The following is a 57,671-nucleotide window of genomic DNA, read 5'->3' on the forward strand; positions in this document are numbered from 1 at the left end:
TCTTGGTCTGGGTCATGGGCGAAACCTCCTGTGCACATCCGCTGACACCCCGAAGCCATGTACTACCAGCATGTCCGCGACCGCGCAGTCCCGCGTGCGGGGGCCGCCAACGGTGTGCGGCGAAGCCGCGCTCGGGATGGTGACGCTGCGGCCGAACGGGCCGCTGTGCCGGTCATGCCGCGGGGTCACCCGGAGCGGCGTCCCCGGGCTGTGCTCCCTCGTCGAGGAACTCGACAACGGTCAGGGCGAACAGCACTGCCAGGACGATGCCGGTGACGACCCAGCCGGTGGGGTAGGACCACAGGGCCAGGGTGAGGCCGCCGGCGGCGAGGACGGTCCAGGTCAGCCAGCGCTTCCAGTGGTGGACGAAGCGGCCGACCGGGCCGAGGCGCAGGCCGGCGGACTGGGCGGAGCGGCGGGTGGCGTCGATGCCGGAGGTCCTCAGGGAGCGGAACTGGGTGGCGCGGCGGCCCGGTCCGGAGAGCCAGGCACCGAGGGCCACAGCGGCGCCGAGGACGGCCACCGACCGTACCGCCGTGCGCAGGAAGTGGACGAGCTGGTCGAAGATGTCCGCCGCCGCGTCGGGGGAGACCCCGGCGGGGAGTTTGTCGAGGTAGAGCGCGCGGGCGACGACCAGGCCCAGGCCCAGCAGCAGGACTCCGACGGTGATCGCCAGGGCGGCGGTCACCAGCGCGCGGCGGCGGCGTCGCGCCAGCCACACCGCCGCCGCCGCGAGAACGGCGACCAGGACGGCCAGCCAGTTGCCGAGGATCTGGAGCAGCCGGAAGCCGGTCCTGGCTGCCCCGATGTGCTGCGCGTCCAGGACGGTGTAGGAGGTGTGCACCTGCGGGATCCTCGCCGCCACGGTCAGCCCGGAGTCCACCAGCCGCTGCTTGACCTGCTCGACCACCGGGCCGAGGTCGATCACCACGGAGTCGTCCGTGAGCTGGACCGCACCGCCGCCCTGCCCGGTCAGGGCCTTGACCATGGTGCTGTGGATGCGCCGGTTGGCGTCGGTCCAGAAGGTGTGGAACCAGGAGCTGGACACCACCGCCAGGGCCTCCTTCTGGACCAGGCCACCGATGGCGTTCTCGATCGGGGCCGCGAGGCTGCCCAGCCCCTTGGCCATCAGCGGCCGGTCCTGCGGGGCGGCCTGCTGGAGCACGGTCTGCAGGTCCAGGTGCCCGGTAACGGCCTGGGAGGCTCGGGCGGCGACGGCGGACTGCACGGCGGGGCTGTCCACCAGGGGTCCGACGGTGGCGACATAGCGGTCGGTGTCGCCCATGATGCCCGCCGTCCAGGAGGCGACCACGGCAAGCGGGGCGAGCACGAACGCCAGCACCAGCAGCACGGCGGCCCCGGCCGAGCGCAGTCTGTGGTGCGGCCGGGAGAGTTCGGCAACCTGCTGCCGCAGCCGGGAGACCTCCGCCGCATCGTTGTCCTGGCCCACAGTCACTCCTGTTCTCCCATCGCTCCCGCCGCAAGCGCCTCGACGGTTCGGACGCCCAGTCAACGGGCTGCGCGTACCATCCGCGACCGCGGCTGATCCGTTGGGCTCACGGAGCAGTGACGGCAGCGCTGACGCAGATGAGGACGGCCAGCACCAGCATGGCCAGGGCGATCAGTGGCTGGTACCCGGCCCGGCCCAGTGGCTGGCGCAGCCGCATCCGGTGCTGGACGGAGCGCCAACGGCGGTATCCCACCAGGACGGTGCCCACGGCGAGGGCGATCAGGTAGGCGGCCAGGGCCAGCCGCAGGGCAGTGGGGGTGGCCTGGCCGAGCTGGACCACGGCGAGTGAGCCGGCCAGCAGGGCCAGGCTGGTTCGGGTCCAGGCCAGGAAGGTGCGCTCGTTGGCGAGGGTGGCACGGTAGTCCGGTTCCTCGCCCTGCTCCTGCCAGGGCACTTCGGCGCCGGGTGACTCCGGCGTAGGCGGTCGTTCTCCGGTCGCCATGCGTTGCCTCTCCGTTTCACGCTTCGGCGGGGCCCTGCTGGGGCGATCTGGCGGTGTGTCGCCGGACCAGCCGCACAGCGACACCGACCACCGACATGATCAGGGCGGCCCACAGCGCGGTGCCCAAGCCGTGGATCTGCAGGTCGGAGGTGACCAGCGCGGTGACCTTGAGCGTGATGGCGTTGATCACGAACAGGAACAGGCCGAAGGTGATCCAGACCAGTGGTCGGGCAACGGTTCTGAGGAATCCGCCGAGGACGAGGTTGACGACGGCGAACAGCACGGTCGTCCACAGCACGCCCAGCAGGCCGCCCTGCAGGGTCATGCCGGGCAGCAGCCAGCCGCACAGCAGGAAGGTGGCGGCGAGCACGAGCAGGGAGACCACACCGTGCTTGATCAAGAGGGTCTCCTCCCTGGCGCCGTGCGGTGTCGTCGCGGGGTGTTCACCGTCAGGCCAGAATCTTCGCCTTGGCCTGTTGGAACTCCGCTTCGGTGAGTGCGCCCTGCTCCTTGAGGGCGACCAGTTTCGTCAGCTCGTCCGCGTTCCCCGCCCCGGGGGTGCTGCCGGTGCCGGCTGCCTGGCGGACGTAGTCCTGGAAGACCTCCTGCTGGCGCTGGGCCTGGGCCAGGTCGCGCCGGCTCATGTCGCCGCCGTGGATGATCACGTAGACGAGGACGCCGAGGAACGGCAGGACGATCACCACGATCAGCCAGGCCGCTTTGCTCCAGCCGCTGGTCTCGTGGTTGCGGAAGATGTCCCCGATGATCCGGAACAGCAGGAACAACCACATGATCCACAGAAAGAACCAGAGCATGGTCCAGAATGCGTCCAGCAGGGGATAGTTCACGGCCAGACTCCTGTCGCCGGTGCCGGGTCCCTGACCTCGCGTCATGCGACGCCAGATCCTCCAGGCTCGATGAATCTATATGCATTGATATCACCGCAAATCGCCCATCGCCTCCGGATCCCTCGGCGGTCGAGCGGGTGCCACTGCAGCCGTCATCCGTATGCCGTAGGTCGGCTGGCCGGCTCTGGTGGGTGCGGCGAGGGTGGTCGCAATGCCCTCGGAGCCGAGGGCACGGGCGAAGGGGAGCGGGATGGCACAGGACGGCAAGGCCAAGGGCGTGGAGTCCTCGATTCTGGCGGCGAACAAGGCGTTGCTGGAGCGGTTCGCGTTCGGTGAGACCCGTGACTTCGAGGATGCCGCCCGGGGTCTGCTCGGGACCCGGGAGGATCGTCAGATCCGCGACACTGAGGGGCGCGTGGTGTGGGATCTGGACGCCTACGCCTTCCTGCGCGGCGAGTGCCCCGACACCGTCAACCCGAGCCTGTGGCGACAGGGGCAGCTGGTCATCCACGACGGCCTGTTCGAGGTGACCGAGGGGGTCTACCAGATCCGCGGCTTCGACCTGTCCAACATGACCCTGGTCGAGGGCGACACCGGCATCCTGGTGATCGACCCGCTGCTGACGGTGGAGACCGCCGCCGCGGGTCTGGCGCTGTACCGGGCGCACCGCGGCGAGCGGCCGGTCAGGGGGGTGGTGTACACCCACAGCCACGCCGACCACTTCGGCGGCGTCAAGGGGGTCGTGAGCGAGGACGAGGTCGCCGGCGGCGTCCCGGTCCTGGCGCCGGAGGGCTTCCTGGAGCACGCGGTCAGCGAGAACGTGTACGCCGGCGCCGCGATGAACCGGCGCGCGGCCTACATGTACGGCGCGGCGTTGCCGCCCGGGGTGCAGGGCCAGGTGGGTGCGGGGCTGGGGCAGACGCTGTCCACCGGTTCCGTCAGTCTGATCCCGCCCACGGTCACCATCACCAGGACCGGTCAGGTCGAAACGGTCGACGGGATCCGGATGGTCTTCCAGCTCACCCCGGGCACCGAGGCCCCCGCCGAGCTGAACATCCACTTCCCCGACCGGGCGGCGCTGTGCATGGCTGAGAACGCCACGCACAACCTGCACAACCTGCTGACGCTGCGCGGCGCGCAGGTGCGGGACCCGCACGTGTGGGCCCGGTTCCTGTCGGAGAGCCTGGACCTGTTCCTGGACGGCACCGAGGTGGCCTTCGCCTCCCACCACTGGCCGGTCTGGGGAAGCGAGGGCGTCGAGCGATTCCTGTCCGAGCAGCACGACGTCTACGCCTACCTGCACGACCAGACCCTGCGGATGCTCAACCAGGGCCTGACCGGCCCGGAGATCGCCGAGCGCATGCAGGTCCCCCCGGCGCTGGAGCGTGCATGGCACACCCACGGCTACTACGGGTCGGTCAGCCACAACACCAAGGCGATCTACCAGCGCTACCTGGGCTGGTTCGACGGCAACCCGGCCCACCTGTGGGAGCACCCGCCGGCGGAGGCCGCCGCCCGGTACGTGGCCTTCATGGGCGGCGCCGACAAGGTCCTGGACCAGGCCCGCCGCTCCTTCGCCGAGGGCGACTACCGCTGGGTGGTCCAGGTCGTCAACCACGTCGTCTTCGCGGACCCCGGGAACAGCGAGGCCCGGGCCCTGCAGGCCGACGCCTTCGAACAGCTCGGCTACGGCAGCGAGAACGGCACCTGGCGCAACTTCTACCTCATGGGCGCCTACGAGCTGCGGAACGGATCGGTCGGCACCCCCACCGCCACCACCTCCGCGGACGTCCTGGCGGCGCTGACCCTCGACCAGCTCTTCGACGCCCTCGCCATCCGCGTCGACGGCCCCCGGTGCTGGGACAAGGACATCACCGTGCGCTGGAACCTCACTGACGGCCCAACGATCCTCATGCGCCTGCGCAATGGCGTGCTGTCCCACCGGATCAGCCCCACTACCAGCAGCGGTGATGCCCATGTGGAGATCACCCTCTCCGAGGCCGACCTGCGCGCCGTCCTCCTCGGCGAGCTGTCCCCTTCCGATCTGGCCAACCGCGCCCAACTGTCCGGCGATCCCACCAAACTCACCGAACTGCTGGGATGTCTCAGCGACCCCGATCCCGACTTCGCCATCGTCACTCCCTGACAGTGCCGCGGGCCCGGTCGCACTGAGGCGACCGGGCCCGCGGCACGGCAACAGCCCGCACCACCGAAGGTGGGGCAGGACCGGGGCCGCTCCCGAGCGGTGGGAGCGACCCCGGGGCACTGGGGGTGTTACTTCATGGCCGCGAGAGCGGTGTCCACGCCGGCGAGGGGTGAGCCCATGCCGGTGACGGTGTCGAAACCAGGGCCAGCGGTGCACTCGGTGCCGCACAGGCCGTTGGAGCCGGTGGTCACGTCGTTGAGCTTGCTGCCGAGGGCGTACACGTCGGTGTGGGCGGTGTCGCCGTTCTTGCCGGCGACAGAGAGGTGCGCCTTGCCGGCCGTGGCGCGGAGCTGGTCGGCGTCGGCGAGGATGCCGGCCCAGGAGGGGGCCGAGAGGCTGGTGCCGCCGACCTGCAGCCAGTAGCCGCTGCCGTCGATGGTGACGTAGACCGCGACGCCGGTGTTGGGGTCGGCGACGAAGCTGACGTCGGGGGTGGCCCGGTAGCCGGAGGACTGGACGCCCTTCTGGTAGGCGGGCTCCTTCTCGAAGTAGCTGAGGCCGCCGCCGGTGGAGGACCAGGCGGACTCGCTCAGCGTGTTGCCGGTGGCGTCCAGCTTCATGTTGGTGCCGCCGATGGCCAGGGCGTAGGGGCTGGTGGAGGAGTACCCGGCCGGGTAGCCGTCGTCACCCGTGGACTGGGTGCAGACGGAGTCGGCCAGGTCGCAGTGAGCGTCGTAGAACGACTCCTCGGAGAACTCCGGCATGCCCCAGCTGTTGCTGATGACGGCAGGGTCCAGCGTGGAGGCCACGTCGATGCCCTGGTAGAGGCCCTGCGCCGAGGCGTCGGCGGCCTCGACCAGCACGATCTTGGCGTGCGGGGCGACGGTGTGGGCCCACTCGATGTCGAGCGCGGCCTCCTCGTTCCAGCTGGAGTCGGCCTCCGGCTGGCTGCCGGCGGCGTACTTGACCGAGAAGTCGAAGCAGTCGCTGGTGGCGTTGGTGCTGCCGCAGGTCTGCGGCAGGTTGAACTGGGCGGAGAAGGTGTTGAGGTCGGACTGCGCGTTCGGGTAGTCGTAGGCGTCGACGATGGCGATGGTTTGGCCGGTGCCGTCACCGGTCAGACCGAGGCGGCCCTGGATCTGCTGCGGGGTGTAGCCGCGGATCGCGGCGGCGGCGTCGGCGGTGCCGGCGTCGGCCTTGATGGTGGTCGCCAGGGTCTTGGACTTGATCTTGAGCGAGGTGGTGGCGGCGCCGGTGCCCACGGTCTGCTCAGTGACCGGGGCCGCGGTGGCGTCGGTGGCGGTGGCGGTGGTGGTGGTCGGAGCGGCGGCGGCCTTGCCGCTGCCGACGACCTCGTTCACGGTGACGCCGTGGTAGTAGCTGTCGGTCGCGAAGGAGTCCACGCCGAAGCCGCCGACGGAGACGGACAGCGCGTAGGCGGTCCAGTCGTAGGGCAGGCCGACCAGCTGGGTCGCCCCGTCCTTGGCGGCGCCGATCGGGGTGACGGTGCCGGCGAACTCGGAGAAGGTCTCGCTGTCGGGGCTCAGGTACTCACCGTCGTTCGGCAGCGGCAGGCTGTACTCCTCCAGACCGCCCACGCCGCCCACGAACACCTCGTGACCGTCGCTGGTGGTGGTGAACGCGCCCTGCTGGTTGTTCGGCAGGGTGTGCACGTCGTACGCCGCGGAGCCGTCCGCCGGGAAGACCGTCATCTCGTACCAGTGGAGCTCCATCAGGCCGTAGGTCTTCGAGGTGGTGAAGCCGTTGAAGGTCTGCGCGCCGGGGGACAGGTGCGTGGTGACGACCTTGCCGGTGCGGCTGTCGAGGATCTGCACCTCGTGGTCCTCGTAGATCTTGCCCGCGCCCCAGGCCAGGGCCACGCCGTGGCCGTTGGTGCCGGGGATGTCGGCGCTGGCGTAGGCACCGGCCTGCGCCTGGATCCAGGCCGCGTTGTCGGTGTTGGGCTGCTCGGACCAGATCTGCTTGCCGGTGGTCGCGTCCAGCGACACGGCGGTGGGGGCCGGGTCGGTGACGCCCTTGTTGAAGCCGGCGGCCACGCCGCCGTACTCCAGGATCAGACGGCCGTCGACGTCGACAGTGGCGGTGGAGTACGCCACGTTCTTGCCGACCGCGGCGCTGGGCTTGTAGGTCCACTTGGTGGTGCCGTCGGCGGTGTACGCGGAGACGCCCGCGGTGCCGTTGGCGATGATCTCGCCGTTGGTGACGGCGGTGCCGTACTGGAAGGCGCCGGTGGTCACGTCGCTGTCCAGCCGGCCGTCGGTCTCCAGGACCGCGATGCCGTGCGAGGTGGAGGCGACGATGCGCTGCGCGGTGTGCCCGTGCTTGTCGGCCACGGTCGCCAGCTTCAGCTGGTGCACGGCGGCGCTGACCGGGGTGTCCCACAGGATGCGCGGGGTCGGGTCGTTCAGGGTGCGGCCGTCGAGGGCGAAGACGCCGTGGCTCTGGCCGGCGACGACCAGGTCCTTCACGCCGTCGCCGTTGACGTCCACGGAGACCGCGGAGTAGTTGTCGCCGAGCAGCGGCTCGGTGACGGACTTGCCGCTGTTGCCGAGGAACCGGTTCGCCGTCAGGTCGTAACCGACCGTCAGGATGCCGCCCTGGTAGGGCATGACCTGGTCGCCGACGGCGTCGCCGTCCCGCTTCCAGTCGATCGAGCCGTTGCTCGCGTTGAACGCCAGCAGCTGGTTGTGGTAGATGCCCTCGGGGTTGGTGAGGGTCATCGCGGTGGCGTCGCTGACCGCGGCATAGACCTCGCCGCTGCCGTTCGGGTCGAAGGTGAGGGACAGCGTCGGGGCGTTGGCGTTGCCCACGGTGCTCGCGGTCCGGTAGCTCCACAGCGTCTTGCCGCTGCCGTCCAGGCCGGAGATGGTGGACTGGCCGTCGCTCAGGTCGGCGTTGATGCCCAGCTCGGCGACCGCGATGGCGGCCTCGTGGCCGTGCGGGGTCGGGTTGACGACGAAGGCCTCGGGGATGGTGCCGTTGCGCGAGGCGACGACGGTGCGCTTGCCGGTGACCGAGTTGATCGCGGTCAGGTCCCAGCGGACGGCGTCCAGCGGGTCGTTCTGCTCGGCGACCAGGATGTTCTGCGAGCCCGGCTGCTGGGCCATGAGGCGCGGGTAGCCGGGGGTCTTCAGGTCCACCGAGGCATTGCCGGTGGCGGCGTCGACCACGAGCACGTGGCCGTCGGCCGGGCGGGGGTTGCCCAGGCCCATCGGGGTGTCGGTCCAGCTGGTGACCAGCCGGCCGCCGCTGATGGCGGTCAGGTCGCCCCAGTTGGCCCAGGGGGCCTTGGTGGAGTAGGTCCAGGCGGTGCTGCCGGTCAGGGCGCCGCCCTTGCCGACGGCGAAGGAGTACGCCAGCAGCGAGGAGCGGCTGCTGCCCTGCGTCGCGACCGGGTTGTAGGTCCAGTCCGGGCCGGTCTCGTCGGCGGCGATCAGCTTGCCGTCCTCGACCAGCAGCGAGCCGACCGTGCCGGGGACCAGCGTGTGCCAGAGCATCTTGCCGGTGCGGCCGTCCAGGACCGAGACGAAGGTGCCGGTGGACACGTCGGAGCCGGACGCGGTGAACGGCCGGTACGGGCTGGAGCCCACGTTGTAGGCCACCGCCACGTCGGCGACGCCGTCGTGGTTGAAGTCGGCCTGGGCGTAGGGGTGGCTGCCGGTGGCGCCGGGCTGGTACGGGTCGTAGCCCTCGTACATGACCGCGGTGAACGGCTGGTCCAGGTACGCGGTCTGGGGCTTGACGCCCCAGTCGCTGTACAGCTGCTCACCGGTGGTGTTCCACACCGGCTTGCCCGCCGCGTCGTAGCGGGTCAGGCCGCCGCCGGAGAACACCGAGACCCAGTCTGCGGTACCGCCCAGCGCCAGCGTGGACGCCGCGCCGCGCGCCGTCTCCCAACTGCTCTCAGTCGTGATGCCGCTGGACGCCGAGGTGGTGCTGCTGCTCGTACCGGTCGCAGCCGACGAGGAGGAGCCGGAGCTCGTGCCGGTGGAACTGCTGGAGTTCACCGAGTCGGCCCCGGTCGACTCGGCCGCGGCGGCCACCAGGCCGGGCGTGCCGTCCGAACGCGGGGTGTACTTGGCGCTCAGTTCGGCCAGCTTGGCGGCGGTCAGCCGCACCGTGCCCGAACTTCCGGTGTCCGCGCTGGCCACGGGCGCGACGGTCATGGCCGCGGCCGTGGCCAGCACGGCGGTCGCGGCCGCCGTGCGTATACCGGTCCTTCGACGTCTTGTTGACGACACTTCCACTCCTTGTCACCACAACGGGGGGTGCACGTACCCTCCCAGGTCGCGCCTGCCGTCGGTGGGATCAGGGGTGGCCTGCCCCGGCCGCTGGCCACATCTGGCCAACCCGATATGCTCACTGCCTCGATCTTTTGTTTCTGTCGTTGACAAATTGCTGGGGAGGCAGCTGGTGCTGGAGTCGATCGGCGTGGACGACGTCGCGGAACGCGCCTATGAACTACTGCTGCACCAGGAGTTCTTCACCGCTGCCGCCATGGCCGCGGAGCTGGGGCATTCGCCGCAGCGCACGCGTCGGGCGTTGGACGACCTGGTCGCCGCTGGTCTGGTCGCCCCAGCCCCCGGCCGTGCCCGCAGCTATATGGCGGTCGACCCTAGGGCCGGCCTGTCCGCACTGATCCGTTCCCGTCAGGCCGAGTTGGAGCGGGTGGCCTCCTCTGTCGAGACCTATGCCGGCAGATACCACGAGCGCGCCCTGCGTACCGACCCGCACCGGCTGGTCGAAGTCATCGAGGGCTCAACCCAGATCAGCCGCCGTGTCCATGAGCTGATCGCCAGTGCCCAGGTGGAGGTCATGGCATTCGACGCTCCTCCGTACGTCAATCCTCACGCCAGCGCGTCCGAGACCGAGCAGCTGGTGTTGGCACGCGGCATCCCCGTGCGAGCGATCTACGCCACGGAGGTTCTGGAGGTTCCGTCGCTCGTCGAGTGCCTGCAGGCCATGGTCGCCCTGGGCGAGCAGGCCAGGGTCGTACCGCAGGTCCCGATGAAGATGGTGCTGGTGGACCGTCGCGACGCCATGCTGCCGCTGACCGCGGGAGCGGAGGCCGCACGCACCGCCGCCGTGTTCGTGCGCCGATCGGCACTGTGCGACGCGCTGGTCGACCTCTTCGAGGCCACTTGGGCAGCGGCCACCCCCGTTTTCACTGACCCGTCGCCGTCCGCCTCGCCCGGTGAGGCGTCGGACGAGGACCGCGCCCTTCTCCACTTGTTGAACGCCGGTCTCAAGGACGAGGCGATAGCGCGCCAGCTGGGACTGAGCGGGCGCACTCTGCGGCGCAGGGTCGCCGAGCTGACATACAGGCTGGGTGCCACGAGCCGATTCCAGGCGGGAGCGCAGGCCATGCGCCGTAGGTGGCTCTAGCAGGCGCCCCGGCCCGTGCCCGTCGGCGCCCCCTGCCGGCGCGAATGACGAAGGAGGGGTCCGATCGGGCTCAGGTGGCCCGACCATCGGGTCAGCTGTGTCGCCTCCTCCGCGCCGTCAGGTGCAGTACGGCCCCCGCGAGCAGGATGGTTGCGGCCAGGAGTCCGCCGAAGGCGAGGTATCCCGGTGCTCCGGTGCCGGCCAGGTCGCCGCGCTTGGGGGTGTCGGGGGTGCCGGGCACCGACGGTGTGGGGGTCGGGGTGGGGCTGGGGGTGCGGTTGAAGGTGTTGGTGACGGTGATCGTGATCGGCGTGGTCGGGTCGGTGGTGACCACCGCCGGATCGCCGGCCGAGCCGTGGTCGACGGTGACCTGCCGCGCGCCGTGGCTGTCGGTCTCCTGGGCCCAGCAGCGGCTGTTGACGGGCAGCGGTTGGACGGTGACCGGCTTGCCCGTGGTGACCTGGTAGGTCTTGTGCAGTACCAGGTCGCTCGGGGATCCGTCGCCGTTGGGCAGGGCGCAGGAGAGCTCGATCGGGAAGGAGGTGGTCGCGAAGTCGGCCGCACCGTCGCCGTTGAGCTGCTTGACCAGTTGCAGTGCGCCGAACTGGAAGGTGTTGGCGATCTCCACGGTCTGCACCGCGGGCGTGCCCAGGCCCGGGGCGATGGTGAGCTGCACGGGTCGGCTCACGGGGTGGTCGGTGCTGCCGCCGCGGGCCGAGGTCTCCCACACCGAGCAGTCGGCTCCGGCCGGGATGCCGTCCACGGTCCTCGGCCTGGCCGCAGTGACCCGGTAGTCCTGGTCCAGGACGGTGCGGTCGGGCCGTCCCTGGGGGTGGATGACGCAGGTGACGTGGAACGCGAACGGCACGTGCGACAGCGCGCCGGTCAGCTGCGCCGAGGGCGAGTCGACCGTCTTCACCAGCTTCAGCGAACCGTAGGCGAGTGCCACGCCGACCTGGATTGGCTCGTTCGCCTGCAGCACCCGGGCCGAGCCGGCGCGGTCGGTGACCTCGTTGTGGGCGAAGGAGTTCCAGGCGATGGTCGGGTCGCCGTTGTGGGCCACGTCCAGCGGGGTGTCCATGGCGTAGGTGAGGTTGACGAACCCTCCGGGCACCAGCGGAGTGGGGAAGGTCAGTTCCGCGCGGAAGCCGCTGTCCTTGGCGCTGAAGGGGTCGTCCCAGGTGGAGGCGGGGCAGGAGGCCGCTCCGGCGTCCGCGCCGGCCCCGGCCATGCTCAGGTCGTCGGCGCAGATCGCAGCGTCGTTCTCGTAGGCGAGGGTGAGGTCTCCGGGGCCGTCCAGGGCTGGGCGGGTGGCCAGGGTGGGCCGGTGGTCCCAGGCGGTGTTGCGGGCCGAGTCGATGATGACGCCCTTGTCGCCCTGGACCGGGAAGCGGTCCACCACGCGCATGGCGGTGGCGTTCTCGGTGCCGGCGTTCTGCAGCCGCAGCAGGTAGTGGTACCGGTCGCCGGGGTTGACCAGGGCGATGCAGGGGCTGGTGGTGTACAGCAGGCCGTCTGGGCCGGTGAGGGACAGGCAGGAGGAGTCCCCGGCCGGCACGGTGGTCTTGCTCAGTACGTTGTACCAGCCCAGGCTGTCGCGTCCGGAGACCCACTTGCGGGCGGCGAAGCTGGCCCCGGCCTTGGCGGTGAGGGCGGCGGTGGCGGTGCAGTACAGGCCCGTGCCGAAGGTGGCGCCGTCGCGCTGGGAGGCGCCCTCGCAGGCCAGGTCGGGGTCGGTGGAGGTGGCGCCCATGGTGTTGGTGACCACGTCGCCCGCGTTGACGCCGGCCTCCAGCTTCACATGGATCTCGATGGTGAAGGTGGCGCCGGGCGCCAGCACCCACGGCTTGCCGTCGTCGGCCTTGGAGAAGTCCCAGGTCAGCATGGAGACATGAGTGCCGCTGTTGGTGGTGGAGAAGACCGGGGCCGGAACCGCCGGGGTGCCGGTGGGCACCTGCTGGTCCTCGATCTTGTAGGGCTGGCCGTTGTCGCCGGCGAACGAGTCGTTGAAGGCGATGCCGGCCGGCAGGCTGTCCCGGACCACCAGGTCAGGGACATTGGCGGTGCCGGTGTTGACGACCTTCAGGAAGAACGGGGCGTCCTCGCCGGGGGAGAGCGCGGTGTCCGGGGTCTTGCTGACGTCCAGCCGCGGGGTGCCCTTGACCAGGTCGAGGGTGGCGGTGACCGGATCGATGGGGCGCGGCCGGCCGGGCAGCTCCAGCTTGGTCAGGAAGGACCCCGAGACGGTGTCCTCCAGGTGGTCGGGCACCGTGCCGCCGGTGCTGCGCAGCTTCTCGCGCGGGCTGACGTCCAGGTGCAGGATGCCCTGGCAGCTGGTCCCGCTGGTGCACGGGGTGAGGGCGTAGCCGCCGTTGGCGGTGCTGGTGGAGGAGTAGGTGACGCGGAGGCCGGTGACGTCCGCGGCGCTCACCCCGGACGGCAGGGCGGCGGCGGAGGACGGGGTGCCGTTGACCCAGGCGCCGTTGACGTAGGCGTCGATCTGTACCCGGTCGGCGCCGCCGGGCATCTGGTTGGACGTGATGGACAACAGGTCCACGGCGTCGAAGAAGTCGCTGTCCTGGTCGGTCATCTGCAGGTACTTGGCTGACATGTTGCCGGTGTTGGCCACCGTCAGCGCCACGTCGGCATGCTGCTGCGGCAGGCCGGGGACGGGCTTGGGCAGTTGGCCGGGGGAGATCGACTTGTTGAGCGAGGCGCTGTCGGAGGCCGGATCGGTGTTCATCGACGCCGAGCAGGACGGGGTGGTGGTGTAGCCGCCGTCGGCGCTGATGCCGAAGCAGTTGGTGAAGGTGGTGTCGTCGGGGGTGCCGGGCCGGCGCTCGGTCACCACGTTCACGGTGAAGGTGCCCTCGGGCGGCAGGTCGCCGGTGTAGGCGACGCGGATTCCGGTGGCACGGTGCAGCAGCGCGGTGTCGCTCGCGTTGTAGGCGACCCAGCCGCCGGCCCCGCTGTTGGCGGTCGGGTCCCACAGCTCGATGGTGGCCGGAGTGGAGGACGGGTCCAGGGTGACCGAGTCGATCTGCATGACCGAGAAGGGGTTGCCCTGGCTGAAGTCGGGGGTGCCGTCGGCCTTCGCCGGAGGGTCCGTCAGCACCGGGTTCACCAACGGGGTGTTGCCGTTGTTGGTGATCTTGAGGTGGAACGGGATGGGCTGGCCGACCGGGACGGAGGTCTGGTCCGTGGTCTTGTCGCCGCCCGCGTCGGTGTTCGGGTTCTCGACCGTCATGTCCTTGCAGACGCCGCCGCTGGCGGTGCCGGAGCCGTCGGTGCGGCCGGCGTCGCCGGTGAAGGAGGCGCAGTTGGTCAGGGTGCCGGCCGCCACGCCGTCCTTGAGCGTGCCGTGCAGGTCCAGTCCGGCGTCGGCGTTCGGGGCGATGGTGGGGTTGCCGTCCGCGTCGGTGCCGGTGTAGGTGACCTCCACTTTGGTGACGCTGGTGCCCGCTTTGGCGACGTCAACGGTGGTGTCGGCGGTGTAGGTGTTGGTGCTGGTGGTGCCGTCGGCGTAGGTGACGGTCAGGGTGGCCGAGGTGGCGCCGTCGGGGAAGCGCAGCCGGACCTGGCTGACGTCGATCGAGTCCAGGCTGCTGGGGTTCCTGCTCGGGTCGGGTTCGGTGACGGTGATGGTCTTCACCGGGAACGGCGACTTGTTGGTGACGTCCACCAGTGCGCTGACCGGGGAGTTCTCGCCGGTGACGGCATGCTCGCTGCTCTGGTGGGTGAAGTCGCCGTTGGTGTCGGGGAAGAAGTCCTTGGTGGAGTCCAGTACCAGGATGTTCGGCAGGATGTCGTACGGCGCGCACGCCTGGGCGCCGTTCGTGCTGCCGGTGGTCTTCTCCTGCGCGGACGGGGTGGCGCAGTTGTCGACGGTGATCTTGTCAGTGGGGCGCAGCGGGGCCCCGGTGGTGCGGTCGGTGTCGCGCAGCTTCAGCTTGACGGTGACGCTGCCGCCGTCGGTGTCGTAGGGCAGTGGGTCGCCGTTGCTGTTGGTGAACACCACCTGGAATCCGGTGACGTCCCCGGCAGCCACGCCGGTGGGCAGGGGGAGCGCGCCGGGCGCGGTGATCGGGTCCCCGGTGTGGGTGGTCCCGTCGGCGGTGGTGACCACCAGTTGGGCCTGGTCGGCGCCGGCCGGGAACTTGGTCACCTCGGCGGACTCGAAGTCGAAGTACTCGAACGTCTGCTGGCCGGTGTCCGAGATCGTCAGCGAGGTGACGTCGGCCGAGGAGGAGGAGTTGTTGCGCACGCCCAGGGTGAGCGTGCTCTCCTCGCCGCTGCCGGCCACTGCCGAGCCGTCGGTCCAGGTCTTGGTGGCCACCGGCTTGACGACCAGCGGGATGTGGACGGTGACGTCGCTCTCTGCGGACTTGGTGGCGGCGTTGTCGGCGGTCACGGTGGCGGTGTTCGGCAGCACCGTGCCGTCCTTGAGCTGGGTGTCGGCGGGCAGCCGCATGCCGACCTCCACCGAGCCGCTCTGACCGGCCCGCAGTCCGGTCTCCCCGGAGGGGTTGGTCAGCGGCTGCTTGTAGACGATGGTCAGCTTGCGGGTCGCGGCGACGTAGGTGACGTCCCGGGTGGAGTTCGACTGCGGCAGGCTGGTCACCTCCAGGCCGGCGGGCAGTACGTCGGTGACGGTGAAGTGCACGCAGTCCACGGTCAGACCCGAGCACTGCCCCTGCAAGGTGTAGATGAACTCGTCCCCGGGCTCCAGCGGACCGCTTGCATCATTGGTCTTGGTGATACTCACCGAGCTCTGCGGCAGGGCGCGCCTGGCCTCGGCGGCGACCGCCCCGGGGGCGGCGGCCAGCAGTCCGAAGGTGAGGGCGGCCACCGCCAGGCGGTGGAGGCCGCTTGCGTGCAGGCGCATGTGACGGTCCTTCGGCAGAGGGCACGGGGTTTCTCCGGACAGTAAATGGGATGATCCGCGAAGAATGGTCAGCGGCACTGACGCCCCGCACCTTTTCACTCAGACGGCCCCGAGCTGCGAAAATGCAACACAGGGTCGTCCGGTCGGTGACAAGGACTGAACCTCACCGACGTCCTGTGGTGAGGCGCTCTGCGCGCAGCGGGTCGCCAGCTTTGGGAGGCCGAGGGAGGGTGATGGTGCTTCAGAACGGGCTGTCGCTGTAGGTCGGGAACCTGTCAAGCCCTAGTTCGCGCACGTGGGCGTGGGTGCTGGAGTCGGCCCGGTGGACGGTGACCGGGGGATTGCGGGTCTGAGACGCGTTGAGCGCGGCGAAGAAGAACAGGACGGAGGCGGCAGTAGCGCTCAGGTTTGGCCTGGCCGACATCGAGGTGCGTCTAGCCCCGAGGTGGTCGGTGTCTGCTGGGTGGTGGTGCAGAGCACGTCGGTCCTGGTCGGTCTTAGGCCCCTCTCCGCCTAGGTTCTGGGTAGCTGTGCTGTGGAGCGCAAAGTGTCTGTGCGGTCATCGGCCGCCGCTGATGCCGGACTCCTCCAGGTCGAGGTCGTGCTGCAGCTGGCGCCGGGTGGTGTCGCTGATCTGGTGGGTGTCGTACATGCCCTGCAGTTCGGTGCCCTGGACGGCGATGACCTCGCGTCGCAGTTGCTGGTAGATGTGCAGGAGCGGTGTCTGGTCGGTGCTGGGGTCCTGTTGGTCCTGGGCCAGGCTGTGGCGCAGGCGCGCGTCCAGGGCCAGGCGTACGCGTTCGAGTGCGGCTTGTGGGGCTGCGTCGAGGTCGGCGAGCTGGTCGAGGTAGTCCAGGCCCGCGCGGGCCAGCTGTTGACGGGCGTGTTCCTGCTCGCGGGCGGTGTCGCGCGGTTCCAGGGCCAGTCCGGAGCGGCCCACCAGAGGTGCCAGGCTCAGGCCCTGGACGACCAGGGTGAAGACCACTACCGCGGTGGTCAGCACCAGGACCAGTGGGCGTCCCGGGAGTGCTGTGCCGTCGTCGGCTATCAGGGGGATGGACAAGGCGGCGGCCAGCGGCATCACCCCGCGGGTGCCGGCCCAGGTCACCACGGCCGCCACCCGCCACGACGCGGCGCCGTCCACCGGCTTGACCACCTTGGACAGCGGCCACACCCACAGCACCCGCAGCCCGATCAGGACCGCGGCCAGCGCCAGGGCCTGCAACGGCCATCGACCGCTGCCTGCGGGCAGGTCGCGGACCATGGTGGGCAGCTCCAGGCCGATGACCGCGAAGACCACGCTCTCCAGCAGGAACACCACCACCGAGTACACCGCCTGTAGTTGCAGGCGGATCCGTGCGTCGGTCAGCCGGTAGCCGGAGCGGCCGAGGACCACGCCCGCGATCACGACGGCGGTGACCCCGGAGGCGTGCGTGCCTTCGGCGAGCACGTACGCGCCGTAGGGGGTGGCCAGGGCGATCACGGTCTCCAGGACCGGGTCGGTGGTCCGGGCCCGGATGAACGCCACCACTGCGGCCACGGCCGCGCCGACGAGGCTTCCACCGCCGGCCAGCAGGAAGAACTCGCCGCCCGCAGCTGGCCAGCTGACCACGGTGGAGGCCACCGCAAGCCCGACGGCGACCTTGAACAGCACCAGGGAGGTGGCGTCGTTGAACAGGCTCTCGGCCTGCACCATGGTCTGCACCCGCCCCGGCAGTGCTAGCCTGCGGCCCAGAGCGGTTACGGCCACCGGGTCGGTGCTGGCAAGGACCGCGCCCAGGACCAGGGCCATCGGCGCGGTCAGCGGCGTCAGCGCAACCGCGAGCACGCCGACGGCGGCGGCCGAGGCCAGCACCAGGCCCAGGGCCAGGACCGTGACCGGCCGCCACACGGTCTTCAGGTCGCGCAGTGACATCTCCTCCGCTGATGCGTACAGCAGGGGCGGCAGCACCACCAGGGCGATGGTCTGCGGGGCGATGCGCAGTGCCGGGGTGCCCGGTATCAGGGCCACCACCAGGCCCGCGATGACGAGCAGGGAGGGTGCCGGGATACGCCAGCGGCGGGCTCCGGTGGCCACGACGGTGGCCAGGACCACGAGAACAAGCACAGTGCCGACGGCGCGCATTTCGGGATCCCCGGATCGTCACCGGGGTCCCTGCCGCGCGATTGCGGCAGATCCATCCCCGGGCCGACCAGACTTCCCGGCACACCGTGGAGCTACTTTATCGAATCCTTAACACCCTGGGCCGCTGGCAGCACCGACATGTCAGCCGGCGCAGATCCATCTGCCGTGCCCTGCTGTGCACGGCCGATGATCCTGACCGACTGGCCTCCACCCTGTCGCGGGCAGCAGGGTACTTCGATCATCTATGCGGGTTGTAGAGTTTCCGTGCGCCTATGCCATTCGCCCTCGTCGGCGTCAGTGCGCACGAGCGGGTGCAGCTTCTCGGCCAGGAAGCGCAGGAGCGCGCCGGGTCTTGGCCGGCCAGGATGCCTAGGCAAGTCCGCGAAGGTGCTCGGCGAGGGGAAGCGTGGATGTCGGCGGGTGTTGGCCTTGTTGCCGAGAGCCGGAGGTGCATTGACGCGGCTCCAGGGGTCTGCCGGGTTTTCCGCGTCAGTGGGTTTGGGCGTCAGTCGGGGGCCTTTCGCCCGGCAGGTGCTGTGGGCCCGAAGGGTGGATTGGACGCCGCCGGGCAGGATGGCGGGCGGCTGCCTAGGATCTGGCTTAGTGCCAGATGATCATCCTGCTAGGTGAGGCGGCGGCGTATGAGTGGTGCGGGTCTGGACCTGGATGCGGTGCGGGAGACGGCGGCGCAGGGGTGGGTGTACGGGCATCCGGTGCTGGAGAACTACCGCACGATGTACACCCAGGCCATCGACTCCACTGACCCCCGGTACGTGGGCGGCTTCGGCCGGTTCCGGCACTACCCGCAGCCGTCCCGACCGCGGAACACCGACATCGTCACCCCGAACAACGACACCCCCTACTCGTGGTGCTGGCTGGACCTGCGGGCCGAGCCGTGGGTGGTGTCGGTGCCCGCGATGGACCGCTACTACGTGCTGCCGTTCCACGACCTGGACACCACCTACCTCGGATACATCGGCGCCCGTGCTACCGGCCAGGCCCCGGGCGACTACCTGATCGCAGGCCACGGCTGGGACGGCGAAATGCCCGCGGGCATTGCCGCGGTGCTGCGCGCCGACACCCAGCTGATCGGCTGCCTGGGCCGCACCTACCTCACCGGCCTGACCGACCAGGACGTCACCCAACTGAAGAGCATCCAGAACCAGTACCGGCTCCGCCCCTTGAGCGCCTTCATCGGCACCGCCGCCCCGCCCGCCGCCCCGGTGCCGGCGTGGCCGCGGTGGCGCGAGGAGAACAGCGACGGCCTCGGATTCCTGGCGGTGCTGGACTTCCTGCTCGGCTTCTTCCCCGTCCTGCCCACCCAGCGGGACCTGCGCGAGCGCCTGGCCGCCCTGGGCGTCGACGGCACCGGCACCTTCGACCCGGCCGCACTGGACCCCCAGGTCCGAACCGCCCTGGAAGAGGGCCTGGCCCGGGGCCGCGCGCAGGTCGAGGACGCCAAGGCGCAGGCCGTCGGCTCCACCGGGCTGTTCGGCACCCGCGACCAGCTGGGCGAGGACTACCTTGCCCGGTGCGTGGGCGCTGACAAGGGCCTGTACGGGCTGCCCGAGGAGGAAGCCTGGTACGGCGGCTGGATCGCCGACAGCGCCGGCAACCGCCCCCCGAACGCCGCCACCCGCGACTACACCGTCCACTACCGCGCCGACCAGCTCCCCAAGGCCCGGTTCTTCTGGTCCGCCACCCTGTACCGGCTGCCCGAACGCCTGCTGGTCGACAACCCGATCAACCGCTACTCCATCGGCGACCGCACCCCGGGCCTGGTCTACGACCCGGACGGCGGCCTGACCCTGTACGTCCAGCACACCCGGCCTGCCGACCCCGACCGGGTCGCGAACTGGCTCCCCGCCCCGGACGGGCCGTTCACCGTCATCACCCGCATCTACGGCCCCGATCCCGCCGTCCTGGACGGCACCTGGACCCTGCCGGACCTGACCGCCGGACCCGACCGTGGGTGACGCCATCGGGCAGATGCTGCCCTCCGCCGTCGGCATCGCCATCAGCCCATTGCCGCTGATTGCCGTCATCCTCATGCTCGCCACCCCGAACGGCCGAACCAACGGCATCGCCTTCACGGCCGGCTGGACCGCAGCCCTGGGCCTTGCCACCGCCGCCCTGGTCCTGCTCGGGTCCGGCGCCGACGCCGCCAGCGGGGACGGCACCCCGGCGACCTGGACCAGCTGGCTCAAGCTCGCCCTGGGACTGCTGTTCGCCCTGCTCGCCGGCAAACAGTTCACCTCACGCCCCCGTGATGGGCAGGAAGCCCAGGCCCCGGGCTGGATGAAGGCCATCGACCAGTTCACCCCCGCCAAGGCCACCGCCCTGTCCGCGGCGCTCGCGGTGGCCAACCCGAAGAACCTGGTCCTGGTGGTCGGCGGCGCCATCGCGATCGCCAGCAGTACGGCGGGCACCGGCGGCAAGACGATCGCCGCGGTGCTCATGGTGCTGATCGCCTCGCTGTGCACCACCGTGCCTCTGGCCGTCTACCTCTTCGGTGGCCGGCGCGCCGCCACCACCCTGGACAGCTGGAAGGCATGGATGTCCGCCCACAACGCCGCCATCATGACCGTCGTCCTGGCCGTCCTGGGTGCCAAGTACATCGGCGACGCCATCAGCGCCCTCACCTGACGCACCCCAGACGACACCGCCTCCTGTTCGCCGCAGACGACCGACTTCAGTTGAGCCCGACTTGGCCCAGTGCGCGATTGGAGTACCGGCCATCGCGAACACACTGGGGAATGCACGAGTGCCTATTCTCGTGCTCGAATTCTGAGTTCCGGTTGGCCGTGCCGCGATGACGGCTGTCAGCATTGAGGGCGGCCGAACCCTCTCGTCGGACGTGTCCCCACTGCTGACTCTGTCTATTTGACAGATCCATATGTCGCCTTGACAGGAGTGGCGGTGGGGGGTGAGACTTTCGATCACTACCGATGCGACAGAAGTGTTCGTGTGCTGGTCGTGCTGAGCCGGGGATGACGAAGGGCCTTGGGAGGCAGGGCGGTTCATGAACAGGCTTGGCCGAACAACATCGCCCTACCTGCTTCAGCACGCCTCCAATCCGGTGGATTGGTGGCCGTGGGGTAGGGAGGCGATGGCGGAGGCCGTCAGGCGAGATGTGCCTGTTCTGTTGTCAATCGGTTATTCGTCATGCCATTGGTGCCAGTGCATTTGTAAACACTGGTAGTCCTGACCTGGACCTATGCCAAGAGGTGACATCATGAGTACTGAAAGTGACGAACTCGACGTAGAGATCGAAGCCTGGGCTGCGGCGCAGGTAGCGGAGTCGCCTTCGTGGACGGCGGAGAAGTGGGAGAGCATCCTCGCCGGCTTGAGGCCGAGCGCGTCGGAGTAATGCCGGGGGCTTCGAGTGCCTGGTCAGGGCGGCTCCGGTGTACCTGACCAGGCAAGCCACCAGCGCATGTTCAGAGGAAGCGCTAGCCCGGTTTGGCTGTCGCCTGGTTCTGGTGTCCGACCAGGCTTTGGGCTGGTCGTCTGAAATCGCCTCCTGGAGACGAGGGCGACCGCTCTACGCTTCCTGCTGAGGTTGAAAGCGTGATGGCCGTGGGTGGCTGACGTTCCTTGATCCCTGCGGTACGACCGGAGCATGAAGTATGCACAGGGCGGTGGGCTGACCCCGCAGGGGCAGGTGGAGCGGGAGCGGGTACGGCTGGAGGCGGCCGAGCGGTTTGCGCGCGGCGAGGCGACGGCACAGGTCGCGGCGGCGTTGCGGGTCGGTGAGCGGCAGGTGCGCAAGTGGCGGCAGGCCTGGCGTGACGGCGGCGCGGAGGCGCTGCGCTCGAAGGGGCCGCACTCGGTGGAGCGGTTGAGCCCCGCGCAGTGGGACAGCCTGGTGCGGGAGTTGGAGCAGGGTCCGCTGGCCCACGGCTGGAGCGAGGACCAGTGCTGGACGCTGGGGCGGATCCGTGTCGTGATCGCGCGCAGGTTCCACATCGGCTACACGGTGCAGGGCGTGTGGCATCTGCTGCGGCGTCATGGCTGGTCGGCGCAGGTGCCGGTGCGCCGGGCGCTGGAGCGCGACGACGCCGCGGTGGAGGTGTGGAAGGCCGAGGTCTGGCCGCGGTTAAAAGGACCGCGGCGGCCCGTGACGCCTGGATCTGTTTCGCCGACGAGGCGGGCCAGGGCATGAGGCCGCCGAAGGGCCGGACCTGGGCGCCGCGCGGACGCACGCCCGAGGTCCGGGTGTGTGTCGGCGGCCGGGGCCGGGTGATGGTGGCGGCGCGGTCTGCTTCAAGCCCGGCCAGCGGTCGCGGTTCTTCTTCAAGCTGCACATCTACAAAGCCCGCAAGGGTCAGGCGATGAGCTTCACCTGGCAGGACTACCGCGACTTCATCGCCATGACGCATGTGCAGCTCGGCGGCCCGGTGGTGTGGTGCTGGGACAATCTGAACGTTCATCTCGCCGACGGCCTGACCGAGTTCGCTGTTGAGCACCGGGACTGGCTGGAGGTCTTCCAGTTCCCCTCGTACGCGCCGGACCTGAACCCGCAGGAGGGGATCTGGTCGCTGGTCAAGCGCGGGTTGGCGAACTTCGCCGCCGCCAACCTGGACCACCTGGTCCGCGTCATGAAGGGCAAGCTGAAGAAGATCCAGTACCGCCCGCACCTGATCGACGCCTGCCTCGCCGAGACCGGACTGATCATCGAACCCTGGTGACCGCCACGAAGGCCATCACGCTTTCAACCTCAGTGAGTGTGGCGAGCGTGATCTTAGCTGGGTGCTGCCGGCGTTCGTACTCGTGGGGAGGTCGCCACGGCCGTCATCGCCCTGGCTTAGGACCACCGCGTCGAGCGGCTCGTGCACCCGGTTGAGCAGCTGGAGGAGCCCACAGCGAGGGCCGAGGTCGAGCACCGCGCCGAGGCGGCCCGCCAGTTCCGGGTACTCCGCTTCATGAAGCGCAAGCTCAGGAAAATCCAGTACCGCGCACTTGGTCGATGTCTGCCTCGCCGAAACCGGACTGGTCATCGAACCTGCTCTCTTCGTGCGATGTCGGTGACCGTGGGCCTAATCGCCCGAAGTATCCCCGCCGGGGTCGATGGCTCGCAGAATGCGCCGGCCGATTTCACGCAACTGTCGCTGCTGAGCTCTGGTCAGCGGGTCGAAGACCAGGCGGCGGACCTCGTCCACGTGCCCGGGTCTGTAGGCCTGGACTTCGGCACTGCCCTCGTCGGTCAGGATCGCGAGGGTATGGCGTCCGGCGGGGTCCGGGGCGCGGCGCAGCCAGCCGCGCTTCTCCAGGCGAGTTACCACGTTGGATAGCCGGGAGAGGCTGCTGGCGGTGAACTGCGCCAGCTCGCTCATCCTCATGGCGCGTTCGGGCGCGTAGTCCAGCGTGTACAGCACGAGGTACTCGAAGTGGGTGATCCCGGCGTCTCGCTGCATCTGAGTGTCCAGGGCGGCGGGTAGGCGCAGCATCACATGTGCGAGGGTCACCCAGGTCTGCTGCTCCTCGGCGTCCAGCCAGCGCGGCTGTGAATCGTTCATACCCCGAGTGTACTTCAAGCGTGAACCTTGTCACGCCACGGAAAGGGTTGCTGATTCAAGTGATCGGCACTAACCTCATGTTCAAGCTTGAAGCTCGCAGAGGCGGGTGAGCCTGGCATGAGCTGCCGAAAGGCAGCGAGCACCGTCCGTCCCACCGGGCAGGGCGCGCCGTGAGGCCGTCTCGCGCCGGCTTGATCCGGCACCACACGGAGACCAAGGAGATCTGAGATGACGCAGGAACCGTCAGAGCAAGCCGACGAGAGCCAGGGACCCATGACCAGGCGGCGCGTGATGGCCGCGGGCGGGGTGCTGGCCGGCGGGCTGGCAGCTACCGGACTGCTGGCCAATACCGCTGTGGCCGCCGCCGGCGCCACAGCCCCGGTGACCACCAAGACGATCAGCCTCGACCAGGCGCACCGCATCGTCCAGGCTGCGATCCAGTACACCAAAGAGCATTCCCTTCCTCCGATGTACGTCCTGGTCGTCGACGGCGTCGGTCAGCCCACAGCCTCGGCGCGGATGGACGGCAATGCCCTCGCGTCCCTCGACCTGGTTCCCGCCAAGGCGTATACCGCCTGCAGGTTCGGCACCGCTACCGCGGACCTGGCCGCCGGCGTCAAGGACCCTGGACAGATCGCCGCGCTCACCGCCGGCGGAATGAGCCTGCTGCCCGGCGGACGGCCGATCGTCCAGGACGGCGTGGTCATCGGCGCCATCGGCGCCGGTGGATCCATCAACCCGGCCGTGGACGACCAGGTCGCCATCGCCGCCCTCAAGGCACTGTGAGGACACATGTCACCGGCGCCGCGACCGCCGCAAGCCGCGGCACTGTTCACCGACGACGGCGCGTAAAGAGGCAACGGGCGAGTCTTCGATCGCTTTACCCGCCGGCCTGGATCAGGAGTGCTGAATGGTGAAGTGGCCCATGCCAAGAGGTGGACTGGGCGGCTTCCGTTCTGATCGTTGCCTGATGTGCGTTGTGACTGGGAGGTGACGGTTCGCAGGTTCAAGTCCCGTCGCCCCGGCTGGGAGGTAACTCCAAGTCGCAGCTCAGGGCCCTGTTTCACGAAAGTGGAGCGGGGCCCTCGCCGGTTCCCTGGCCTGCCTCTCAGTCGCAAGGCTAGGCTCGCGGGCGCTTCAGCACCCGGCCCAGGCGCAGGCCCGTCAGTTCGCCGTCGCGAATGGCGAGTCGGCCGTTGACGGCGACGTGCCGCACGCCCGTCGCATAGGACAGCGGCTCGGTGTAGGTGGCCGTGTCCGCGACCGTATCGGGGTCGAAAACGACCAGGTCGGCGATGTTGCCCTCGGCGATGACGCCTCGGTCGCCCATGCCTGCGCGGGCGGCTGGCAGTTGGGTCATCTTCCGGACCGTCTCGGTCAAGTCCAGCAGCCCTCGCTCGCGGCTGTCCGCCAGGGCTCGGGCGAAGGCCCCGAAGTTGCGCGGGTGGTGCTGGCCACCGAGGTTGACGTCCAGTGCCCAGCCGTCGCTGACCACCGCGCTGGTCGGATGGAGCAGTACGGCGTCCACGTCCTCCTGGGCCATCGCATGGTCGATGATCAGCACGTTGGCCTGGTGCTCGGCCAGCAGGTCGAGGACTGTCTCTGCGGCGTCGAGGCCCTCAGCGTCGGCGATCTGCTGGACGCTCTTGCCCACCCATGCGCTGTACCGGCCTTCCGGCAGGGTGGCGATGACGATGCCTTCGGGAAGGAATGTGCCCCCGGTGTGGGAGCGCAGCTCGTCCGCGATGGCCTGCCGCGTCTCGGGTTCGGCCAGTCTGCGCAGCAGGGCCTGCTGGCCCCCGTCCATGGCCCAGTCCGGCATGCGCGAGGTGAGCACGGTCGAAGCCGCGGTATAGAGGTAGACGTCGCAGGCGACGTCCAGGCCCTCGGCGCGGGCGTCGTCGATGATCCGCAACGCTTCGGTGACCTTGCCGTAGTTGGCTTGGCCCATCGCCTTGAGGTGCGAGATCTGCAGGCTTACTCCGCTGGCGCGGGCCGTCGAGATCGCCTCCTGAACCGCCTCGATCAGCTGATCCCCTTCATCGCGCATGTGGGTGCTGTAGAACAGGCCGGCCGCGTGCGCCTCGCTGGCCAGAGCGGTGATCTCGGCGGCATCGGCGAAGGATCCCGGGGCGTAGATCAGCCCGGTGGAGAAGCCGAAGACGCCCTGCTCTGCGGCCTCGGACAGGAGGGCGCGCATCCGCGCGACCTCCTCGTCGGTGGCCGGGCGGCGGTCGTCGCCGATCGCGCTCTGGCGCAGGGCGATGTGTCCGACCTGCGCGGCGATGTTGACGGCGGGTTCGCAGGCCTGGATGCCCTCGGCGTAGGTGGTGAAGTCCCGCCAGAACGGCGACGGGAAGGGCGAGGTCCCGCAGTTTCCCGTGACGAGCGTGGTGACGCCCTGGCGTAGGCAGCCTTCGGCCGCCGGGGTGATGTTGACGGTCAGGTCGCCGTGTGAGTGGAGGTCGATGAAGCCGGGTGCGACGGCCAGGCCCTCGCAGTCCAGCACCTCGGTGGCTTCGGCCCAGGCGCTCACTTCGGTGTCGTCGGCTGGGATGACCGCGACGATGCGGTCGTCCCGTACGCCGATGTCGGCGCGCCGCCCGGGGGCGCCGGTGCCGTCGTAGACGGTGCCGCCGCGAAGCAGGAGGTCGAATACAGGCATGGAATATCCCTCTCAGTGGTGGGTGTCTGCTGTCCGTGTGCTCGGTTGTGTGCGGGAACCGCAGGGGGTGCCGGGGGCTTGCGTTGGCCCTGTCAGAGGACGTTGGGCGTTCCCTGGTCCTTGACGCGGTCGCCGTCGAGCAGCCGTGTCAGCGCGTCGCGCTGGCAGGCGCCGCTCTCGGCGAGGATCTCCTCGATGCTCTGCTCGGCGCGCACGACGGCGAACCGCACCTGGCCCTCGCCGCCCTGGGTGCCTGCGCCACGGTGCCTGTCCTGCGCGCCATTCGCGTCCGCACGGGTGGTGAAGGCGTAGATGGCCGGCCTGGCCAGACTGTTGTAGGCCCAGTGGGACGAGTAGTAGTAGCCGCCGGTGTCGTGAAGCACCACCAGGTCGCCCGCGGACAACCGCGGCAGCACCCGCTCGCGCGCCACCAGGTCGCCGGCAAAGCAGCACGGCCCGGCCACGTCCTGCACGACGGGCTCGCCCTGGTGCGGGGCCCCCGCCGCGTCGTACGCGCTGACCCGCAGCGGCCATGCCTGGGGCATCAGCACCGTGCGGGTTGCCACCTGCGCCCCGGCGTGCGTCAGCGCGATCCGCCTGCCGCCGGCCTCCTTGGTGTACTCCACCTGCGCGGCGATGAATCCGGCCTTGGCCACCAGCGAGCGGCCGAACTCGGTCACCAGCTCGTAGCGGCCGCTGAAGAGCCCCGGCACGCGGGTGCGCAGCAGGTCGGCATACTCTCGGAAGGCTGGTCGGCGCTGGTCGTCCTGGAAGTTGACCGGCAGTCCGCCGCCGATGTCGATGGCGCGCACCTGCTGGTGCCCGGCGCGGTTGTTGACCTCCTCGGCGAACTCGTACGCGGCCCGGACCCCCGTGGCCATCAGCTCGAGCGAGCAGCCCTGCGAACCGACGTGCACATGGACCCGGCTCAGCTGCGGGAGGTCGAGAACGGCGCCAACAGCGCGTTCGCGGTCGCCCGGATCGCCGATCGGCGTGCCGAACTTCGAGGAGGCGCCGGCAGTGCTCATCGCCTCGATCACCCCGGTACCGACCTGCGGGTTGAGCCGGATACCCAGTGCGGAGGAGGTCTCGTGGTCGGCCAGCAGCTCCTTGATCCGCTCCAGTTCGTCGAGGTTGTCGGCGTTGACGCCCGCACCCAGCTTCAGCGCGTACGCGAGTTCGGCGCGGGTCTTGGCGGGCGAGTCCAGTACGACGCGGTCGGCAGCGGCGCCGGCCGCAAGTGCGAGCGCCAGCTCGCCGGGGCTCGCCGCCTCCCATCCCATCCCTGCGCTCCCGAGCAAGCGAAGTACGGGGACCAGTGGCGCAGCCTTCACCGCGAAGGTGTGCAGCGCCGCGACGCCGTCGAAGGCCTCGTGCAGGTCACCAACGGCTTCGAGCACGGCATCGGCGTCGAGGAACCCGGCGACGGGGTGCTCGGGGCCCACCAGCCCGGCGGCCGCTGCCGCGCGCACCGCGCGGTCGAGGCTCGTCTCCGGTGCCTCCCGTTGTGCCCGCTCATCCATGACGAGGTCCTTCCGGTGGCGTCTGCAGTTCACAGCTAGCATTGGATCAACGGCAGCTCCCTCATCCAGGATGCAGGAAACCGTCGTGTCAGCGGATCAAGGCTGCAATGGTGATCGATGATCATGGACCCAGGTGTTCTGAATGCAGGAATCCTTCAGCGCAGTCGACGAGGTCGATCTTGCATTGATCAACGCGCTGCAAGTCACCCCGCGGGCGTCCTGGGCCCAGTTGGGCAAGGCGCTGGCCATCGATCCCGCCACTGCGGCCCGCCGTTGGGAGCGGCTGCGCGAGGTCGGGCTCGCGTGGGTGACCTGCGTGCTCGGTCCTGCGCTGCACACCTACTTCTGCATGGCCTACGCCGAGGTGGCGTGCGAGCCCGCTCGTCTGGACGCGGCCGGCGACTTCCTGGCCCGGCACGGCGCCGTGCGCTATGTCTACCGCCTGACCGGAAGCCACCAGTTGCTGGTGGCTTCCTCGCACCGCACTCCGGCGGAGGTCTCCGCCCATCTCGCCCAGGTTCTCGCCGCTGCCCCTGGTGTGCGCTCCTACCGCGCAGAGCTGCGCACCGTCGGCTTCGGCGAGTCCAGCCGCTGGCGGTTGCGCAGTCTGGACGCGGCGCAGCGCGGGTTGCTCGCGGGCGGCGCGGTCGACAGGCGCGGCGGCTCCGCGGGGCAGTCGCCGCCAGCGCTGGGTTCGGAGGGTGCCTACCCGGAGCTTTACCAGTTGTTGCAGGAGGACGGTCGCATGCCGTTCGCTCAGCTGGCCCGGCGCTCCGGGGTGAGCGAGCCCACCGTCCGTCGTCGGGTCAAGTTGCTGCTGGATCAGCGCCTGCTGCGGCTGCGCTGTGAGGTCGCCCAGTCGGTGACCGGCTGGCCGGTCACCGCAGTGCTGTGGGCGACGGTGCCCCCGGAGCAGTTGGACGTTGCCGGGCGTGCGCTGACCGTGCTGCCTGATGTGCGGGTTTGCTGTGCGTTGACGGGGCCTCGCAATCTGATGCTGGTGGTGTGGCTGCGCACGCTGGACGAACTGCCTGCGCTGGAAGCGCGCATCGCCCGTCAGCACGGTGTGGTAGTGGTCGACCGGGCCGTGTGCCTGCGCACGGTCAAGCAGATGGACCGGCTACTGGATGCCGACGGGCGTGCCGTGGGCTTCGCCCCAGCCCTTCTTGCTCCAGCGGCGGCACAGCAGGGGGCGGAACAGGAAATGGGGGACACCGGGCTGAGCCCGGCGGATCCGGCGTGAACCACCGGCGTGCCCCACGCACATCGGCTCGGCATCGGTCACCTACCGCCCTGGGAACTCTTCGCCCGGACTTTCAGCGGCTCGGCCGGACGAGCTGCGCGACCATGTCCTCCATGGACTGCTGGGCGGGCCGGTAGCGCACGCCGAGGACCAGGCGGCTCTTGGTCGTGTCGCCGCGGAACGGGAAGCCGATGTTGCTCCGCAGGTAGGAGCGGTCCAAGCCCGCAGCCGGTGCGATCGCGACTGCGAGGGGCTTGGGGAGCGCCCGGCGCGGCAACGGGTACCGGGATCCGTAGGAGGGCATGAGGCGGCGGCCGAGGTCGACGATGTCGGTGGATTCCGCGACGAGGAGGTGGCGGCCCTGGGCCTCGGTCAGGAACGCGGCAGCCAGGTGCGCGTAGGCGACCTCGCGCACGTCGACGACCGTCAGGGTCACGCGGGGGGCGGCGAACCGCGCCCGGCCGTCGACCATCTGACGGGCGATGTTGAAACTCTCGCTGGTCGGGTCGGGGTTCAGCGCGGGGCCGATGACCAGGCCGGGGTTGACGGTGACCAGGCGCCAGCGGTCCTGGGCCTCGGCGATGCGCCATGCCTCCTGCTCCGCACAGGTCTTGGAGTAGCTGTAGGGTTCACGGGCCAGTGACGACGTCGTGTTCCAGCTCTCCTCGGTCACGATCTGGCCAGGGAGTCCGAGGATGTCCGCAGCGTCGCCGAGCATGGCGGCGACCGAGCTGGTGAGGACGACGCGCTCGACGCTCTCCACCTGGTTCGCCGCTTCCAGCACGTTGCGCGTGCCGCGGACGGCCGGGTCGACGAGGTCGCGCTGCGGGTCCTCCACCGAGCGGACGAACGGTGATGCGGTGTGGAGGACGATCCGACAGCCCTGCATGGCTTCCTTGTACGAGCCGTCGCGCAGCAGATCGGATTCGAAAAGCCGGAGCTTGCCGGGAGAAGCCGCGGCTGCGTCGAGCAGATGCTGGACCTTAGCGGCGTTGCGTGGGTCGCGGACGGCGGCATGGACGGTGACCCCGGCGTCGAGCAGGCCCTTGACGATCCAGCTGGCGACGTAGCCAGTAGCACCGGTGACCAGCACCGGGGCTCCTGCGGCGATGGGCAGGTTTCCGAGTTCGATCCGAGTGTCCATGTGCTGCTTCTTTTCACCCTTGCGATGGATTGAGACGGTCTTCAAGGTCGGGTTCGGAAGAGGATTGAGCAGATGACGACGGCGGCTCAGCTGGGCTTGCGGAGCCATCGGCGACCCAGGCCCGATGCCACCTGAGGCGTATGCGGCAGCGGGGCCGGCGGACCGCCGTGACGTGCCCGAAACTCATCCACTCCAGAAGTGAGGTGTAATGCCTTACTATGAAGGATTCGCTGATTCCAGCCCACTTGTCAAATGAACGTTCTTCCACTCACCTGCACCGTCACGCGCCTCCGGTCCAGGGCGAATGAGGAGAACGTCATCAGGGCGCGATGATGGTGACGCCGCCCGTGCCACCCGCGCCACCCATCGCGGCCAGAGCCGCCGGAGCGGCGTTGAGCGGGATGACGGCGGTCACCAGGAGGTCGGGGCGCAGGACACCGGAGCCGACCAGGTCCAGCATCGGGGGGTAGGCGTGAGCAGCCATGCCGTGACTGCCCAGCAGTTCGAGCTCGAGGCCGATCACCCGGCTCATCGGGACGAGCGCGTCCTGTGGCAGCAGCCCCACCTGGACGTGGCGGCCGCGGCGGCGAAGGGAGCGGACGGAGGCGGCGCAGGTAGCCGGCGATCCGAGGGCGTCGAGGGAGACATGGGCGCCGCCGCCGGTGAGCTCGCGCACGACTGCTGCCGGATCGTCGACGTCCGAGGCGGCCACCTGGACGCAGTGCGCGGCACCGAAGCTCCGCGCCAGGTCCAGCGCCTGAGGGGAGAGGTCGAGCGCGACGACGCGGGCCCCGGAAGCTGCGGCGATCATGACGGCGGACAGCCCGACTCCGCCGCATCCGTACACCGCGACCCATTCCCCCGCGGCCACACGGCCGTGCGCGACGACCGCCCGATAGGCTGTGGCGAACCGGCAGCCGAGCGATGCCGCAGTAGCGAAGGACAGGTCCTCGGGAAGCGCGACCAGGTTGACGTCGGCGTGGTCCAGAGCCACGTAGTCGGCGAAGGAACCCCAGTGGGTGAATCCTGGCTGGGTCTGCCGCTCGCACACCTGCTGCTGGCCTGCCGCGCAGGCCCGGCACGTTCCGCAGGCGCAGACGAAGGGAACCGTGACCCGGTCTCCCGGGCGCCACCGTTCCACCCGGTTGCCCACCGCCTCGACGACGCCGGCGAGTTCGTGGCCGGGCACATGGGGCAGGGAGATGTCGGGGTCGTGGCCCATCCAGCCGTGCCAGTCACTGCGGCACAGGCCCGTGGCCTCTACCCGGACCACCACACCGTGCGGTGCCGGACTCGGGTCCGGCACCTCCCGTACCTCGGCGAGCTCCCCATACCTCTCGAACACCGCTGCCTGCATCCGTTCGACCCGCCACTTCTCGCTCGTTCCGGCGCTCCGGCCGGAACACTGGCTGACTGATTCCCAGAGATCGTGCCCTGGATGACACCGGACTTCATGTCGAGGGGACTGGAGCAGCGCGGGCCTCCGCACGCCGGACGGTTTCGCGGCGGACGGTCAGCTCGGCGAGTACCTCGGGTATCGGGGTGACGCCGATCCCGCGACCAGCGGGGACGTCGATCCGACCGTCGACGACGGTGAAGGGATCGGTCAGGTCCTGACGGAAGTACCGGTCGGAGCCGGCGATGTCGGACGGCAGGGTGAAGTTGGGCAGCGCGGCGAGCGCCAGGTTGGCCGCCCGGCCGATGCCGGTCTCCAGCATCCCGCCAGCCCAGACCGGCACCCCGGCCGCAGCGCAGACGTCGTGTATCCGACGCGCCTCCAGGTAGCCGCCCACCCGGCCCGGCTTGATGTTGACGATGCGGCAGGCGCCCGTCGTGATCGCCTGATGTGCTACGGCAGCCGAGGTGATCGACTCGTCCAGACAGATCGGCGTCTGCAGGCCGGCGGCCGCCAGGTGCGCGTGGCCGGCGATGTCCTCCTCCGGCAGTGGCTGCTCGATCAGCAGCAGGTCGAAGCGGTCGAGGACACGCAGGGTGCGCAGGTCGTTGCGGGAGTAGGCGGCGTTGGCGTCGACCTGGAGGAGGGTCTGGTCACCGAAGCGATCGCGGACGGCGGCGACCGGCTCGATGTCCCAGCCGGGCTCGATCTTGAGCTTGATCCGGGCGTATCCGGCGTCGAGGTAGCCGTCGACCGCGTCCAGCAGCTCGGGGATCGAGTCATGGATCCCGACCGAGACGCCGGAGCTGACCGAGGGCTGGACGGCCCCCAAGTACTCGGCCAGCGGCATGCCGGCGGAACGGAGCTGGGCGTCCAGGACCGCCGTCTCCAGTGCAGCCTTGGACATCCGGTGTCCGTGCACTGCAGCCAGCGCCGGGGCGACAGAGGCTGCCGTCACGTCCGGGAGCGCGAGCAGCCGGGGCAGCAACTGGTCGACGAGCGCCCGGTGAGCGGCCTCCGTGTACTCGCTGGAGTACAGGGGGTCGGCGAGCGCCACGCACTCGCCCCAGCCCTCGGCACCGTCGGCGACGACGCGGACGAGCAGCACGTCACGGCGGGTCTGGGTACCGAAGGAGGTGCGGAAGGGGGTCACCAACGGCATGTCGAGTCGCAGCAGCTCAACACAGTCGATCTTCATGCGGTTCTACTCTCCTGTGCTCATGAGGCTGGCTTCGGGGGTGACTGGCACGGTGGGGCCGGCTTCGAGGGTGCACGTACCGTCGCGGTCCACTGCGGTCCAGCGGTACCCCGTGTCGAGCAGCGGAGCCATACGCGCCCGGAGCGCGTGGCGCCAGGCGAGTGCATGCTGGGAGTGCACGACGGTGGGGAGTCGAAGGGTCACGGGGGCGTTCGCCGGCGGCCGCGCCGAGCCCCCGCCGTCGAGCGGTGCCCCGTCCTGGCCGGGCGCCAGCAGGGGTTCCCCGTGGGGCGCCGGGTCCGCGCGCGTGTGCCCGCTGTCGGTGAGGTCCCAGAGGACAAGCACCCGGTCGCTCGGCAGGCCGCGGTTGTGCTGGTCCGTCATCTCCCCGTAGTAGTCGGGGATGTAGGCCGTGCCGAGGGCACCCAGCCGGTTGATGTTGAAGAACGCGTTGCGGTGAACCAAGGGGTCGAAGGTCCAGGTCATGCTGGTGACGCCGCGCACCAGGCACCACTGGCGCTGGTGCTCCTTGACGGCGCGCCCGATCCCCGAGCGCTGGTGGGCCGGGTCCACGCCGACGAGGTGGGAGTGCAGGGACGGCTGGTCGGGAGCCCGGAAGCCGACCGCGCCACCCACCAGCGCCCCCTGGCCGTCGTAGGCGCCCAGCACCATCCCGCCGCAGTGGGCCAGAGCGCGCAGCACGGAGAAGGGCACCAGTGGGGCGGGGGCGCCCCAGATGCCGTCCAGCAGGGTGCCCAGAGCCTCCAGTTCGTCCCGTCGCCGGAGGTCGGTTATCCGCAGTCCGTTGTCCATGGCCGCAGCGTGCCCTGTCGGCCGTCTGCGCGACCTCGTCTTCTGCGTCAATGAGGGTGATCCCGAATTGTGCTGCGCGACAATCAAGCCTCCCGGACGTCTGGATCGAGCCCGTACCATGCCGCCATGCAAGCCGAACTGACCATAGGTGAACTGGTCGAGCAGTTGGGGCCGGCCGTACTGCGGCTGGCCGTGGAGCCTGGCAGCGCAGGGAGCTCGGACCGGGTGCTCGGCGGTGTCTCCATTCACGCACCAGGTGCCGAGGAGGAGGCCCCTGAGCCCGGCGGAGTGGTGCTCGTCGTGGGATTGCGCGACCACGCGGAACTGCTGGCCTTTGCCGAACGTGCAGCCGGTGCCGGAGTGCACGCGCTGGCGGTGAAGGGCCCGCTGCCCGATCCATGGGAGAACTGCCCGCTTCCCGTCATCGAGGTGAACTCCGGTGCGTCCTGGCTGCACGTGGCCACCACGGTGCGGGAGCTGCTGCTGGCCCGGGCCCGGGCCCGGGTGGAGCCGGACGCCGGCCCCGGTGATCTGTTCGGCCTCGCGCAGGCGATCGGAACGCTGCTCGGCGCCCCGGTGACCATCGAGGACCCGTCCTCGGCGGTGCTGGCCTGGTCATCGGGGCAGGACGACACCGATCCGAGCCGGATAGAGACAGTGCTCGGACGGGCGGTGAAGCAGAAGGAGCTTGAAGTACTGAACGCCCGCGGGGACTTCGCACGGCTGCGGGCGAGCGATGATCCGGTGTTCATCGAGCCGGTGGCGCCCGGGATGATGCCGCGGGTGGCCATCGCGGTTCGAGCCGGCTCGGAGGTGATCGGGTACGTATGGGCTGTCACTGCTGAGCCGCTCGCCCCCGAACTGGCAGCCGGGCTGCGTGAGCTGATGCCGATGGCGGCACTGCACCTGATGGGCGCCCGGGCGGACCGGCAACGGCAGCGTGAGCACCGTCGGGAGCTCTCCGCAGTCGTTCTCGGCGGGGGTACGGCGGCCGTCGAGGCCGCTGCCCGGCTTCGCCTGGGGGCGGGACCGCTGTGCGTGCTGGCGGCGGCTCCTCGGCGGGACGCTGAAGTGTTCACGGAGCCGGACACCGAAACGGCGATGGCGCTCGCCAAGGCCCGACGACAGGCCCTGGAGCAGGAGCTGGACCGCTACCTGTGCGCGATGCATCCGTCCGGTGTCGCCATGGCGGGCGGCCCGACGGTGTACGCGCTGCTGGCCTGGCCGCAACGGACGCCCGAGGAGGCGGTAGCCCGCTCCCGTGCGCTGGCTGCGGACTTCCTCACACGTTCCCCGGCCGGCGCTGGATTCGCCATCGCCGTCGGAGGGCCGGTAGCCGAGGTGGGCGCCGTGCCGACGGCCCGCCGGCAGGCAGACGCGGTACTGCGGGTCCTGCGGGGCCGGTATGACTCGCCGCCCGGGCAGGCCGCGACGCGCCCACCGACCGTTGCCACCGTGTCGGAGACCATGCTCCCGGTGCTGCTGGACGGCCTGGCCGACCAGATGCGTGAACTCGACCTACCTGTCGGCTCCGGACCCGTGCGCCTGCTGCGCGAGCTGGATTCCCGGGAGGGCCGGCGCGGGGTCCTGGTCGAAAGCCTGGCGGCGTACTTCGCTGCTGCAGGCAGCACCGAGGTCGCGGCAGAACGGCTGCGGATCCACGTCAACACCATGCGGTACCGCCTGCGCCGGGTACGAGAAGCCAGCGGTCTGGACTTCGCCGACGCCGACGCGATGCTGCTCGCCCAGATCGAACTCCGGCTGACGGCGTCATAGCTGCGAGAGCCACCACCACGGAGGCGCACCTCCGAGCCCGGCTCCAGCCGCGTGACCCGCGGCGGGCTGGTAGCCGACGGCAGCGGCGAAGCAGACTGCGGCCGACGTGGTGGTCGACACCGGCGGCCGGATCGCTGCGTCGCCCCGCCCGGCACGGTTCCCACAGCAGACCGCTACCTCGGCCCCCGATCCGGGCAGCGACTCAGCCCGGCCGACTGACCCGTTCGACCTACCACCGGACCATCGCCGACCTGCGTCCCTACGTACTGAATGCAGCCGAGCTCGGCATCGCCAAGCTCGGCAGCGACCGCATCAAGGGCCCGGCATGAGCAGCCGTTCCCCGCTCACGGTGGCATTCCTCCTCATGTGGGTTGGGGGATGAGGCGTTTGAGGCCTTTGTGGTCGTAGTAGCGGGTCATGGTGAAGCCGAAGGCTAGTGCGGCTGCGAAGCCTACGGCGATCATGATCCAGGCTTGGGTGAGGCCGGCGTCCCCCACCGCGTCGAAGTAGACGATGGCGCGGACGCCTTCGGCCAACTGGTGCATGGGTTCGATGTGGGAGATCCATCGGTAGAAGCCGGGTACGGCTTGGAGTGGGACGGTGGCTCCGGAGGAGGGTAGGCCCAGGACCATGAACACGAACATGGACACGAGTTGGCCGATTCCGCCGAAGGCGGCGTTGATGGCCTGGACTCCGAGGCCGACGGTCAGGGTGGCGCAGTAGGAGAAGATCCAGAGCAGGGGTAGGTGGGAGGCGTCCATGCCCAGGATGCCGATGCAGGTGACCATCACCAGTGTGGAGGTGAGCAGGCTGATGCCGGCGGTCATGGCCATCTTCAGCAGCAGGCCCTGGGTGCGGCTGACAGGTACCGTCGGGCGGCGGTAGTGCCAGGGGCCGACTTCGATGTCGGCGTAGCCGAGGGCGCCGTCCACGCCGGTGGTGATGACGCTGCCTCCCATGAATCCGGCCAGGACCAGCAGCAGGGTGTAGTAGAACGCGGTCAGGCCCAGCCCGCTGTGCTGGCCGATGGGGACCCCGACCTGTGTGGTGACCTGCACCGGGTCGGCGAGCAGGAGTTGCGTGGTTGTTCCTGTGCCTTGGGCGGAGGCTGCGGCGGTGAGTTGTTTGCCGATGTTCTGGGATGCGGTGTGGGCGGCGGTGGTGGTGATCTGGGAGGCCAGGGAGGAGCCGAGGCTGCCCAGGGCGGGGTTGGTCACCACGGTCAGGGTCGGCTTGGCGGTGGCGTGGGTGGTGGTGAGCGCGGCCACCGAGGTGGTGAAGTGGGCGGGGATGATCAGTGCGCCGTAGATTTTTGCGGTTCGTAGTTGTTGCTGGGCCTGGGTGTAGGTCAGTCGGCGCCATTGGGCTTTGCCGGAGGTGTCGGCGAGGACGGCTTGTTCGACTTGGGTGCCCAGGTTCTGTGCCTGGCCGGTCAGTGGCTTGTCGGTGTCGGAGTTGACGATGGCGATGGGCAGGTGGCGTAGGTTGCCGCTGGGGTTGACGATGCCGCCCATGTAGAGCAGCGACATGAACAGTGCGAGCAGTGCGCTCAGGACGGTGGGGGCCAGCCACAGCTGCGGGCGGCGCAGCAGTGCGGCCGCGCTCGCCTGCATGAGGGGGCGGCTGGGAGGCTGATCGGCAGACATGAATTCCTCTTCGGGCGGTACAAGGGGGGCGAAGGGGGTGCCGAGGTGCGGACAGGCGATCGGCGTTTCCACAGTGGGTGCGCCCCTGCCGTGTTGCAGGCTGGTGGCGCTCTACGGGTGAACGGGTGAGCGGGCCAGCCGGACGTTCTCAGTGTTCGAACAGCAGCGCGTCCAGACCGCGCACGAGGCCGGTGCGTTGCGTTGCCTTGACGGCAGCCAGGAGTGTTCCGTCCACGTAGGGTGTGGCGTCCGGTCCGGCGTCGTGGCGGATCGTCAGCCGTTCGCCGGGCAGGCCGAACGCCGCCTCGACACTGAGGGTGTAGCCCGGGAGCCTGATGCTGTGCACTTGGGTGGCGGCGACCGTCGCTCCCCGTGCTCCCGGGACACCTCCGGTATCAGCGAGGGCGACGTCCAGGTGCGGCGTGTGGACGCCGGCGAGGCGTTCGGCCAGTTCGCGTGCCGTTCCGCCGGGTGCGTCCGCCTTGGCGGAGTCCGCGTACTCCACGATCTCCCAGGTCGGCAGGTGCTCGGCGGCGAGCAGCGCCGTGTACTGCAGTAGCGCTGCAGTGATCGAGAAGTTGCCCGAGGCGACGACGCCGCGTCCTGCCCTGGTCGCCGCGGCGTCGATCTCGGCGAAGTCGTCGGCGGACAGGCCCGAGGACCCGACGACCACCGCTACGCCGTGCTGCAACGCGGTGAGCACATGGTCCTTCACGCTCAGGTGCGAGGTGTAGTCGATCAGCACGTCGACCTCGCCGGCATCCAGCGCCCCTTGCACGGTCGGGTACAGGGGCACATCCATCGGGCCGCGGCCCAGGGCGGTTCCCAGGTCCGTCCCGGCGTGCGTACGTGCAACACCGGAGATCAGCGTGAACTCCTCACGCTCTGCCGCGGCCCGCGCCACCGCGGACCCCGTCCAGCCCGTCGCACCGGCAATGCACAGACGTACTGCCACAGCTCCTCCAAGGCGCGGCTCAGCGCCGTCGCTCGACTGGTGTTGCGGCCGTTCGGGGCCGCGGTTGGTCCTCAATGGTTCGTGGTGTGGAACGAGGCGTGGGCCGGAAGTACGTTCCTACTCTCCCCAGACCTCTCGGAAGACGCGCATCCAGTTGCCGCCGATGATCTTCTGCACCTCTTCGGTGCTGAAGCCTGCGTTCAGCAGGCCCTCGGTGAGGTTGACGGCGCTGGCGGGCGTCTCGATGCCCTTGGGGTAGTGGTAGGGCGGGGGCGGGTAGGTGCCGGGCAGCCACTCACCGGTCTCGACGAACTTGTCGTAGATCGCCTGGGCCTGCTCCAGGTTGGAGTAGGGGTGCTGGCCTTCGGAGTAGTCGAGCCCGAGGGCGATGTGGTCCACCCCCACCAGGTCGGCGACGTACTTGATGTGGCCGATGAGCTGTTCCAGGCTGGGCTCGGCGTCACCGGAGACGAAGGCGGGGAAGGCGTTGGCTCCGACCAGTCCGCCGGACTGGGCGACTGCCTTGATCTGGTCGTCGAGGATGTTGCGCGGGGAGCCGTGCACGGCCTTGCAGCCGGCATGGGAGAACACCGTGGGCCGCTCGGAGGCCTCGATGATGTCCATGGTGGTCCGGTGCCCGGTGTGGGAGCAGTCGACGACGATGCGCGCCTCGTTGAGGCGCTTGACGACGTCGAGGCCGAAGCGGCTCAGGCCGGCGTCGGTGCGCTCGTCGCAGCCGTCGCCGATGCGGTTCTTGACGTTGTAGGTCAGCTGGATCATGCCGACGCCCATCGACTTGTAGGCGTCGATGTAGTCCAGGCGGTTCTCGATCGGGTCCCCGCCCTGGAAGTGCAGGATTATGCCCATCTTCCCGGCGGCCTTCGCAGCCTCGATGTCAGCGGCGCTGCGAATGACGGTGATCATTTCACTTGCGGCACGGATGATCTTGTGGGCGAGGCCGATGTTGCGCAGCGTTCCCAGTGCGCCGTCGAGGTTGTCGCTGACGGTCGCGGAGATGGCGGTGAATCCGCCGGCCATGTAGTCGAGCACGCCCTGGGCGTTGGCGGCGAGCGGGGCGGCGCCGTCGATCACGATCGACTGCCGGTGGAGTTCAGCTGCGGAGGTCATCTGGCTTCCTTTAATCGCTGTGATGAGTGAGCCGGGGTGCCGTCCGGGCCCGGGGCCCTGCAGCCCCGGGCCCGCTGCCCGCGCCGGTAGCCGGGCCGCCTGCCGGGCCGTCAGCACTGGCGGGGCTGGCGGAGATGGAAGGTTCACGTCCGCGTCGCGGACGGCAGCCGCGCCGGCAGGCGCGCAGAGCTCGTCGGCCTCATCCCGGCCTGGATCCGGCTCCGCGCCCCCCGCCCTGCGGGGTGCGGAGCCGGTTCCTGGAGCGGGCACGGGCCGACAGTGGGTCTTGACTGCGGTGTGATGCTTAATACCTTACGTAGAGCATTGGCTGATTTCCGTCCACTGTCAAGAGGGCACGCGTTCATACGCCGTTGCCTGTAACCCGGGAGGGCTCCCTGAGAAACGGAAGCCCTCCCGGCGGGGTTCAGGCCGCGGCGGCCGGGGCCTGCTGGTCGAGCGACTCCTGATGGGCGCGTGCGTCAGCTCGGGCCTTGGCCGGGCTCCACCGTCCGGCCATCAGCCAGATGAACGGCAGGAACAGCAGTTGTCCGGCGAGGCACACCCACCACCAGGTCTGCCACTGCGACGGGGCGTCCTTGGCCGCTGTCCTGACCTCCGGCGCTTGGGACTGCAGGCGCTCCAGCGCAGTCGCGACCTTCGGGTCCTGGAGGCCCGGCCCGTAGGTCGACAGGAAGGACAGATCGGCCGATGGGACGGCGGCCAGCGCGGTCAGCTGGCTCGCCGCGTTCTGCACCGGCTTGGCGTGCGCGGACAGGAAAACCAGGTCAGCTGCGGGCACCTGGGCCAGTGCCTTGAGCTTCGCGGCTGCCTGGGAGGGGCTCAGACGCAGCCCGGTCGCGATCTCACCCACGGCCCTGGTCCGGGCCGCGGTGTCCTTCGGGTTGGCCAGAAGCGCGGCCTGGACGGCGGGGGCGATGACGGATGCGGTCGTGAGCTGGTCCTTGTACTGCGCGGACAGCGCCACGGTCTGTTCGACGTCAGGGAAGGCGACTCCGGAGATCTCGGAGACTGCTTCGGCCTGGGTGGCACCGTTGCCAGGCGAGGTGGTCAGGGCCGCGGAGGTGGCGGGCTTGAGTTTCGCGGCCGTGGCCAGTTCGGACTTGTACTGATTGCCCAGTGCCTTGGCTCTGGTGACGATTGTGGGATCGGCCGCGACCGCTTTGACGACCGCGTTCTGCGAGGTCGACAGGGCCGGATCCTGCCCGGAGGCGGAGGCCACGACCTGCGGGCCCTTGTCCACCAGGGTGCTTGCTGCCGGGATGACCTGGATCAGGCCGACCAGTGCGAGGACCACGACCGTGCGCAGGGTGCCGCCCCACACCGCGAGGCCGGTCGCGGTGGCGGCCGGGTTGCGGGCCTCGACGGTCTCGGTGAAGGCGGCCATCCACGCGGCGAACGCCATCGCGCCGCCGACCGCGATCAACGCGATGATCGCGACGAAGTGGTAGTAGCCGGTGCTCGTGTCCGTGGTCGCCACGGCGAACAGCGTGACGCCGACGGCACTGGTCAGGGCTCCGACGATCATGAACGGCTTGCGGACCTTGGTCCAGTCGGACAGCACCCCCACCACGATCAGGGCGATCGCCTGGATGCCCCAGTACCAGTTGGCCAGCGCATTGGCCCGGGCCAGCGGGTAGCTGAAGACCGTGGAGAAGAACACCGTGAAGAAGCCCACGGCTATGTAGTAGAAGAGCAGGAACATGCTGATCGCGAACGCCGGCCCGACGATGTTCAGGCGCAGCATCTGCCGCCAGTGGCCTCGCAGGGCCTCTTCGGGGTCGATGCCGCGGGCGCGGGCCTCGATCAGTGCTCTGTCCCGCAGGCTGACCATCAGCTGGTCGCGCAGCGGCGGTGCCAGCTCGCGCAGTCCGACGAAGGCGACGGCGAACATGGTCAGGCCCACCACGCCGCAGACGCGGAACTGGAACTGCCAGTCCGGGTGCGAGGCCAGGGTGTGGCTGGAGACCTCGGAGACAACCAGGCTGCCCACCACTGGGCCGAGTGTCCAGAAGCCCATCGCCGACGCCCGGCCCAGTTGCGGGGAGAAGTCGCGGATCAGTGCCGGCGTTGCCACCAGGATCATGCCCTCGACGAAGCTCACCAGCACGGTCAGCACGAGGAACGCTTCCTTGCTGTGTGCGTTGGCCTGCCCGAACAGGACCAGTGCACCGGTGGCGCCGAGCCCGTAGACGACCAGGTTCGCCCGACCCCACCGGTCGGCGAGGCCGGCCAGGACCGAGGCGAGGGCGCCCGCGGCGTTGCCGACGATGGAGATGGAGATGAAGTACGTCAGTGACATGTGCAGCTGGTTGGTGAGCTTGGTGCCGACCGAGCCGCCGACGTAGAGCTCGTAGTACAGCACCACGGTGGCCAGCACCACGATGCCCAGGTAGAACGACCGCGGACCGTTGTCGGGATAGCGGTCCAGTTGCCGCCCCCAGATCCCGTGTCTGACGCCGATCAGCGGCGGAGCTGTGTCCGCTGCGGTGCTTGCTGACATGTGGAACCGTCTCTCTGAAGTAGATGGGAACGGTTGTGCAGTACTTCCTTGTCTGGTGCATCCCGGCCACGTGCTGGGATCGGGCACCGCTCTGCCGCCTGCGGGCAACGTGTGACCGGCAGGCGGGAGCGGTAGTGGAGGGCTCCGCATCGAGGCGCGCGGCGGACGTGGTTCGCTGGGCCGCCAGGGAGGGGCGCCCGTCCTGTAGCCGTTGCGTTCCAGGGCATGTGACGTCGAGTCGGCTCAGCGCGGCAGGTTCGCGATCAGTGCGCGCGGGGGAGGAGACGATCGACGTCCCGGTTGTGTCGGCACGGTGGTCGCAGGTGCTGCGTTCTGTGTCCACCGCCGGCGTCGGAGGGCGTGTGGAACCAGGTCCTCGGCAAGGACCTGCGGGTGCGCGGAGCGGAGCGGTGTTCGAGGGGTGGAGCTTCGGGAGGTGCTACTCGCCCCAGACTTCACGGAAGACGCGCATCCAGTTGCCGCCGATGATCTTCTGTACCTCGTCGGTGCTGAAACCAGCCTGCACGAGGGCTTCGGTGAGGTTGGCGGCCTTGTCGGGGGTCTCGATGCCCTTCGGGTACAGGTACGGAGGGGGCGGATAGGAGGCCGGGGACCATTCGCCGGTCTCCAGGTACTTCTGGTAGAACGCCGCGGCGTCCTCATCGCTGGAGTACGGGTGCTGGCCGCTGAAGTAGTCCAGCCCGAGGCCGATGTGGTCGACGCCGACCAGGTCGGCGACGTACTTGATGTGGTCGATGAGCTGGTTCAGGCCCGGCTGCCGGTCGCCGGACACGAACGGCGGGTAGGCGTTGGCACCCACCAGGCCGCCGCTCTGCGCGATGGCCTTGATCTGGTCGTCGACGATGTTGCGCGGCGAGGGGTGCACGGCCCGGACGCCGGCGTGGGAGAAGACCGCAGGGCGCTCGGAGGCCTCGATGGTTTCCATGGTCGTTCTGAAGCCGGTGTGCGAACAGTCCACGACGATGCGCGCTTCGTTGAGGCGCTTGACGACGTCGAGGCCGAAGCGGCTCAGACCGGCGTCGGTGCGCTCCTCGCAGCCGTCGCCGATGCGGTTCTTGACGTTGTAGGTCAGCTGGATCATGTTGACGCCCATCGACTTGTAGGCGTCGATGTAGTCCAGGCGGTTCTCGATCGGGTCCCCGCCCTGGAAGTGCAGGATGACGCCCATCGTGCCGGCGGCCTTCACCGCCTCGATGTCCGCGGCGCGCCGGATGACGCTCAGCGCCCCGCCAGCGGACCGGATCAGGTTGTGGACCCGGCCCAGATTCCGCAGCGTGCCCGCCGCGCCTTCGACATTGTCGCTGACCGTTGCGGCAACGGCGGTGAATCCGCCCGCCATGTAGTCCAGTACGCCCTTGGGTTCTGCCATCAACGGCGCACAACCGTCGATCACGATGGACTGCCGGTGGAGCTCAGCTGCGGAGGTCATCTGGCTTCCTTCAATCGCTCTGATAGGTGATCACGACGCAGTCCCATGCGCTGGCCCGACGTCGGACCAAGTCCGCGTGCACGAGGCCGGTCCCGAAGAGTCGCAGGTGAGATCCAACTGCGGTGTGATGTGTAATGCCTTACGCAGAGGATTGGCCGATTCCAGTCCACTGTCAAGAGGTTGGTTGTTTGCTCGTCGTTGTTCCGAACCTGGGCACAGTCATGACGGCCCTGAAGGTCCCGGGACGTCGGACGAGCCGTGTGCTGCGGCTTCCGGTGCACGTCGGCGCCGCAGCCGAGGAACGCCGTGGGCGGGGTGCCGCGTGTGGGTGTATGTGTCAGGGCCGTATGACGCTCGTGGGGAGCATCGGCCGCATCCCTGATGCCCAGGCGCGCGCCTGGTGCGCCGTGGTGGTCGCCGGCGACAACGTGGTCATCACGTCGAGCGAGGAGCTGTGCGGCATTCCGACGCGGGCCTGGTCACCGCTTCCGGTGACCACCCCTTCGGCGTCGGTGATCAGGACGTGGAACCCGATGATGGCACCGATGTCGGTCGCGATCTCCTGAGCCAGTGCGGGGGTCAGCGCTGGCTCGATCCCGTCACCAGGCACCGTGCCCGATCCGTTCCCTGCTTGGATCATTCATCCAGGTGACCAGCGCTCGGTTCAGGAGTCGGCTTCGGAGCGCCCGGCCCAGATGCCGCGGGTGTGCGCCAGGTGCTTGCGCATGAGCTGGGAGGCCAACTCGCCGTTGCCCGACTCGATGGCGTCGATGATGTCGAGGTGCTCCTCGCCGGAGCGGGTCAGCTCTCCCTGGTCGGCCAGCTTCTGCAGGCCCTGCATCCGAGCCTGGTCGCGCAGCTGTCCGATGATCGTCACCAGGCGGCGGTTGCCCAGCAGTTCAAGCAGGCCGAGGTGGAACTGTCGGTCCAGGTCGAGGAAGGCGGTGAGGTCGCCCTCGCGCGCGGCATCGGTGATCTCCTGCGCGAGCTGCCGGAACCGTGGCACCGGCGCCCCGTCCAGGGCCTGGACCACTTCGGCCATGGCCGGCACCTCCAGCATGGTGCGCAGCCGAAAGATCTCCTCGAGGTCGTGGTCGGTGAGCACCGGGACTCGGAACCCCCGGTTACGGATGACCTCGACGATACCCAGGTTGGCGAGGTCCATCACCGCCTCGCGGACCGGGGTCACCGAGACGCCGAGTTCCGCGGCCACGGTGATGACGCTAGTCACCTGCCCCGGTTCGATCTGGCCCAGCACGATCTGCGTCCGCACAGCCTCCCGGGCCTGCTCGCGCAGGCTGATCGACTTGAGTTGGGGAGTGCGGGCGGCCGGTGCCGCCGGGCGAGAGTTGGTCACGCCTCATACATAACACGAAAGGCCCACAGCGTCGACGCACTTCCACATCGGGCCCGTATAAGGTGTAATACCTTACTTGCAGTTGTGCCTACTCGAAGGCTGGATGCCATGAACACCATCACTGTCGGTGAACGTGAGATACGCGATGCCGTCACGATCGGAGAGGCGATCGAGGCAGTACGGGGCGGCTTCGTCGACCTCGCCGACGGACACTTCGAGATGCCCACCCGCACCGCCCTTCGCGAAGGGCAGTTCCTGGTCATGTCGGCGCACCACCGGCCGACCTCCTCGGCCATCGTCAAGACGCTGAGCGTGAACTTCGACCGCAAGCCCGCCATCACGGGCACCGTCGTCTGGAGCGAGACCGGCCGCCCGGACCACCTGGTCGCCGACGCCGGAGCGGTGACCTGCCTGCGCACCGGCGCCGCGGTCGGCGTCGCCACCGACCTCCTCGCCCCTCCCGGGGCGGGACGCCTCACCCTGATCGGAGCCGGCGGCCAGGCCCCCGACCAGGTCCGCGCCGTCCACGCGGTCCGGCCACTGAGCCAGCTGACGGTCGTGGACTTCGACCCGCAGCGCGCCAAGTCCCTGCTGGAGACGCTGGAACCGGAGCTGGAGGGGGTGGAACTGTTCCGCACGACCGACGCGGAAGCGGCCGTGCGGACAGCGGAGATCGTGTGCTGCGCGACCAACGCGACCAGCCCGCTCTTCCCGGAGTCGGCGCTGCCGACACAGGTGCACGTCAACGCGATCGGCGCCTACCTTCCCACCATGCGCGAGCTGCCCGATGAGCTGCTCGGGAGCAGCACCGTGATCGTCGACGACCTCGCCGCGATCCTGGAGGAGTCCGGCGAGATCATCCACGCCATCGCAGCCGGTGCTCTCACCCCGCATGCCCTCACCGAACTCGGCACCGCGCTGAAGACCCCTACCGCGGACTTCGGCAAGCGGACCGTGTTCAAGACCGTCGGCGTTGCCGTGCAGGACTGGGCCATCGCCCGGCTGCTCGCCCAGAAGTTCCTGCCCTGAACCGAGGCAGCTCGGCCCGGACCACCATTGGAAGGCCCCAGACATGACAGACAGCGCAGTGATCGTCGGTGCAGGCGTGATCGGCCTGGCCACCGCCTACCGGCTCGCCCGCGACGGCCTGGACGTCACCGTCGTGGACGCCGCCCGCAGCGAAGCGGGCGCCTCCGCCCACAATGCCGGGTGGGTCGTTCCGATCATGTCAGCCCCCGTGCCGGCACCCGGCATGATCGGAACAGCGTTGAAGTGGATGGGCCGCAGGGAGAGTCCGCTGAGCGTCCGGCTCTCCCCGCGCCCCGAGCACATGCGCTTCATGACCGGCATGCTGCGCCACAGCAACGCCAAGGACTTCCAGCACGGCCTGGAAGCCCTGACGACGCTCAACCAGCGGACCGTCGAGCTGTTCGACGCCTACGAGAAGGACGGCGTGCCGTTCGAGTACCACCGCACCGGCCAGCTCATGGTCTTCCACACCCGCAAGGCCATGCAGGGCTACCAGGCGGCGGCAGAGGAAGTGGGGCGCATCGGCCACACCGCCGTCCAGCTGAGTGGTGACGAGCTCAGGGACCTCGAACCCGCTCTGGGCGCGCACGTGCAGATGGGGCTGCAGTGCCCACAGGAACGGCATGTGGACCCGGTAAGCCTGCTGCAGGGACTGACCGAGCGCTGCACGGAGCTCGGTGTGCGGTTCCTGTTCGACAGCCCGGTCACCGCCATCCGCCACCGCGGCCCGGTGGTGACCTCCGTGGTCGCCGGCGGGAGGGAACTCGCCGCCGACGTCTTCGTCCTCGCGGCGGGTGTCCGTACCGGTGTGCTAGCACGGCAGGCCGGGTTCCGCCTGCCCATCCAGCCCGGTAAGGGGTACGGCTTCGACGACGCCACCGGTGCCGTGACACTGCGTCACTCGGTCTACCTGGGCGAGGCCAAGGTGGCCGTCACCCCGCTGGCCGACCGGGTGCGGTTCGCCGGGACGATGGAGTTCGGCAGCACCGGTACGGGCGTCGACCGCCACCGCCTGCGGGGCATCGTTCGCTCCGCCCACGAGTACCTGCCGGCCCTGCCGGCCAATGCCCAGCCGCCCGGCTGGGCGGGCCTGCGCCCCATGACGCCGGACGGACTGCCGGTGATCGGCCCGCTGCCCGGCAAGGACAACGTGCTCGTCGCCAGCGGGCACTGCATGCTGGGCGTCACCCTGGCCCCGGTCACTGCGGAGGTCATCTCCGCACAGATCAAGGGCGGTCGGCAGGAATCACCCGTGACCCGCATGGCCCGTCCCTTCGACCCGCGGCGCTTCGCCTCCGGCCGAACCCGGACTGCGGCACACAGCTGAAGAGCGAGCTTGGCGGACACACGATCACAAGGCCATGGCCGTTCCCTGACACTCAAGGAGCCCGAGGATGCCTGCTGAAAGTCCATCAGTTTCACGCTGGGACCGCTGGGAGCGCCATCTGCCGCGCTTCCTGCAGCCGCCGGCCATCCTCGCCACTGCACTGGAGCACAACGAGTACCTGGTGCGCCCGAGGCTGGCCCTGCTCTATGTCTGCTCGGCCGTGGTCCTGGTCCCGTGGACAGTGGTGCTCTTCCTCACCCTCCCCGGGCAGGAGCGTGCCGCGCACTGGTCCGTTGCCTGGGGCGGCTTCGACGCCCTGCTGATCATCGTCTTCGCCGGTTGTGCGGTTCGTATCCTGCGGTTGTCGTCGCGCACAGCGGCCGTGACGGCAGCCGCGGGTGCGTTGCTGGTCACCGACGCCTGGTTCGACGTGATGCTGGCGTCCACGACGTACGACATGGTCGAGGCGCTGGTGATGGCGGTCCTGGTGGAACTGCCGATCGCAGCACTGTGCTTCCGTACCTCGTTCCGGGTCTCCTCACTGCTCGAACAAGCACGCCCGTACCTGCGGGAGCTCGGCTTCACCGTCCGCGACGGACGGCTGGTGCCACCAGTCGACTGGCCGCAACAGAAGTGAGCGCAGGGCACATGCGCGCGTGTGCTGGAGCCTTCGGCCTGATCTGCTAGAACTGCGCCGCCTGACGACGGCTGCCCCATCCCGGCCAGCCCTCAGCGAACCGTGGCCTCGGAACAGACTGAGCATCAGCCCGATGAGACCGCCGTCGCGACTGTTCGGCAACCGGGCCGGTTCCCGTGATGCCGAGCCGAGTGAATTTGGAGATTCTGTCGTGACAAGGGCGGGCGATTCCTACCACCACGGCGACCTGAGGGCCGCTTGTCTGCGTGCGGCGCGTGAGTTGTTGGAGGAGGGGGACGCCAGGCTGTCGCTACGCGCCGTCGCCCGGCGGGCGGGAGTGTCCGCGACCGCTCCCTACCGGCACTTCCCCGACCGGGAAGCACTCGTGTCCGCGGTCGCCGCGCAGGGGTATCGCGAGCTTGCAGAATGCCTCGCGGCGGCGCATCCCGAGCCCCGGACATCGGATGAACTCGCGGACATCGCCGTAGCCTATGTGCAGTTCGCCCTCGCGCACCCGGCTCTGTTCCGGGCCATGTTCTCGGAGCCCTGCGCCCCGGGCAACGCCGAACGGGCCGCGGCGAGCGCCGCCGTCTCCGCGTACGTCCAAGCCCTGGTACAACGCGCCTTCCACGGCAGCGACAATGACTCAACCCCACAAGGGGATCTCGAAGCCTTGGCCATCGCCGTCTGGGCTCTGGCGCACGGCCTCGCAGTCCTCCACGCCGACGCCAAATTCGACACCTCGACCTCGCAGGCTGTTACCGACCGGGTCCGTGCCGCCGTCCATGCACATCTCGGCGTGACCGCACGCCGGCGCCGCACCATTCACCAGAAGTAATTCGCCGCCGCCCGCGACGGCTGCCTGGCAGAGCTGCCGGCCTCACTCGGGTCACGCCGGTTCTCAACCGGGTGGCCGTCCACGCCGAGCAGGTCGGCGTGGACGCCGTGGTCCAGCGAGGTAGGGTCGGTGACCGGCTAGCTGAGGCCGTGCGGTGCGGGCGGCATGAGCACAACGATGTCGTCTTCGGCGATGCTGCCGGCCACGACTGTGCCCTCATGCTCGGCGACGCTGGTGGCGAAGCCGTAGGAGCCGTCATCAGTGCGCAGGTCGTGGACCGTGCGGCCGGAGAGGTCGAAGGCCATGACCCAGGCGACGGGCGCGGGCTTGGGACGCAGTGCTTGCGGCAGGTTCCACAGCAGGACGCGGAGCAATCCGGGGAGCGGGAGCAGGCGGTCGAACAATGCGTTGCGGGGCGCGGCGATCGCGACCCACACCAGCCCGTCGCTGCCGAGGCTGATGTTGTCGGGTGCTCCGGCGAGGTTCTCGACGAACGGTTCCAGGGTGCCCGCCTTCGGGCCGGTGAGCCAGTGGCGGCTCACCCGGTACCCGGAGGTCTCCGCCACGAGCAGGTGCGAGGCGTCGGGGGCCAGGGCGAGACCGTTGGCGAACTTGAGGTCATCGTGCAGGACCGTCACCGTGCCGTCGAGGTCGTACTGGATGAGCATGCCGGTGCAGGAGTGCTCGAAGACGTCGCCGAGGTAGTTCTCCACAGTCCAACGGCGTGAGGAGACGGTGAACCAGACGGTGCCGTCCGGTCCTTCGGCCACGTTGCTGGCGAAGGTGAGCCGCCGTCCCGCAGCGGTGTTGACGAGCACCTTGACCGACCCGTCCGCGTCCATGCGCAGCAGCCCCCGGTCGTGGTCGCAGACCAGGACGCTGCCGTCGCGGGACGGCGCGAGCCCCAGCGGCCGACCTCCGGTGTTGCCCAGGACCGTGCGGGCGCCGGTGCCGGGGTCCAAGCGGACGATACTGCCGTCGCTGAGACCTGTGAGCACGCGGCCCTCGCGGTCGAAGGCCACGTCCTCAGGACCGTGGTCACCGGTCGCCAGGCGGCGGGCAACGGTGAAGCGGCTGGTGAGGGCAGTCCGCCCCTGGTCCGCAGGCGCTGTGGGCGGGGTCCAACGGCGGGGTGAGATCAGGCGTCGCGTCGCGGCCGCAGCGGCAGCGGGCTGACCGGTCACGCTCGCTGCTGCTGCTCGACTGTGCATCAGATGACCTTACCTGCCTGGATGATGTGCTTCAGGGCGGTCCCGGGACGCGTGAGGACGCCGATGTCCTCAAGAGGGTTGCCGTCCACCATGAGGAGGTCGGCGTGGGCGCCGACGGCCAGGGTGCCGATCTCGCCCTCCATCCGCAGCAGCCGGGCCGCCGTGGTGGTCGCCGAGCGCAGGATGTCGGCGGGGGGCTGGACCTGCGCCCGGATGGTGAACTCCTCCAGCTGGGCGACGTGCAGCGGGCCGAGCAGGTCGGTGCCGTAGACGATGTTGACGCCTGCCTTGTGGGCGTGCTCCAGCGCCACCAGGCCGGCTTCGCGGATCTCGGCGTTCTTCTTGTACGTCCGCTCGGACATGCCCACGCGCCGGCCGAACTGGGCCATCTGATCGTAGGTGACCAGCGTCGGGACCAGGAAGGCGTCGTGTTCCAGCAGCAGGCTGATGGTCTCCTCGTCGAGCAGGTTGCCGTGCTCGACGGAGCGCACGCCCGCGCGCAGGGCCTGGTTGACCGCGCGGGGGTGGTAGGCGTGCACGGTCACGTAGCGATTGTGGTTCTCGGCCTCGGTGACGGCGGCGCGGATCTCCTCCTCGGTGTACTGGACGGCGGCGATGTCGTCGTGCGGCGAGGCGACCCCGCCGGAGACCATCACCTTCAGGTGCTGGGCGCCCTTGCGGAACTCGTCGCGGGCCGCGGTGCGCACCGCGTCCACGCCGTCCGCGACGCGCAGACCGGAAAAGCGGTGCTGACAACAGGGCACGGAGTCGTCCTCCCGTGCGCGGTGGTCGCCGTGGCCGCCGGTCTGGGTCAGGGCCTTGCCACCGAAAATCAGACGGGGGCCGGTTGCCAGGCCCTCCTCGATCGCGCGGGCCACGCCGTGGTCGGCCCCGGCGACGTCGCGCACGGTGGTGAAGCCGCGCCGGAGCATCCGCTCGGCCTCCCTCAGGCCGCGCACCGTGGCGTATCCCAGGGTCCAGTTGGCCGCTTCGTTGACGTCGAACGTGGTCGCCATGACGTGCACATGGGCGTCAATGAGCCCGGGCAGCACGGTCGCGCCGGCGGCGTCGAGCACGCGTGCGTCCTCGGGTGCAGCGGGAGGGCGTCCGGTGCCGTGGGCCGCGATGCGGCCGTCGGCGGCCTCCAGCCAGGAGGCGTCGGTCAGCTCCCCGGTCTCCGGGTGGAGCAGTTGGGCGTTGGTGATCAGCAGACGTGCGGGGTTCGGGGAGGTCATCGTCTGGTTCCTTCCGATGGTTCCAGGATCCAACTTGCGGAGAAGGCGAGCGCAACAGTAGATGCATAGATTGTTGCCATGCAATGATTGATTCATGGAATTTACTTCGCTGTCCCTTCGTACGGCGCCCGGCCGCCGTGACGAACTGGTCGACTACTACGGCTCGGTCGGTATCCTCGAGGCCTCGGGCGCACTCGCGGCGCAGGTCCTCATCCCTGCGGACGAACCGGACACCGTCGTGGTCACCGCCCTGTGGCCGGACGCGGACGCCTACACGGCCTGGCAGAATTCCCCCAGGCGCCAGGAGTACGCGCTGGCAATGGAGCAGTTCTTCGACTCCGCCGACGGCATCAGCACCCGCAGCTTCCGCGTCGCCCAGCACCACGCGGCGCAGTGAGGCCGCGACCCGGACCCTGAGAACCGAGAAAAGGACGTCAGTGACCATCGAGTCATGGCTGGCCGAGCGCACCGCCCCCGGGACGCTCGGGCCCCAGGCCGAACGCGTGGCCCACGTCCTGGCCAGGCAGCCCCAGTTCGCCAGCTATGCCTCGGCACGCGGGATCGCCGAACGCGCCGCGGTCAACGTCTCCACCGTGGTGCGAACGGCCCAGCAACTGGGCTTCGAGGGCTGGCCCCAGCTGCGCGAGGACCTCCGGGCCCTCTACCTCGCTTCGGTCTCCTCCGGCGACACCACGCTGGACTCGGCGGCCACCGAGCCCGCAGCGCAGATGCTGCGCCAGGACGCCAACAACATCGCCGCCCTGGCCACCCCCGACAACCTCGCCGCCATCCGCGCCACCGCCCGGGCCATCAAGGCCGCGCGCCGCACCCTGGTCATCAGCTCCGGCAGCGGAGCCGGACCTGCCCACATCCTCAGCTACCTGGGCAGCATCGCCGGCCACGACATCCAGCTCGCCCTCGACTCAGCCACCAGCCAGGCCGTTCAGGTCGCCCGCCTGGAAGCAGGCGACTGCCTGGTCACCATCAACAACTGGCGCCTGACCCGAACCCTGCGGGGCCTGACCCGACTGGCGCGCGAGCGCGGCGCCACCGTCAGCGTCCTAACCGACCTGCGCTCCTCCCCGCTCGCGGATGACGCCGACCATCTGATCATCACCCCGATCGAGGCCACCCACCCCGGCCCGTCCCTTACGGGCGTGGTCGCCGCCGTCCAGGCCGTCCTCAGCGAACTCGCCGACGACGACGCCGCCCGCGCCTCCGGCCGAGTCCAACAACTCTGGCAGGAACTGGACCTGATGGACGACCAGCCCTGAACCCGCGCAGCAGAACGGGCAGCGCCTTTCAGCATCCGAGTAGGGGGTGGCCTCGGGCCACCTGCGCAGGACAGGAAGGCCCCTCGTCCTGGACTGGGCAGCGGACCTACAGCGCGGTTGCTGCCGGGGGGTCTACGAAGATGTCCAGCGCCAGCTTCACGCCTGCGGGCGAGCCCGCCGGCAGATAGCCGGACAGGTCGTACACCCCCTCCTGGGCCAGGACGCTGTCGTCGATGAAGAGGTTGCCCGTCCAATCGCGCGAGGGGCGTGTGAGGATCGCGTGCGCCGCGTCGGCCACGATCTGCGGGCTGCGGGCGCGGTCGGCGCCGCCGAGAAGATTGCGTACGGCGGCGGTGTCGATCAGGGTGCGCGGCCACAGGGAGTTCGCGGCGATGCCGTCCTTGGCGAACTCCTCGGCGAGCCCGAGGGTGCACAGGCTCATGCCGTACTTGGACAAGGTGTAGCCGAGATGGCTGCCGACCCAGTGCGGCTCGAAGTTCAACGGCGGCGAGAGCGTCAGGATGTGCGGGTTCGACGAGGCGCGCAGATAGGGGATCGCTGCCTTGCTGAGCAGGAAGGTGCCTCGCGTGTTGATGTCCTGCATCAGGTCGTAGCGCTTCATGTCCAGCGCCTCGGTGCCTGACACGTCGATGGCGCTGGCGTTGTTGACCACGATGTCAATGCCGCCGAAGGTGTCCACCGCCTGGCGCACGGCCGAGGCGACATCTGCCTCGTTGCGTACGTCGCCGACGACCGCCAGAGCCCTTCCGCCCGCCGTCTCGATCTCCTCGGCTGCGGTGAAGACCGTCCCCTCGAGCCGGGGGTGCGGCGTCGCGGTCTTGGCGAGCAGCACCACGTTCGCGCCGTCACGTGCCGCGCGCAGCGCGATCGCCAGGCCGATGCCACGGCTTCCGCCGGACATCACGATCGTCCTGTCAGCCAGTGTCCTTGTCATTTCTTGCTCACAATCATGTGCGTCGCAAATCGTATGTAGAGCCAATGATATGTTGCACGCATGAACTCCTTCCCGCAACGTCAGGCCGACCGGCTCTACCACGAACTCCTTGCGCCCCAGGAGGTCCAGGACGTCCGTGCCCGTGTACGGGTGCTGGCTGAGAAGGCGGTCGCCCCGCATGCCGCGGCCATCGCCAACGGTGACGAGCGCACCGAGGGCTTCCCGCGGCAGGTCTTCGACGAGCTGGCCGCCGCGGGCCTGTACGGCATTCCCTTCCCGGCCGAGGTCGGCGGGGAAGGGCTGCAGCACCCCATCGCCGCCAGCGCGGTCGCCATCGAGGAACTGGCCTACTACTCCAGCAGCGTCGCCGCCGTGTTCGACGTGCACTGCCTGCTGGCCGGCAACGCCCTGAGCAACGGAACCGACGTGCAGCGGCAGCGCTGGCAACGCAGGATCGTCGACGGCTCGATGGTCGGCGCCTTCGCCACGACCGAGCCGGACGCCTCCAGCGACCTGTCCCCCCGAGCAGTGCAGACCTCCGCCGTCCGCACCGGAACCGGATGGGTACTCAACGGCCACAAGCGGTGGATCTCCAACTCGCCCGTCGCCGGGGCGATCGTCACCCTGGCGCGCACCGGCGAGCGGCTGAGCATGTTCATCGTCGACACCACGCTGCCCGGGGTCCGGGTGGGCCTTCCCGACCGCAAGATGGGCAACCGCGGCCAGTTGACCGCCGACGTCCACTTCACCGACGTCCGGTTGACCGACGACGACCTCCTCGGCGGCGTCGAAGGACAAGGCCTCAGGCACGCGCTGCGCACCCTGGCCCACGGCCGCATCGGCATTGCAGCCGCAGGAGTGGGCATGGCGCAGGCGGCTTTCGACTACACCGTGGCACACCTGACGGCCCGCCACGCCTTCGGCAAGCCAGTCGCGGCCAACCAGCACTGGCAGTTCCTGCTCGCTGAGCGGGCGCTGGAGCTGGAGACCGCCCGGACCCTCTACATGAAGGCGGCGCTGCGCTTGGACGCCGGCAGCCCCTCCCCGGAGCCCGAGGCAGCCATGGCCAAGATCCACGCCACGCGCCTGTCGGTCGACATGGCCCGCGATGCCGTCCAGGCATTCGGGGGCCTGGGGTTCGCCCGGGAACTGGGTGCGGACGACCGCCCCTGCCCCATCGAGGCGCTCTACCGGGACACCAAGATCGGCGAGATCTACGAGGGTACCAACGAGATCCAGAAGTGGGTCATCGCCCGCGAGATCTTCGGCCGCGACATCACCGGCTGACCCCCTTCGCGAGCAGACCGTCGGTGCGGACCGGACGGCGCGCCGGGCCGTGCAGGTGTCCACGCCGCGCGCTCGTAGGGACCTGCGGTCACCCGTCGTTCGTGCGGCGGCGCACTGCGCTGGGGGTGGTCCTCCACCATCGCTGGGCGTAGCGGCTGAGTGTGGCGCTGCTGTGCAGGCCGATGGACGCGGCGACCTGGGCCATGGTCAGGTCTGACTGCGACAGGAGCGTCTGCGCCCGATCGCGGCGGGCTGTGTCCAGGACGTCGCTGAAGGTCGTTCCCTCGTCGGCCAGTTGCCGTTGCAGGGTGCGCGGCGACATCGCCAGCAGGCCTGCGACACCGGCCATCGTGGTCGGGCCGGTGCCCAGGGAATGGCGCACGATGACGCTCACGCGTCCGGTGATCGGATGGCCGACGGTCGAGACCTGGCTGTCGAGGTAGAACAGTGCCAGGTCCCGGCTCAGCTGGTCGCTCTCGCCGAAGGTACGGTGCGGGAGGTCGGCTGGAACCCGCAGGACCGCGCCGGGCCGGTCGAAGTTCACCTGCGCGCCGAACAGTTCCTCGTACCGTGCCCGCGAGGCCAGCGGCGGATGCGGCAGCTCCACGGTGCGCAGGCCGTAGCCGCCGTGGAACAGGTACGTCATCGCCCGGTGCACGAACAGCAGTCCCCGGTCGATGCTCTGCGGCGCCGCCTGGAGGAACTCCGGGTACCCGAAGCGCAGGCCGATGGTGATGTTCGACTCGAGCGGATCGGGGACCTGGGTCAGGGTGAAGCCGGCAGCACCCTTGATCCAGTACTTCGCGGTGTATCCCAGGGCGTCCGCAGCCGTCGGCGCGTTCCTCAGAGCGACGGCCAGCGGGCCCAGGTGTCCCAGGTCCTGGCGCAGCGCGACCCTCATTCCGAAGTCCGGGCAGTGCAGTTCCCGGGCGGCCGCCTCCAGCATCGCCGCGACCGCGGTGTCGCGCACCGGCACCTCGTCGCCGTCCAGCGCTGCGGCAGGGATACCGGCGCGGCACACCATCGCCTCGGCGTCGCCACCCAGTTGCTCGATCGTCGAGCGGACTTCACCCAGCGTCGCCGAACTCACCCATCCCATTCGGCCAGCTTTGCCGCATTGGCGCGATAAGTCAAAATTGTGGCGCAATAGGTCAAGGATGTGCAGGTGAGGCCGCCTAGGGTGAGGCAGTGGGCCTTCCGTACACGGCCCACTCACTACCCGTTGGAGCGTGACCGGCACGGGCCGCTTCGGCGTGCGCCGACGGCGTACCGCCGCCTCGTCGGCAGCCGTCCGCTCCGCTGACCTGAGGAGCCCTCAGTGGCCTCACTGCTCGCGCGGATCGCCCGGTTCGCCTTCCGTCGACGGCGACTTGTGGTCGCCCTGTGGCTGCTCGCGGCCACCGTCGCGATCGCCTGCATGGCTGTGTTCGGTGGCGCAAGCAAGATCAACCAGACGTTCACCGTTCCCGGTTCGCAGTCGCAGCAGGCGCTGGACCGGATGAAGCAGGCGTTCCCGGCTTCCTCGGGCACCAACGCGCAGATCGTCTTCACCCTCCCCGCGGGGCAGAGCGTCACCACCGCTGCCGCCGAGCGGTCGATCACCTCGGTGCTGGCCGCCGCGGCCAAGGCGCCCGAGGTGGCCCAGGTCCTCTCGCCCTCCCAGACCGGTGCGGTCTCGCCGCAGCGCACCGCGGCCATCGCTGAGGTCGAGTACCAGGTCAGCGGAGCAAGCCTGTCCACCTCGACGCTCGACGCGCTCAAGAGCGCGGTACAGAGCGCCCCGCACGGCAACCTGCAGGTCCAGGTCGGCGGGCCGGCCTTCAACAACGGCGCGGCCAACCCGGGAGCGGAGGACCTGGTCGGCGTGCTCGTCGCCGTCATCGTCCTCGCGATCACCTTCGGATCCCTCGTGGCCGCCGGATTGCCGCTGCTGTCGGCGCTGTTCGGGGTCGTGATCGCCGTCGCCGCGGTGCTGTCACTGACCGGCGCGGTGGACATCTCCAGCACCGCGCTGACGCTGTCGCTGATGATCGGTCTGGCCGTCGGCATCGACTACGCCCTGTTCATCGTGACCCGGCACCGCTCCCAGTTGGCGCGCGGCATGGCCGCGCAGGAGGCGGCGGCCACGGCCGCGGGCACCGCCGGCAGCGCGGTGCTCTTCGCCGGACTCACCGTCGTCATCGCGATGGCGGGCCTGTCCGTGGTGGGCATCCCGTTCCTGACTGTGATGGGCCTGTGCGCGGCCGGTGCCGTATTCATCGCCGTGGCGGTAGCGCTGACCCTGCTGCCTGCCTTCCTCGGCTTCGCCGGCACGCGGCTGACACCCAAGCCCGGATCGCGCACGGCCCGCAGGGAAGCCGCTATTACCGACACGGCTGCCGCCTCCGGCCCGGTCAACGGCGCAGAGCGTTGGACCCGCATCGCCATCCGCCGCCCGCTGGCCACCGTGCTGATCGTGGTCGCAGCGCTCGCGGGGCTCGCCTGGCCGGCGCACTCCATGAGCCTTGGCCTGCCGGACAACGCCACCGCCCCCTCAGGCAGTTCGCAACGCGCGGCCTACCAGGAGGTCACCGCGGACTTCGGCCCCGGCTTCAACGGTCCGCTACTCGTCCTCGCCGACACCTCCCACAGTTCCGCCCCGGCGGCAGCGGCCCAGCAGATCGCCGGTTCACTCAAGGCCCTGCCGGACGTGGCGGCGGTCACCGCTCCCCGGCTGAGCGCGGACGGGAAGGCTGCGCTGATCCAGCTCGTCCCGAAGAGCGCGCCGAGCGACCAGGCCACCAAGGACCTGGTCACCGGCATCCGCGACCAGGCCGGGGCGCTGGAGCACGGCACCGGCGCGACCATAGCGGTGACCGGCACCACAGCCGTGGGCATCGACGTCTCCAGCAAGCTGGGATCGGCCATCGTGCCCTTCGCGATCGTCGTGGTCGGGCTCTCGCTCGTCCTGCTCCTGCTGGTCTTCCGGTCCCTGGTGGTGCCGGTCAAGGCAGCCCTGGGGTTCCTGCTGTCGGTCGGCGCGTCCTTCGGCGTCGTGGTCGCGCTCTTCCAGCAGGGCCACCTCGCCAAGCTGATCGGCGTGGATGCCACCGGGCCGGTCACCAGCTTCCTGCCGATCATCCTGATGGCAGTGCTGTTCGGCCTGGCCATGGACTACGAGGTGTTCCTCGTCTCCCGGATGCGCGAGGACTACGTGCACCACGGCTCGCCGATCGGGGCCGTGCACGCGGGAGCGCGCACGGCGGGCAGGGTCGTGACAGCCGCAGCCCTGATCATGTTCTCGGTGTTCGCGTCCTTCGTCACCAGCGACAACATGATCCTCAAGCAGCTCGCCTGCGCCCTGGCCGTAGGTGTGCTCATCGACGCCTTCGCTGTACGGATGACGCTGGTGCCGGCCGTGTTGGCACTCACCGGCCGCGCCGCCTGGTGGCTGCCCCGCTGGATGGACCGTGCGCTGCCGAACCTGGACATCGAAGGCACGAGCCTGGAACAGGACTGTGCCATGCAGTCGGCGGACCCGCACGGCACGCACCAGGAGCCGGCCGGCGCCTCCACACGCTGAAGCGAGCCCGGCCCCGGACGAACACCGGGGCCGGGCATGCCGGCAGAGGCCGCCGCTGTTGTCAGTGCCCGGCTCTACCCTGGCCTCAGGCCGGACACGGTGGGGGTGGGCATGGCCAAGGTTCTCCCGACGAAGAAGACCGAGCGGGCGGGCGTCAACCAGTTCCGATCACTCCTGGAATCTGCTGGGCACATCGTCCAGGAGATCGACGGCGGGAACGACTACGGCGAGGACTGCTACCTGAGCTTCACCGAGTACGGACAGCGCACCGGCGACATCGCGGCGGTGCAGATCAAGAGCGGAGTGACCTACCGCAGGGACACGGGCTACGCCATACCGTGCCGGGACCACGTGAACGACTGGTCGCAGAGCCGGATCCCCGTGATCGGCGTCGTGTGGGACCCCGAGATTCGCAAGCTGTACTGGGTCAACCTGACCCGGTACATCCGCCAGGAACTGGCGCAGGGCAAACACCCGCGCAGCGTGCCGATCGACGAGCACGCGATCCTGGACCAGAACACGATCAAGGCCGTCACGCAGGAGATGCGCCGCTATATCGCGCGCGATGACCACTCGCACCGGCAGGGGCCGAGCCCTGCCCTCGGCTTGGCGGCGGCAGT

Annotated in this window: 43 protein-coding genes and 2 pseudogenes (2 of these 45 cut by a window edge); 18 read left to right on the plus strand and 27 right to left on the minus strand. The window is 69.6% G+C overall.

All coding sequences use genetic code 11. The features are described 5' to 3' along the window. From ABUW04_RS29410 to ABUW04_RS29430, 5 genes are all read right to left on the minus strand, one after another. Positions 1-16, minus strand: partial view of a DUF2252 domain-containing protein gene (locus tag ABUW04_RS29410; RefSeq protein WP_380567439.1) — the 5' portion only. Its footprint begins 1,406 nt before the window's first position; 16 of the gene's 1,422 nt are visible here — the first part of the coding sequence; the start codon lies at positions 14-16; the stop codon falls past the left edge of the window. Positions 17-172: 156 nt separating this feature from the next. Further along, complete coding sequence (locus ABUW04_RS29415) at positions 173-1,450, minus strand: hypothetical protein (protein ID WP_232242352.1); 1,278 nt, start codon at positions 1,448-1,450, stop codon at positions 173-175. A gap of 106 nt (positions 1,451-1,556) precedes the next feature. Beyond that, the gene (locus ABUW04_RS29420) at positions 1,557-1,952 is read right to left on the minus strand and encodes a YidH family protein (RefSeq protein ID WP_063757563.1); all 396 of its coding nucleotides are present in this window, start codon (positions 1,950-1,952) and stop codon (positions 1,557-1,559) included. Positions 1,953-1,968: 16 nt separating this feature from the next. Then, positions 1,969-2,352, minus strand: a complete 384-nt coding sequence (locus ABUW04_RS29425; RefSeq protein WP_051725686.1) for a phage holin family protein — start codon at positions 2,350-2,352, stop codon at positions 1,969-1,971. Between the two features lie 49 nt (positions 2,353-2,401). Then, positions 2,402-2,845: an SHOCT domain-containing protein gene (locus tag ABUW04_RS29430; protein ID WP_380567441.1), complete on the minus strand. Its 444-nt coding sequence runs from the start codon at positions 2,843-2,845 to the stop codon at positions 2,402-2,404. Positions 2,846-3,050: 205 nt separating this feature from the next. Here ABUW04_RS29430 and ABUW04_RS29435 point away from each other — a divergent pair, with 205 nt between their 5' ends. Next, the gene (locus ABUW04_RS29435) at positions 3,051-4,946 is read left to right on the plus strand and encodes an alkyl/aryl-sulfatase (RefSeq protein WP_380567443.1); all 1,896 of its coding nucleotides are present in this window, start codon (positions 3,051-3,053) and stop codon (positions 4,944-4,946) included. Positions 4,947-5,074: 128 nt separating this feature from the next. On the opposite strand, the gene ABUW04_RS29440 is transcribed toward ABUW04_RS29435, so the two are convergent. Further along, the gene (locus ABUW04_RS29440; protein WP_380567445.1) at positions 5,075-9,208 is read right to left on the minus strand and encodes a S53 family peptidase; all 4,134 of its coding nucleotides are present in this window, start codon (positions 9,206-9,208) and stop codon (positions 5,075-5,077) included. 172 nt (positions 9,209-9,380) lie between these two features. Between ABUW04_RS29440 and ABUW04_RS29445 the strand changes: the two genes are divergently transcribed. Further along, entirely contained in the window at positions 9,381-10,352 is a 972-nt protein-coding gene (locus ABUW04_RS29445; protein WP_030257900.1) for a MarR family transcriptional regulator, read from the plus strand. A gap of 91 nt (positions 10,353-10,443) precedes the next feature. Here the strand turns inward: ABUW04_RS29445 and ABUW04_RS29450 are convergent, their stop codons facing one another. The 3 genes from ABUW04_RS29450 to ABUW04_RS29460 form a co-directional block, all read right to left on the minus strand. Next, positions 10,444-15,237 (minus strand): DUF5979 domain-containing protein, encoded by a 4,794-nt coding sequence (locus tag ABUW04_RS29450; protein WP_380567447.1) that lies wholly within the window; start codon positions 15,235-15,237, stop codon positions 10,444-10,446. A 241-nt stretch (positions 15,238-15,478) separates the two neighbouring features. After that, a complete protein-coding gene (locus tag ABUW04_RS29455; protein WP_030257895.1) occupies positions 15,479-15,661 on the minus strand; it encodes a hypothetical protein in 183 nt (60 codons plus the stop codon). Between the two features lie 135 nt (positions 15,662-15,796). Then, complete coding sequence (locus ABUW04_RS29460; protein WP_030257892.1) at positions 15,797-17,362, minus strand: Na+/H+ antiporter; 1,566 nt, start codon at positions 17,360-17,362, stop codon at positions 15,797-15,799. A 641-nt stretch (positions 17,363-18,003) separates the two neighbouring features. Between ABUW04_RS29460 and ABUW04_RS29465 the strand changes: the two genes are divergently transcribed. From ABUW04_RS29465 to ABUW04_RS39730, 4 genes and pseudogenes are all read left to right on the plus strand, one after another. Then, a complete protein-coding gene (locus ABUW04_RS29465; protein ID WP_030257889.1) occupies positions 18,004-19,338 on the plus strand; it encodes a DUF1254 domain-containing protein in 1,335 nt (444 codons plus the stop codon). Then, the gene (locus ABUW04_RS29470; protein WP_030257881.1) at positions 19,331-20,008 is read left to right on the plus strand and encodes a GAP family protein; all 678 of its coding nucleotides are present in this window, start codon (positions 19,331-19,333) and stop codon (positions 20,006-20,008) included. Before ABUW04_RS29465 ends, ABUW04_RS29470 begins: the two co-directional genes overlap by 8 nt. Before the next feature lie 376 nt (positions 20,009-20,384). Further along, positions 20,385-20,540 (plus strand): annotated as a pseudogene (locus ABUW04_RS29475) (DUF255 domain-containing protein); the annotation flags it as partial. 444 nt (positions 20,541-20,984) lie between these two features. Then, positions 20,985-22,053: pseudogene (locus ABUW04_RS39730) on the plus strand (IS630 family transposase). A 348-nt stretch (positions 22,054-22,401) separates the two neighbouring features. Here the strand turns inward: ABUW04_RS39730 and ABUW04_RS29490 are convergent. Then, positions 22,402-22,881 carry a MarR family winged helix-turn-helix transcriptional regulator gene (locus ABUW04_RS29490; RefSeq protein ID WP_380567451.1) on the minus strand — a complete coding sequence of 160 codons (480 nt, stop codon included), beginning with the start codon at positions 22,879-22,881 and terminating at the stop codon, positions 22,402-22,404. A gap of 273 nt (positions 22,882-23,154) precedes the next feature. Between ABUW04_RS29490 and ABUW04_RS29495 the strand changes: the two genes are divergently transcribed. Continuing rightward, positions 23,155-23,667, plus strand: coding sequence for a GlcG/HbpS family heme-binding protein (locus ABUW04_RS29495; RefSeq protein ID WP_198037670.1), 513 nt, complete (start codon positions 23,155-23,157; stop codon positions 23,665-23,667). Positions 23,668-24,001: 334 nt separating this feature from the next. Here the strand turns inward: ABUW04_RS29495 and ABUW04_RS29500 are convergent, their stop codons facing one another. Further along, complete coding sequence (locus ABUW04_RS29500) at positions 24,002-25,546, minus strand: N-acyl-D-amino-acid deacylase family protein (protein ID WP_380567452.1); 1,545 nt, start codon at positions 25,544-25,546, stop codon at positions 24,002-24,004. A 92-nt stretch (positions 25,547-25,638) separates the two neighbouring features. Beyond that, positions 25,639-27,069: a diaminopimelate decarboxylase gene (locus tag ABUW04_RS29505; RefSeq protein ID WP_380567453.1), complete on the minus strand. Its 1,431-nt coding sequence runs from the start codon at positions 27,067-27,069 to the stop codon at positions 25,639-25,641. A 142-nt stretch (positions 27,070-27,211) separates the two neighbouring features. Between ABUW04_RS29505 and ABUW04_RS29510 the strand changes: the two genes are divergently transcribed. Beyond that, positions 27,212-28,312, plus strand: coding sequence for an Lrp/AsnC family transcriptional regulator (locus ABUW04_RS29510; RefSeq protein ID WP_380567454.1), 1,101 nt, complete (start codon positions 27,212-27,214; stop codon positions 28,310-28,312). A 73-nt stretch (positions 28,313-28,385) separates the two neighbouring features. On the opposite strand, the gene ABUW04_RS29515 is transcribed toward ABUW04_RS29510, so the two are convergent. The 4 genes from ABUW04_RS29515 to ABUW04_RS29530 all read right to left on the minus strand — a co-directional run bounded on the left by ABUW04_RS29515 (position 28,386) and on the right by ABUW04_RS29530 (position 32,863). Beyond that, a complete protein-coding gene (locus ABUW04_RS29515) occupies positions 28,386-29,564 on the minus strand; it encodes an NAD-dependent epimerase/dehydratase family protein (protein WP_380567455.1) in 1,179 nt (392 codons plus the stop codon). 211 nt (positions 29,565-29,775) lie between these two features. Further along, positions 29,776-30,813: a zinc-dependent alcohol dehydrogenase family protein gene (locus ABUW04_RS29520; RefSeq protein ID WP_380567456.1), complete on the minus strand. Its 1,038-nt coding sequence runs from the start codon at positions 30,811-30,813 to the stop codon at positions 29,776-29,778. 94 nt (positions 30,814-30,907) lie between these two features. Next, entirely contained in the window at positions 30,908-32,050 is a 1,143-nt protein-coding gene (gene menC / locus ABUW04_RS29525; protein WP_030266042.1) for an o-succinylbenzoate synthase, read from the minus strand. Positions 32,051-32,056: 6 nt separating this feature from the next. Beyond that, the gene (locus tag ABUW04_RS29530; protein ID WP_051726581.1) at positions 32,057-32,863 is read right to left on the minus strand and encodes a GNAT family N-acetyltransferase; all 807 of its coding nucleotides are present in this window, start codon (positions 32,861-32,863) and stop codon (positions 32,057-32,059) included. 126 nt (positions 32,864-32,989) lie between these two features. Between ABUW04_RS29530 and ABUW04_RS29535 the strand changes: the two genes are divergently transcribed. Continuing rightward, positions 32,990-34,639: a PucR family transcriptional regulator gene (locus ABUW04_RS29535; RefSeq protein ID WP_380567458.1), complete on the plus strand. Its 1,650-nt coding sequence runs from the start codon at positions 32,990-32,992 to the stop codon at positions 34,637-34,639. 362 nt (positions 34,640-35,001) lie between these two features. On the opposite strand, the gene ABUW04_RS29540 is transcribed toward ABUW04_RS29535, so the two are convergent. The 7 genes from ABUW04_RS29540 to ABUW04_RS29570 all read right to left on the minus strand — a co-directional run bounded on the left by ABUW04_RS29540 (position 35,002) and on the right by ABUW04_RS29570 (position 43,696). After that, positions 35,002-36,285 carry a YhgE/Pip domain-containing protein gene (locus tag ABUW04_RS29540; protein WP_380567460.1) on the minus strand — a complete coding sequence of 428 codons (1,284 nt, stop codon included), beginning with the start codon at positions 36,283-36,285 and terminating at the stop codon, positions 35,002-35,004. Between the two features lie 148 nt (positions 36,286-36,433). Continuing rightward, positions 36,434-37,240: a 4-hydroxy-tetrahydrodipicolinate reductase gene (gene dapB, locus ABUW04_RS29545; RefSeq protein WP_380567462.1), complete on the minus strand. Its 807-nt coding sequence runs from the start codon at positions 37,238-37,240 to the stop codon at positions 36,434-36,436. 117 nt (positions 37,241-37,357) lie between these two features. Beyond that, complete coding sequence (locus ABUW04_RS29550; protein ID WP_380567465.1) at positions 37,358-38,368, minus strand: dipeptidase; 1,011 nt, start codon at positions 38,366-38,368, stop codon at positions 37,358-37,360. A gap of 424 nt (positions 38,369-38,792) precedes the next feature. Further along, a complete protein-coding gene (locus ABUW04_RS29555) occupies positions 38,793-40,889 on the minus strand; it encodes an MFS transporter (RefSeq protein ID WP_380567467.1) in 2,097 nt (698 codons plus the stop codon). A gap of 439 nt (positions 40,890-41,328) precedes the next feature. Then, the gene (locus ABUW04_RS29560; RefSeq protein ID WP_030266057.1) at positions 41,329-42,339 is read right to left on the minus strand and encodes a dipeptidase; all 1,011 of its coding nucleotides are present in this window, start codon (positions 42,337-42,339) and stop codon (positions 41,329-41,331) included. A 337-nt stretch (positions 42,340-42,676) separates the two neighbouring features. Then, positions 42,677-42,979, minus strand: a complete 303-nt coding sequence (locus tag ABUW04_RS29565; protein ID WP_084715482.1) for a sugar diacid recognition domain-containing protein — start codon at positions 42,977-42,979, stop codon at positions 42,677-42,679. A gap of 24 nt (positions 42,980-43,003) precedes the next feature. Next, positions 43,004-43,696: a GntR family transcriptional regulator gene (locus ABUW04_RS29570; protein WP_030266063.1), complete on the minus strand. Its 693-nt coding sequence runs from the start codon at positions 43,694-43,696 to the stop codon at positions 43,004-43,006. 108 nt (positions 43,697-43,804) lie between these two features. Here ABUW04_RS29570 and ABUW04_RS29575 point away from each other — a divergent pair, with 108 nt between their 5' ends. The 4 genes from ABUW04_RS29575 to ABUW04_RS29590 all read left to right on the plus strand — a co-directional run bounded on the left by ABUW04_RS29575 (position 43,805) and on the right by ABUW04_RS29590 (position 47,527). Beyond that, positions 43,805-44,725, plus strand: coding sequence for an ornithine cyclodeaminase family protein (locus ABUW04_RS29575; RefSeq protein ID WP_030266067.1), 921 nt, complete (start codon positions 43,805-43,807; stop codon positions 44,723-44,725). Positions 44,726-44,768: 43 nt separating this feature from the next. After that, positions 44,769-46,052, plus strand: a complete 1,284-nt coding sequence (locus ABUW04_RS29580) for an NAD(P)/FAD-dependent oxidoreductase (protein ID WP_380567469.1) — start codon at positions 44,769-44,771, stop codon at positions 46,050-46,052. Positions 46,053-46,119: 67 nt separating this feature from the next. Further along, complete coding sequence (locus tag ABUW04_RS29585; protein ID WP_051726584.1) at positions 46,120-46,689, plus strand: hypothetical protein; 570 nt, start codon at positions 46,120-46,122, stop codon at positions 46,687-46,689. Between the two features lie 211 nt (positions 46,690-46,900). Further along, positions 46,901-47,527 carry a TetR/AcrR family transcriptional regulator gene (locus ABUW04_RS29590; protein WP_051726585.1) on the plus strand — a complete coding sequence of 209 codons (627 nt, stop codon included), beginning with the start codon at positions 46,901-46,903 and terminating at the stop codon, positions 47,525-47,527. A 137-nt stretch (positions 47,528-47,664) separates the two neighbouring features. Here ABUW04_RS29590 and ABUW04_RS29595 read toward each other — a convergent pair whose 3' ends face one another. Both ABUW04_RS29595 and ABUW04_RS29600 read right to left on the minus strand, forming a co-directional pair. Continuing rightward, positions 47,665-48,738: an SMP-30/gluconolactonase/LRE family protein gene (locus ABUW04_RS29595; protein WP_380567471.1), complete on the minus strand. Its 1,074-nt coding sequence runs from the start codon at positions 48,736-48,738 to the stop codon at positions 47,665-47,667. Then, on the minus strand, positions 48,738-49,973 hold the full coding sequence (locus tag ABUW04_RS29600) for a metal-dependent hydrolase family protein (protein WP_380567473.1): 1,236 nt from the start codon (positions 49,971-49,973) through the stop codon (positions 48,738-48,740). Before ABUW04_RS29600 ends, ABUW04_RS29595 begins: the two co-directional genes overlap by 1 nt. Before the next feature lie 94 nt (positions 49,974-50,067). Here ABUW04_RS29600 and ABUW04_RS29605 point away from each other — a divergent pair, with 94 nt between their 5' ends. Together ABUW04_RS29605 and ABUW04_RS29610 are read left to right on the plus strand one after the other, a co-directional pair. Beyond that, positions 50,068-50,370 carry an antibiotic biosynthesis monooxygenase family protein gene (locus ABUW04_RS29605; protein ID WP_380567475.1) on the plus strand — a complete coding sequence of 101 codons (303 nt, stop codon included), beginning with the start codon at positions 50,068-50,070 and terminating at the stop codon, positions 50,368-50,370. 40 nt (positions 50,371-50,410) lie between these two features. Next, the gene (locus ABUW04_RS29610) at positions 50,411-51,247 is read left to right on the plus strand and encodes a MurR/RpiR family transcriptional regulator (protein ID WP_380567476.1); all 837 of its coding nucleotides are present in this window, start codon (positions 50,411-50,413) and stop codon (positions 51,245-51,247) included. A 106-nt stretch (positions 51,248-51,353) separates the two neighbouring features. Here the strand turns inward: ABUW04_RS29610 and ABUW04_RS29615 are convergent, their stop codons facing one another. After that, complete coding sequence (locus ABUW04_RS29615) at positions 51,354-52,202, minus strand: SDR family oxidoreductase (protein ID WP_380567478.1); 849 nt, start codon at positions 52,200-52,202, stop codon at positions 51,354-51,356. 60 nt (positions 52,203-52,262) lie between these two features. Between ABUW04_RS29615 and ABUW04_RS29620 the strand changes: the two genes are divergently transcribed. Beyond that, positions 52,263-53,489, plus strand: a complete 1,227-nt coding sequence (locus tag ABUW04_RS29620) for an acyl-CoA dehydrogenase family protein (RefSeq protein WP_380567480.1) — start codon at positions 52,263-52,265, stop codon at positions 53,487-53,489. An 88-nt stretch (positions 53,490-53,577) separates the two neighbouring features. On the opposite strand, the gene ABUW04_RS29625 is transcribed toward ABUW04_RS29620, so the two are convergent. Further along, positions 53,578-54,588 carry an AraC family transcriptional regulator gene (locus tag ABUW04_RS29625; protein ID WP_380567481.1) on the minus strand — a complete coding sequence of 337 codons (1,011 nt, stop codon included), beginning with the start codon at positions 54,586-54,588 and terminating at the stop codon, positions 53,578-53,580. Positions 54,589-54,807: 219 nt separating this feature from the next. Here ABUW04_RS29625 and ABUW04_RS29630 point away from each other — a divergent pair, with 219 nt between their 5' ends. Beyond that, entirely contained in the window at positions 54,808-57,051 is a 2,244-nt protein-coding gene (locus ABUW04_RS29630; RefSeq protein ID WP_380567482.1) for an MMPL family transporter, read from the plus strand. 111 nt (positions 57,052-57,162) lie between these two features. Beyond that, a protein-coding gene (locus tag ABUW04_RS29635; protein ID WP_380567483.1) for a DUF4365 domain-containing protein crosses the window boundary here: on the plus strand, positions 57,163-57,671 show its 5' end (the start). 547 nt of this gene lie beyond the right edge of the window; 509 of the gene's 1,056 nt are visible here — the first part of the coding sequence; the start codon lies at positions 57,163-57,165; its stop codon lies off the right edge, out of view.

Source organism: Streptacidiphilus jeojiensis (assembly GCF_042510965.1).
Taxonomy (GTDB): domain Bacteria; phylum Actinomycetota; class Actinomycetes; order Streptomycetales; family Streptomycetaceae; genus Streptacidiphilus; species Streptacidiphilus jeojiensis.

What these genes read in the sequence shown, in the direction of transcription:
- ABUW04_RS29530 (WP_051726581.1), bottom strand. Translation starts at nt 32,863, where the DNA reads ATGGACAACGGACTGCGGATAACCGACCTCCGGCGACGGGACGAACTG.
- ABUW04_RS29605 (WP_380567475.1), top strand. Translation starts at nt 50,068, where the DNA reads ATGGAATTTACTTCGCTGTCCCTTCGTACGGCGCCCGGCCGCCGTGAC.
- ABUW04_RS29625 (WP_380567481.1), bottom strand. Translation starts at nt 54,588, where the DNA reads ATGGGATGGGTGAGTTCGGCGACGCTGGGTGAAGTCCGCTCGACGATC.
- ABUW04_RS29495 (WP_198037670.1), top strand. Translation starts at nt 23,155, where the DNA reads ATGACCAGGCGGCGCGTGATGGCCGCGGGCGGGGTGCTGGCCGGCGGG.
- ABUW04_RS29535 (WP_380567458.1), top strand. Translation starts at nt 32,990, where the DNA reads ATGCAAGCCGAACTGACCATAGGTGAACTGGTCGAGCAGTTGGGGCCG.
- ABUW04_RS29490 (WP_380567451.1), bottom strand. Translation starts at nt 22,881, where the DNA reads ATGAACGATTCACAGCCGCGCTGGCTGGACGCCGAGGAGCAGCAGACC.
- ABUW04_RS29595 (WP_380567471.1), bottom strand. Translation starts at nt 48,738, where the DNA reads ATGCACAGTCGAGCAGCAGCAGCGAGCGTGACCGGTCAGCCCGCTGCC.
- ABUW04_RS29575 (WP_030266067.1), top strand. Translation starts at nt 43,805, where the DNA reads ATGAACACCATCACTGTCGGTGAACGTGAGATACGCGATGCCGTCACG.
- ABUW04_RS29615 (WP_380567478.1), bottom strand. Translation starts at nt 52,202, where the DNA reads ATGACAAGGACACTGGCTGACAGGACGATCGTGATGTCCGGCGGAAGC.
- ABUW04_RS29500 (WP_380567452.1), bottom strand. Translation starts at nt 25,546, where the DNA reads ATGCCTGTATTCGACCTCCTGCTTCGCGGCGGCACCGTCTACGACGGC.
- ABUW04_RS29555 (WP_380567467.1), bottom strand. Translation starts at nt 40,889, where the DNA reads ATGTCAGCAAGCACCGCAGCGGACACAGCTCCGCCGCTGATCGGCGTC.
- ABUW04_RS29430 (WP_380567441.1), bottom strand. Translation starts at nt 2,845, where the DNA reads ATGACGCGAGGTCAGGGACCCGGCACCGGCGACAGGAGTCTGGCCGTG.
- ABUW04_RS29560 (WP_030266057.1), bottom strand. Translation starts at nt 42,339, where the DNA reads ATGACCTCCGCAGCTGAGCTCCACCGGCAGTCCATCGTGATCGACGGT.
- ABUW04_RS29540 (WP_380567460.1), bottom strand. Translation starts at nt 36,285, where the DNA reads ATGTCTGCCGATCAGCCTCCCAGCCGCCCCCTCATGCAGGCGAGCGCG.
- ABUW04_RS29565 (WP_084715482.1), bottom strand. Translation starts at nt 42,979, where the DNA reads ATGATCCAAGCAGGGAACGGATCGGGCACGGTGCCTGGTGACGGGATC.
- ABUW04_RS29450 (WP_380567447.1), bottom strand. Translation starts at nt 15,237, where the DNA reads ATGCGCCTGCACGCAAGCGGCCTCCACCGCCTGGCGGTGGCCGCCCTC.
- menC (WP_030266042.1), bottom strand. Translation starts at nt 32,050, where the DNA reads ATGAAGATCGACTGTGTTGAGCTGCTGCGACTCGACATGCCGTTGGTG.
- ABUW04_RS29455 (WP_030257895.1), bottom strand. Translation starts at nt 15,661, where the DNA reads ATGTCGGCCAGGCCAAACCTGAGCGCTACTGCCGCCTCCGTCCTGTTC.
- ABUW04_RS29465 (WP_030257889.1), top strand. Translation starts at nt 18,004, where the DNA reads ATGAGTGGTGCGGGTCTGGACCTGGATGCGGTGCGGGAGACGGCGGCG.
- ABUW04_RS29550 (WP_380567465.1), bottom strand. Translation starts at nt 38,368, where the DNA reads ATGACCTCCGCAGCTGAACTCCACCGGCAGTCGATCGTGATCGACGGC.
- ABUW04_RS29505 (WP_380567453.1), bottom strand. Translation starts at nt 27,069, where the DNA reads ATGGATGAGCGGGCACAACGGGAGGCACCGGAGACGAGCCTCGACCGC.
- ABUW04_RS29580 (WP_380567469.1), top strand. Translation starts at nt 44,769, where the DNA reads ATGACAGACAGCGCAGTGATCGTCGGTGCAGGCGTGATCGGCCTGGCC.
- ABUW04_RS29600 (WP_380567473.1), bottom strand. Translation starts at nt 49,973, where the DNA reads ATGACCTCCCCGAACCCCGCACGTCTGCTGATCACCAACGCCCAACTG.
- ABUW04_RS29515 (WP_380567455.1), bottom strand. Translation starts at nt 29,564, where the DNA reads ATGGCTCCGCAAGCCCAGCTGAGCCGCCGTCGTCATCTGCTCAATCCT.
- ABUW04_RS29620 (WP_380567480.1), top strand. Translation starts at nt 52,263, where the DNA reads ATGAACTCCTTCCCGCAACGTCAGGCCGACCGGCTCTACCACGAACTC.
- ABUW04_RS29510 (WP_380567454.1), top strand. Translation starts at nt 27,212, where the DNA reads ATGCAGGAATCCTTCAGCGCAGTCGACGAGGTCGATCTTGCATTGATC.
- ABUW04_RS29420 (WP_063757563.1), bottom strand. Translation starts at nt 1,952, where the DNA reads ATGGCGACCGGAGAACGACCGCCTACGCCGGAGTCACCCGGCGCCGAA.
- ABUW04_RS29460 (WP_030257892.1), bottom strand. Translation starts at nt 17,362, where the DNA reads ATGCGCGCCGTCGGCACTGTGCTTGTTCTCGTGGTCCTGGCCACCGTC.
- ABUW04_RS29520 (WP_380567456.1), bottom strand. Translation starts at nt 30,813, where the DNA reads ATGCAGGCAGCGGTGTTCGAGAGGTATGGGGAGCTCGCCGAGGTACGG.
- ABUW04_RS29585 (WP_051726584.1), top strand. Translation starts at nt 46,120, where the DNA reads ATGCCTGCTGAAAGTCCATCAGTTTCACGCTGGGACCGCTGGGAGCGC.
- ABUW04_RS29435 (WP_380567443.1), top strand. Translation starts at nt 3,051, where the DNA reads ATGGCACAGGACGGCAAGGCCAAGGGCGTGGAGTCCTCGATTCTGGCG.